51 protein-coding genes and 1 tRNA gene (2 of these 52 only partly in view) are annotated in these 57384 nt (G+C 66.7%); 28 read left to right on the forward strand and 24 right to left on the reverse strand.

Features of this window, described 5'->3' with window-relative positions; translation table 11 throughout:
* From EO081_RS07730 to EO081_RS07750, 5 genes are all read left to right on the forward strand, one after another.
* Window positions 1-15: the final stretch of a hypothetical protein gene (locus tag EO081_RS07730; protein WP_221214962.1), read on the forward strand. Its footprint begins 582 nt before the window's first position; 15 of the gene's 597 nt are visible here — the last part of the coding sequence; its start codon lies off the left edge, out of view; the stop codon is at window positions 13-15.
* Window positions 16-34: 19 nt separating this feature from the next.
* Window positions 35-376 carry a phage holin family protein gene (locus EO081_RS07735; RefSeq protein ID WP_129341265.1) on the forward strand — a complete coding sequence of 114 codons (342 nt, stop codon included), beginning with the start codon at window positions 35-37 and terminating at the stop codon, window positions 374-376.
* Window positions 373-726 (forward strand): DUF3618 domain-containing protein, encoded by a 354-nt coding sequence (locus tag EO081_RS07740; RefSeq protein WP_129341266.1) that lies wholly within the window; start codon window positions 373-375, stop codon window positions 724-726. The genes EO081_RS07735 and EO081_RS07740 overlap by 4 nt, the downstream gene beginning before the upstream one ends.
* A gap of 44 nt (window positions 727-770) precedes the next feature.
* Window positions 771-1226 carry a hypothetical protein gene (locus EO081_RS07745; protein WP_221214963.1) on the forward strand — a complete coding sequence of 152 codons (456 nt, stop codon included), beginning with the start codon at window positions 771-773 and terminating at the stop codon, window positions 1224-1226.
* A gap of 69 nt (window positions 1227-1295) precedes the next feature.
* Complete coding sequence (locus EO081_RS07750; protein ID WP_125961882.1) at window positions 1296-1511, forward strand: DUF4170 domain-containing protein; 216 nt, start codon at window positions 1296-1298, stop codon at window positions 1509-1511.
* 108 nt (window positions 1512-1619) lie between these two features.
* On the opposite strand, the gene EO081_RS07755 is transcribed toward EO081_RS07750, so the two are convergent.
* The 4 genes from EO081_RS07755 to EO081_RS07770 form a co-directional block, all read right to left on the reverse strand.
* Window positions 1620-3752, reverse strand: a complete 2133-nt coding sequence (locus EO081_RS07755) for a TonB-dependent receptor domain-containing protein (protein WP_129341267.1) — start codon at window positions 3750-3752, stop codon at window positions 1620-1622.
* 103 nt (window positions 3753-3855) lie between these two features.
* Window positions 3856-4863, reverse strand: coding sequence for a glycosyltransferase family 4 protein (locus tag EO081_RS07760; protein ID WP_129341268.1), 1008 nt, complete (start codon window positions 4861-4863; stop codon window positions 3856-3858).
* The gene (locus EO081_RS07765; protein WP_129341269.1) at window positions 4863-6464 is read right to left on the reverse strand and encodes an alpha-amylase family glycosyl hydrolase; all 1602 of its coding nucleotides are present in this window, start codon (window positions 6462-6464) and stop codon (window positions 4863-4865) included. The genes EO081_RS07760 and EO081_RS07765 overlap by 1 nt, the downstream gene beginning before the upstream one ends.
* A gap of 65 nt (window positions 6465-6529) precedes the next feature.
* Complete coding sequence (locus tag EO081_RS07770) at window positions 6530-6760, reverse strand: hypothetical protein (RefSeq protein WP_129341270.1); 231 nt, start codon at window positions 6758-6760, stop codon at window positions 6530-6532.
* Between the two features lie 162 nt (window positions 6761-6922).
* On the opposite strand from EO081_RS07770, the gene EO081_RS07775 reads away from it, so the two are divergent.
* The 8 genes from EO081_RS07775 to EO081_RS07810 all read left to right on the forward strand — a co-directional run bounded on the left by EO081_RS07775 (window position 6923) and on the right by EO081_RS07810 (window position 13117).
* A complete protein-coding gene (locus tag EO081_RS07775) occupies window positions 6923-7459 on the forward strand; it encodes a (2Fe-2S)-binding protein (RefSeq protein WP_129341271.1) in 537 nt (178 codons plus the stop codon).
* Between the two features lie 98 nt (window positions 7460-7557).
* On the forward strand, window positions 7558-8505 hold the full coding sequence (locus EO081_RS07780) for an RcnB family protein (protein ID WP_240697579.1): 948 nt from the start codon (window positions 7558-7560) through the stop codon (window positions 8503-8505).
* Between the two features lie 81 nt (window positions 8506-8586).
* Window positions 8587-9267 (forward strand): prolyl hydroxylase family protein, encoded by a 681-nt coding sequence (locus tag EO081_RS07785; protein WP_129341272.1) that lies wholly within the window; start codon window positions 8587-8589, stop codon window positions 9265-9267.
* A 50-nt stretch (window positions 9268-9317) separates the two neighbouring features.
* Entirely contained in the window at window positions 9318-11081 is a 1764-nt protein-coding gene (gene recJ / locus EO081_RS07790; protein WP_129341273.1) for a single-stranded-DNA-specific exonuclease RecJ, read from the forward strand.
* 75 nt (window positions 11082-11156) lie between these two features.
* Window positions 11157-11231 (forward strand) — tRNA-Glu (locus EO081_RS07795).
* Window positions 11232-11326: 95 nt separating this feature from the next.
* Window positions 11327-12358 carry a DUF6538 domain-containing protein gene (locus EO081_RS07800; protein WP_129341274.1) on the forward strand — a complete coding sequence of 344 codons (1032 nt, stop codon included), beginning with the start codon at window positions 11327-11329 and terminating at the stop codon, window positions 12356-12358.
* Window positions 12355-12813 carry a site-specific integrase gene (locus EO081_RS07805; RefSeq protein WP_129341275.1) on the forward strand — a complete coding sequence of 153 codons (459 nt, stop codon included), beginning with the start codon at window positions 12355-12357 and terminating at the stop codon, window positions 12811-12813. The genes EO081_RS07800 and EO081_RS07805 overlap by 4 nt, the downstream gene beginning before the upstream one ends.
* Window positions 12814-12886: 73 nt before the next feature.
* Window positions 12887-13117, forward strand: a complete 231-nt coding sequence (locus tag EO081_RS07810; protein ID WP_129341276.1) for a site-specific integrase — start codon at window positions 12887-12889, stop codon at window positions 13115-13117.
* 294 nt (window positions 13118-13411) lie between these two features.
* Here the strand turns inward: EO081_RS07810 and EO081_RS07815 are convergent, their stop codons facing one another.
* The 8 genes from EO081_RS07815 to EO081_RS07850 all read right to left on the reverse strand — a co-directional run bounded on the left by EO081_RS07815 (window position 13412) and on the right by EO081_RS07850 (window position 19152).
* Window positions 13412-13759, reverse strand: a complete 348-nt coding sequence (locus tag EO081_RS07815; protein ID WP_129341277.1) for a hypothetical protein — start codon at window positions 13757-13759, stop codon at window positions 13412-13414.
* A 37-nt stretch (window positions 13760-13796) separates the two neighbouring features.
* A complete protein-coding gene (locus EO081_RS07820) occupies window positions 13797-14654 on the reverse strand; it encodes an AbrB family transcriptional regulator (RefSeq protein ID WP_206364354.1) in 858 nt (285 codons plus the stop codon).
* Window positions 14597-14881, reverse strand: coding sequence for an AbrB family transcriptional regulator (locus tag EO081_RS17275; RefSeq protein ID WP_375781644.1), 285 nt, complete (start codon window positions 14879-14881; stop codon window positions 14597-14599). Before EO081_RS17275 ends, EO081_RS07820 begins: the two co-directional genes overlap by 58 nt.
* 297 nt (window positions 14882-15178) lie before the next feature.
* The gene (locus EO081_RS07830) at window positions 15179-15604 is read right to left on the reverse strand and encodes an organic hydroperoxide resistance protein (RefSeq protein WP_129341279.1); all 426 of its coding nucleotides are present in this window, start codon (window positions 15602-15604) and stop codon (window positions 15179-15181) included.
* A 57-nt stretch (window positions 15605-15661) separates the two neighbouring features.
* Window positions 15662-15874: a hypothetical protein gene (locus EO081_RS07835; protein ID WP_240697580.1), complete on the reverse strand. Its 213-nt coding sequence runs from the start codon at window positions 15872-15874 to the stop codon at window positions 15662-15664.
* 13 nt (window positions 15875-15887) lie between these two features.
* Window positions 15888-16892: an alpha/beta hydrolase gene (locus EO081_RS07840; RefSeq protein ID WP_129341280.1), complete on the reverse strand. Its 1005-nt coding sequence runs from the start codon at window positions 16890-16892 to the stop codon at window positions 15888-15890.
* Window positions 16893-16988: 96 nt separating this feature from the next.
* Window positions 16989-18197, reverse strand: coding sequence for a DUF418 domain-containing protein (locus EO081_RS07845; protein ID WP_165284548.1), 1209 nt, complete (start codon window positions 18195-18197; stop codon window positions 16989-16991).
* 106 nt (window positions 18198-18303) lie between these two features.
* Window positions 18304-19152 carry an oxidoreductase gene (locus tag EO081_RS07850; RefSeq protein ID WP_129341282.1) on the reverse strand — a complete coding sequence of 283 codons (849 nt, stop codon included), beginning with the start codon at window positions 19150-19152 and terminating at the stop codon, window positions 18304-18306.
* A gap of 49 nt (window positions 19153-19201) precedes the next feature.
* Between EO081_RS07850 and EO081_RS07855 the strand changes: the two genes are divergently transcribed.
* A complete protein-coding gene (locus EO081_RS07855) occupies window positions 19202-19807 on the forward strand; it encodes a TetR/AcrR family transcriptional regulator (protein ID WP_129341283.1) in 606 nt (201 codons plus the stop codon).
* A 344-nt stretch (window positions 19808-20151) separates the two neighbouring features.
* Here EO081_RS07855 and EO081_RS07860 read toward each other — a convergent pair whose 3' ends face one another.
* The gene (locus EO081_RS07860; protein ID WP_129341284.1) at window positions 20152-23022 is read right to left on the reverse strand and encodes a glycoside hydrolase family 31 protein; all 2871 of its coding nucleotides are present in this window, start codon (window positions 23020-23022) and stop codon (window positions 20152-20154) included.
* Between the two features lie 34 nt (window positions 23023-23056).
* A complete protein-coding gene (locus tag EO081_RS07865) occupies window positions 23057-24745 on the reverse strand; it encodes a DUF5597 domain-containing protein (protein WP_129341285.1) in 1689 nt (562 codons plus the stop codon).
* A 313-nt stretch (window positions 24746-25058) separates the two neighbouring features.
* On the opposite strand from EO081_RS07865, the gene EO081_RS07870 reads away from it, so the two are divergent.
* Entirely contained in the window at window positions 25059-26042 is a 984-nt protein-coding gene (locus EO081_RS07870) for an aldo/keto reductase (protein WP_129341286.1), read from the forward strand.
* A 38-nt stretch (window positions 26043-26080) separates the two neighbouring features.
* Here EO081_RS07870 and EO081_RS07875 read toward each other — a convergent pair whose 3' ends face one another.
* From EO081_RS07875 to EO081_RS07885, 3 genes are all read right to left on the reverse strand, one after another.
* Window positions 26081-26923 carry an MBL fold metallo-hydrolase gene (locus tag EO081_RS07875; RefSeq protein ID WP_129341287.1) on the reverse strand — a complete coding sequence of 281 codons (843 nt, stop codon included), beginning with the start codon at window positions 26921-26923 and terminating at the stop codon, window positions 26081-26083.
* A 4-nt stretch (window positions 26924-26927) separates the two neighbouring features.
* Window positions 26928-28211 (reverse strand): catalase family protein, encoded by a 1284-nt coding sequence (locus tag EO081_RS07880; RefSeq protein ID WP_183947851.1) that lies wholly within the window; start codon window positions 28209-28211, stop codon window positions 26928-26930.
* 245 nt (window positions 28212-28456) lie between these two features.
* Window positions 28457-29983 carry an MFS transporter gene (locus tag EO081_RS07885; RefSeq protein WP_129341288.1) on the reverse strand — a complete coding sequence of 509 codons (1527 nt, stop codon included), beginning with the start codon at window positions 29981-29983 and terminating at the stop codon, window positions 28457-28459.
* A 126-nt stretch (window positions 29984-30109) separates the two neighbouring features.
* On the opposite strand from EO081_RS07885, the gene EO081_RS07890 reads away from it, so the two are divergent.
* The 4 genes from EO081_RS07890 (at window position 30110) to EO081_RS07905 (ending at window position 33505) form a co-directional block, all read left to right on the forward strand.
* Window positions 30110-30526: a cupin domain-containing protein gene (locus EO081_RS07890; RefSeq protein ID WP_129341289.1), complete on the forward strand. Its 417-nt coding sequence runs from the start codon at window positions 30110-30112 to the stop codon at window positions 30524-30526.
* A complete protein-coding gene (locus EO081_RS07895; RefSeq protein WP_129341290.1) occupies window positions 30523-31491 on the forward strand; it encodes an SDR family oxidoreductase in 969 nt (322 codons plus the stop codon). Before EO081_RS07890 ends, EO081_RS07895 begins: the two co-directional genes overlap by 4 nt.
* Window positions 31492-31552: 61 nt before the next feature.
* On the forward strand, window positions 31553-32809 hold the full coding sequence (locus EO081_RS07900; protein WP_129341493.1) for a M24 family metallopeptidase: 1257 nt from the start codon (window positions 31553-31555) through the stop codon (window positions 32807-32809).
* 72 nt (window positions 32810-32881) lie between these two features.
* A complete protein-coding gene (locus tag EO081_RS07905; protein ID WP_129341291.1) occupies window positions 32882-33505 on the forward strand; it encodes a retropepsin-like aspartic protease family protein in 624 nt (207 codons plus the stop codon).
* 77 nt (window positions 33506-33582) lie between these two features.
* Here EO081_RS07905 and EO081_RS07910 read toward each other — a convergent pair whose 3' ends face one another.
* Together EO081_RS07910 and EO081_RS07915 are read right to left on the reverse strand one after the other, a co-directional pair.
* On the reverse strand, window positions 33583-35241 hold the full coding sequence (locus tag EO081_RS07910; RefSeq protein WP_129341292.1) for a glycoside hydrolase family 43 protein: 1659 nt from the start codon (window positions 35239-35241) through the stop codon (window positions 33583-33585).
* Window positions 35238-36479 (reverse strand): MFS transporter, encoded by a 1242-nt coding sequence (locus EO081_RS07915; RefSeq protein WP_240697581.1) that lies wholly within the window; start codon window positions 36477-36479, stop codon window positions 35238-35240. The genes EO081_RS07910 and EO081_RS07915 overlap by 4 nt, the downstream gene beginning before the upstream one ends.
* 254 nt (window positions 36480-36733) lie before the next feature.
* Here EO081_RS07915 and EO081_RS07920 point away from each other — a divergent pair, with 254 nt between their 5' ends.
* Entirely contained in the window at window positions 36734-37774 is a 1041-nt protein-coding gene (locus EO081_RS07920; protein ID WP_240697582.1) for a LacI family DNA-binding transcriptional regulator, read from the forward strand.
* 67 nt (window positions 37775-37841) lie between these two features.
* Here the strand turns inward: EO081_RS07920 and EO081_RS07925 are convergent, their stop codons facing one another.
* The 4 genes from EO081_RS07925 to EO081_RS07940 all read right to left on the reverse strand — a co-directional run bounded on the left by EO081_RS07925 (window position 37842) and on the right by EO081_RS07940 (window position 44189).
* A complete protein-coding gene (locus EO081_RS07925) occupies window positions 37842-38846 on the reverse strand; it encodes a glycoside hydrolase family 43 protein (RefSeq protein ID WP_240697583.1) in 1005 nt (334 codons plus the stop codon).
* Between the two features lie 74 nt (window positions 38847-38920).
* On the reverse strand, window positions 38921-41929 hold the full coding sequence (locus EO081_RS07930; RefSeq protein ID WP_129341296.1) for a TonB-dependent receptor plug domain-containing protein: 3009 nt from the start codon (window positions 41927-41929) through the stop codon (window positions 38921-38923).
* Between the two features lie 578 nt (window positions 41930-42507).
* The gene (locus tag EO081_RS07935; RefSeq protein WP_276319834.1) at window positions 42508-43506 is read right to left on the reverse strand and encodes a cupin-like domain-containing protein; all 999 of its coding nucleotides are present in this window, start codon (window positions 43504-43506) and stop codon (window positions 42508-42510) included.
* Window positions 43503-44189 carry a SapC family protein gene (locus EO081_RS07940; RefSeq protein WP_129341297.1) on the reverse strand — a complete coding sequence of 229 codons (687 nt, stop codon included), beginning with the start codon at window positions 44187-44189 and terminating at the stop codon, window positions 43503-43505. Before EO081_RS07940 ends, EO081_RS07935 begins: the two co-directional genes overlap by 4 nt.
* A 239-nt stretch (window positions 44190-44428) precedes the next feature.
* On the opposite strand from EO081_RS07940, the gene EO081_RS07945 reads away from it, so the two are divergent.
* From EO081_RS07945 to EO081_RS07970, 8 genes are all read left to right on the forward strand, one after another.
* A complete protein-coding gene (locus EO081_RS07945; protein ID WP_129341298.1) occupies window positions 44429-47461 on the forward strand; it encodes a TonB-dependent receptor in 3033 nt (1010 codons plus the stop codon).
* 66 nt (window positions 47462-47527) lie between these two features.
* Window positions 47528-49069 carry a tryptophan halogenase family protein gene (locus EO081_RS07950; RefSeq protein ID WP_129341299.1) on the forward strand — a complete coding sequence of 514 codons (1542 nt, stop codon included), beginning with the start codon at window positions 47528-47530 and terminating at the stop codon, window positions 49067-49069.
* A gap of 46 nt (window positions 49070-49115) precedes the next feature.
* Window positions 49116-51047 (forward strand): sialate O-acetylesterase, encoded by a 1932-nt coding sequence (locus EO081_RS07955; protein ID WP_375781645.1) that lies wholly within the window; start codon window positions 49116-49118, stop codon window positions 51045-51047.
* Window positions 51048-51093: 46 nt separating this feature from the next.
* Window positions 51094-52656, forward strand: coding sequence for a glycoside hydrolase family 3 protein (locus tag EO081_RS17020; RefSeq protein WP_240697585.1), 1563 nt, complete (start codon window positions 51094-51096; stop codon window positions 52654-52656).
* Window positions 52638-53012 carry a PA14 domain-containing protein gene (locus EO081_RS17025; RefSeq protein ID WP_240697586.1) on the forward strand — a complete coding sequence of 125 codons (375 nt, stop codon included), beginning with the start codon at window positions 52638-52640 and terminating at the stop codon, window positions 53010-53012. Before EO081_RS17020 ends, EO081_RS17025 begins: the two co-directional genes overlap by 19 nt.
* Window positions 52955-53767 carry a glycoside hydrolase family 3 C-terminal domain-containing protein gene (locus tag EO081_RS17030; RefSeq protein ID WP_240697587.1) on the forward strand — a complete coding sequence of 271 codons (813 nt, stop codon included), beginning with the start codon at window positions 52955-52957 and terminating at the stop codon, window positions 53765-53767. Before EO081_RS17025 ends, EO081_RS17030 begins: the two co-directional genes overlap by 58 nt.
* A 14-nt stretch (window positions 53768-53781) precedes the next feature.
* Window positions 53782-55695, forward strand: a complete 1914-nt coding sequence (locus tag EO081_RS07965) for an NPCBM/NEW2 domain-containing protein (protein WP_129341301.1) — start codon at window positions 53782-53784, stop codon at window positions 55693-55695.
* A gap of 68 nt (window positions 55696-55763) precedes the next feature.
* A complete protein-coding gene (locus EO081_RS07970) occupies window positions 55764-56537 on the forward strand; it encodes a FadR/GntR family transcriptional regulator (protein ID WP_129341302.1) in 774 nt (257 codons plus the stop codon).
* Here EO081_RS07970 and EO081_RS07975 read toward each other — a convergent pair.
* A protein-coding gene (locus tag EO081_RS07975) for a glycoside hydrolase family 43 protein (RefSeq protein ID WP_129341303.1) crosses the window boundary here: on the reverse strand, window positions 56534-57384 show its 3' portion. 721 nt of this gene lie beyond the right edge of the window; 851 of the gene's 1572 nt are visible here — the last part of the coding sequence; its start codon lies off the right edge, out of view; the stop codon is at window positions 56534-56536. The genes EO081_RS07970 and EO081_RS07975 overlap by 4 nt on opposite strands.

Genomic DNA, 57384 nt, shown 5'->3' on the forward strand with positions numbered 1-57384 from the left:
ACCCTGACGGCCTGACCGCGAGCGAGTGGACGCGATGCGCGATAGCAGGAGCGACGCCAGTATCGGCGAACTGATCCAGCGGCTCGTCTCGGATGGGCGGACCTGGATCCAGGCCGAGTTGTCCGTGTGGAAGGCGGTCGCCGCCTCCCGCAAGAACGACGCGATCCTGGGCGTCGCCCTCGGCGTTGGGGCGCTGGTGCTCACCTTTGCAGCGATCGGCGCCCTGCTCGTCGGGCTGATCCTGGTGCTTCGCGAACCCTTGGGCGACGGCGGCGCGACCGCCGTGGTCGTCCTCGTCGCGCTCGCGATCGCCGGCATCCTCGGCAAGATGGCGGCGACGCGGCTGGGCCGCGCCTTTTCGGGAGACGGGCTATGACCGAACCCCAGGGCGTTGCAGCGGCCCGTGCCAACGCGCAGCAGGCCAAGTCCAGGATGCTGGGCACCGTCGACGCGATCAAGGCCCGGCTGAACCCGGGATCCGTCGCGGAAGACATGGCGGGCCGGGTCAAGGAACGGGCATCGGCCGCGGTCGAGCAAGGCGTCGCCGTCGTCCAGCGCGAGCCCCGCGCCGTGGCGGCGGGTGCAGCCGGGCTGTTCGCCTTGTTCATCACGCCGAAGCTGATCCGCAGCCTTCGCCGGCGCTGCAAGCAGAAGCGGGCGCGCGCAAAGGTACCCGCCACCGTCGCCAGCCCGGAGCCGCCAGCACCGCCCCCCGCAGGATCCTGACACCATCACTGGGCCCTCACCGGCCCCTAGCAAGGACAAGTGGAATGACCACGAACGGCAACAACACCACGGCTTCGACCAACGCGTCGGCGGACACCCAGACCGACGCAGGCACCCTCGGCCACCTGCGCGAGAGCGCCAGCCACGCCTATGAGACCACGCGCGAGAGCGCCGCGACGGCGGCGGCGCGGGCGAGCGAAGGCATCGAGGCGAACCCGCTCGCCGTGCTCGCGGGCGGCGTCGCGCTCGGCGCCATCCTTGGTGCGCTGCTCCCGAAGTCGGAGAGCGAGCAGAAGGTGCTGGGCCCGCTGGGCAAGCGCCTGTCCGAGACGGCTGCCGCTGCCGCGACCGCCGCTCGCGACGCCGGGAAGGAACAGCTGACCAACGCGATCCCCGACAAGGATGCTGCCAAAGAGTCGCTGAAGAAGGCGTTCGGCAACGTCGTCGAAGCAGCGAAGGACGGCGGAAAAACGGCTGCCACCGGTAACACGAACGCCTGAACGCCCGTGCACCCTTGAGTGCGCGGCTCCAATCGCTATGCCGCAACGCAGCACATATCAGGAGCCGGCATGAGCAAGATGCACCTCGTTTTCGGTGGTCGCGTGAGCGACCCCCAAACCCTGGACTTCGTCGATCTGAAGGAAGTCGATCTGGTCGGATTGTTCCCCGACTATGAAAGCGCCGAGAAGGCGTGGCGCGCCGCTGCGCAGCGCACCGTCGACGACGCCGAGATGAAGTACGTGGTGGTCCCGCTGCACCGCCTGCTCGAACCCGAGCTGAAGTAACAGCAGCCGGCAGAGCCGAAATGAGACGCGGCCGCTTCCCGATCGGAAGCGGCCGCGTTTTTTTATTCGGGTCGGGCGGAGCCGAAGCGGGCGACCCGCTTCGGCCCCTTACAGGGCGAAGCGCGCGGTGACCCGCAAGTCCCGCCCGGCGAGCGGCGCATAGTCCTTCAGGTAGCTCGCGTGGCGGCGCGCGACCACGTCGAACAGGTTGTTCGCGGACAGGAGCAGGCTCGTCGGGTTGTTGCGTCCCCAGGGCTTCAGCGTCAGCGAGGCGTTCACAAGCGTGTAGGCGCCCGTCTCGGTCTCGTTGGCGGCGACCCGATCCTGCTTGGTGACATGCTCGACCTCCAGGCGACCCTGCGCGAGCGCGCCCTGTGCCTCAATGCCGCCAAGCAAGCGGAGCGGCGGGATGCGCGGCACCGGCCCACCGTTCTTGATCGTCGCGTGGGTATAGTCCGCGACGCCATCCACCACCACGGCGGTGCTGCCGATCTGCGCCAGCCGTGCCGATGCTTCCGCCTCGAGGCCGTAGAAGCGCGCATCGACCTGGTTGTACTGGTAGACCGGCAGGCCGTCCTCGAGCTCGCCTGTCGGCTGTTCGTAGATGAAGCCGTCATACCAGTTGTGATAGGCCGCAAGGCTGAAGTCGAAGCCGTCCCCGCCACCCTTCAGCGTCGCCTCGACGCCGTTGCTGCGCTCGACCCCGAGGTTCACGTCGCCGATCTCGAACGCCTGGGTGCCGGCATGTGGGCCGTTGGCGAAGAGTTCCTCCGCGGTCGGCGCCCGCTCGCTGTGCGACAGCGACACGCCGAACCGGATCCCGCTGCTGCCCAGCCCTATGCTCGCACCACCGGCGGCCGAGAAGGCATTGAAGCTGCGCTCCAGCCGGCCGTTGCCGAGGTCTGCGTCGGGCTGCGCCACCGCCTCGGTGCGCTCGTACCGGCCGGACAGTTCGCCCCGCACCGTGCCGAAATCCGCGCTTTGCAGGGTGAAGACACTGTATTGCTGCGTTTCGTTGCGCGGCAGGAATTTCTCCTCGCCGATGACGTTGAGCGTGCGGATCAGCATCTGCGCGCCGGTCGTCCCGCGCCAACCTCCGCGAACCGCCTGCTGTGCTTCCACGCGCGCTTCGAGCCCCTGGCTGTAGAAGGTCGTGCCGACCTCGCCCGTGTCCTCGAGTTCCTGGTGGCGATAGTCCGCGATCGCACCGCGGAAGCGCAGCCGGTCGATGAAGCCTCCGGTCTCCACCTCGCCGCGCATGTCGAGGCGCGTCTGACGCATGGCGATGCGGACCTCCTCCGCTTCCTCGCCGGGCTCGATCGCATAGCGCACGGGCACGCCATAGTTGGTGTCGTAGTGCGACACGGAAAAGCCGAGGTTGCCCCCGTCGGCGACCACGGCCGCACCGCCGGCGACCTGCCAGGTCTCGGCCGAGCTGTTGGGAAGCGTTCCGCTGAGGTTTGCCAGATCGGCGATGTCCGGATCGCTGCTTGCAGCCGCGGCCCGACGCTGCGGCCCGGCCAGGATGTGGCCCCCGGTCTCCAGGTCGTCGGACTTGGTGTAGCTGCCATCGGCATGGAGGACGACCTTGCCGCCGACCGGCACGTCGATGCTGCCCGAGGCGGTACGCTCGTCCGCGGCCGATCCATAGCCGACGATGCCGTCGAGATGGACCGGCTCCTCCGGAAGCGTGCGCGGGATGCGGCTGTCGATCACATTAACCACGCCGCCGATCGCCGACGGACCGAACAGCAGCGCCGCGGGACCGCGGAGCACCTCGATCCGGTCGGCGATCAGCGGGTTGATGGCGACCGCATGATCGACGCTGGTGGTCGACACGTCGAAGCTGCCGATCCCCTCGGTCAGCACCCGTGCGCGATCCCCCTGCAGGCCGCGAAGGATGGGCCGCGAGGCGCCGGGCCCGAAGCTGCTGGAGCTCACGCCGGGCTGCCGTGCCAGGGTGTCGCCCAGGGTGGGGCGCAACGAGCGGGTCAGCGCCTCCCCCGAAAGCACGGTGGTGCCGCCGAGCAGGTCCGCCTTCGGGCGGTCCAGCGACGCCGTGACGACGATGTTGGCGCCGATCTCCTGGTGGTTGGGGTCGGTGGTGGTGCCCTGCCCTGCCTGCGCGGCCGCGTCCGCCGGAACGCCGTCGGTCTCTGCCGGGGCAGCATCCGGGCGCGCATACGCCGGAAGTGCACAGGCGAGCGCAGCACTACCAAGAAGAAGACGAGCAAACGACATCAAGACCCTCCCACAAGCGGACGGCCTCCCCTAGCGGGCAATGATACAACGTCACAAGAGCAGATTTGCCTCTGTGACAAAGTTTTTCTGGAGGCGCGGCGGACTATCCGAGGATGCGGCGGTAGAGCGCCTCGTAGCGCTCGGCCATGCGCTCGACAGAAAAGTGCGCCGCCACTCTCGCGCGGCATGCGGCGCGATCGATCTCGTCGACCCGTGCCACGGCGTCGATCGCCCCATCCAGGTCGTCCACCAGGAAGCCGGTGACCCCGTCCTCGATTAGTTCCGGCATGGAGCCGCGCCGGTAGGCGATCACCGGCGTGCCGCAGGCCATCGCCTCCACCACCGAGAGGCCGAACGGCTCGTCGAAGCCGATCAGGTGGAGCAGCGCCCGTGCCTGTCCCAGCATTGCCGTCCGCTTCGCGCCGCCGACGGCACCGTGATGGAGGATGCGGACGCCGTCGACCCCCGGCTCGACCTCCTCGCGCCAATAGCGCTCGTCCTGGACGATCCCGGCCATGTGCAATCGCCGGCCGGTAGTCCGAGCGACGTCGATCGCCTCCCGCGGCCCCTTGTCGGAGTGCATGCGGCCGAAGAACAGCAGATCCTCGCTCCCCGCCGCATCGAAGGGAAAGTCGTCGATCGGAATGCCATGATGAATGGTGGCCGCGTAGCGCAGCGCAGGATGCCGATCCGCGTCGCTGATCGCCACGTACTGCACCCGATGCTGGTAGGGCGCGTACATGGGCAGGATCCGGTCGGAGGAGAAGCCGTGGATCGTGGTGACCATGGGCGTCGATACCAGGCCGGAGAAGGCATGTGCCGGAAAGTCCGCCTGGTTGTGGATCAGGTCGAACTCGCCCGCACGCTCGAACACATGGGCGAGATGGCGGAACTCCCACACCTTTGCATCGATCGCGGGATCTTCCGAATAGGGAGCAGGCACGACGCCCGCGAGAGTCGCGGACGTGATCGAGTCCAGGGTTGCGAACAGCGTCACGTCGATGCCGCGCGCGACCAGCGCCTCGGTGAGCAGGCTGGTGACCAGTTCCCAGGGACCATAGTGCCGTGGCGGCGTGCGCCATGCGATCGGCGCCAGCATCGCGATCCGCATCAAGCGGTAGTCCCCAGGATCATTCCTTCATTCCCCCTCAAGCGCAGCAATCCGTCGACCGGCCCCTTCGCATCGGCCAAGGTGGACAGCAACGGGCGATACCCTGCCGCCCACTGCGGCACGTGCATTTCCACCGGGATCGCGCCGAGGTTCAGCGCCACCAACAACCGCGTATCACCCTCGCGCCGCTCATAGGCGAGCACCGGTCCCTCGCCCCCCACGGAATGCCAGCTGCCCACCGACAATGCGGCGGTGTTCTTGCGCAGCATCAGGAGCGCGCGCGTCAGCGTCCACATCGAGGCCGGGTCGTCTCGCTGGGCCGCAACGTTGCGGGTCGAATAGTCCGGGTTGAGCGGCAGCCACGGGTCTCCGGTGGTGAACCCCGCTCCGGCACTGTCGTCCCAGGGCATGGGGGTGCGCACCGGATCGCGACCGCGGCCGGGCTCGCGCAGTTCCTGGGGGTCGACTGCCCGGCCCGGCGGGATCGTCACGTCCGCAAGCGCGAGTTCGTCGCCGTAATAGAGCGTGGGCGTACCCCGCAGGGTCAGCAGCAGCATGGCCGCAACACGTGCCTGCGCTTCCCCGACACGCGTCGCGATGCGGGCGCGATCATGATTGCCCAGCACCCAGTTCGGCCAGCCGCCGGGTGGGAGGGCGGCCTCATATTCCGCGATCCGCTGCGCCAGTTCGGCCGCGTCCCAGTGCGCTTCGATCAGTTGGAAGTTGAAAGGAAGGTGCACGCCCGGGCGGGCATCCCCGTAATAGGCCACCAGCCGTTCGACGGGCAGATAGATCTCGCCGATCAGCACGCGCTCCTGCCCGTTCGCGGCGAACCCGTCGGCGACGGCGCGCATGTCGGCGGCGATGTCGTGAACTTCCGGCTGGTCGGTCGAGTGAAGCTGCAGCACCCGGTTCTTCTCGCCCGAGCCGGGCAGATAGTCCGGGTTGACCGGATTGTCGGGGAAGTCGGCGTGCTTGATCATGTGCCAGAGCACGTCGATGCGGAAGCCGTCGACCCCGCGCGCGAACCAGAAGCGCAGGACGTCGAGCATCGCGGCACGCAGCTGCGGATTGCGCCAGTTGAGGTCCGGCTGCTCCTTCAGAAAGGCGTGAGAGTAATACTGCCCGGTCGCCGCGTCCCATTCCCAGGCGGGGCCGCCGAAATCGCTGATCCAGTTATTGGGCGGACCACCATCGGGCGCCGGATCGCGCCAGATGTACCAGTCCCGCTTCGACGAAGTCCGCGATTGGCGGCTCTCCACGAACCAGGGGTGCCGGTCCGAGCTATGGTTGGGCACGAAATCGAGCAGGACCCGCAGCCCGCGGGCGTGCGCGGCTGCAAGCAGCGCGTCGAAGTCCGCCAGCGTCCCGAACCGCGGGTCGATTTCGCAGTAATCGGCCACGTCATAGCCGAAATCCGCCATGGGCGACGGGAAGATCGGCGAAATCCAGACGGCGTCGACGCCGAGATCGACAAGATAGTCCAGCCGATCGGTTATCCCTCTGAGATCCCCGATCCCGTCGCCGTCACTGTCCTGAAAGGACCTGGGATAGATCTGGTAGATGGTGGCCGCTTCCCACCACGGCCGCGCTTCTGCCATGAGCACTCCCCTCCGATCGCCTGCACCCGAAATCGGTGGCGGGTCGATCCCCGCCACCAGTCACGTCACTCGCCCGAGGAGCGGGTGGCCGTGTGGCCGCCGAGGGCGCTGTCCTGCTCCCGGTCGGCAGTGCTGCCGGCGTCATCGGCCTCGCGCTGATCGCCCTCCCGAGGGCCCTCTGGACCGGTGCCGATCGCGTCGCCGGGAGCCACGGGATCTTCGTACCGCTCGTGCCCGCGCTTGGTGTCCATGCCGGGCGTGTTGTGGCCGTGCATGCGGATATCGTCCTTGGCCATGATCGCTCTCCTCCTGCGGAACCCGATCAACGGCCGGCACCCCGCGGAGTTGCAGCATTCGCCCTCCAGACGCGTCGGCTCAGCCGAAGCAGCAGGTGGAACCGCTCAGTGGCGCAAACGCGCCGTTTCGCGAACCCCGCCGCTCGGCTAGGCTGCAGGCTCATGACCCGCTTCACCGTGAACAACCAGCCCGTCGAATATCAACTGGATCCGCAGACGCCGCTCCTGTGGGCGCTGCGCGATGCGTCGAACCTCACCGGCACGAAATACGGATGCGGTGTGGGAGAGTGCGGCGCCTGCACCGTGGATGTCGACGGGGAGGCGGTGCGTTCCTGCCAGGTCGCGATCGGCGCCCTGGAAGGGACCTTCGTTACCACCATCGAGGGGCTGTCGCGCGATCGCAGCCACCCGGTGCAGGCCGCGTTCCTCGCCTCCAACCTGGGCCAGTGCGGCTATTGCATCCCCGGGCTGGTCATGGCGACAGCCGCGTTGCTGCGGACGAACCGCGATCCTTCGGATGCGGCAATCGCCGAGGCGCTGACGAACCTCTGCCGTTGTGGCATCCAGCCGCGCCTGACGGAGGCCGTCCGGCGGGCGGCGCGGCTTGCCCGGGGCGACGAGACACTGGAGCCGGCACCCAAGCCCGGCACCGACCATGACGAGGCAGCACGCGCGGTGCCGGCGCTCAGCCCGCGCTGATCCTTTCAGGCGGCTGTCACCCGAGTTCAGCCACGGCTCATCGCGCAAGGCTTATCTGCGGACCAACGTAACCGGCGGGTCCGGTTGGGAGAGCCGCAGTGACCAAGTTCTTGTTGATGGGGTTGATGGCAGCCACCGCGCTGGTGCCTGCGTCGGCATTGGCGCAGGATCGGGGCGATCGCCCCCGGCGCGAAGCGCGTGAGGCGGGCCGCCCTGCACCGCAGCGCATCCAGCGCGAGGCCCCGCGCGAGCGCCCGCAGCCCCAGCGCAACTTCCAGAACGAGCGGGCGCAACAGCCCCGCCCGCAGATGCCGCAGCGGGATTATCAGAACCAGCGCCCGCAGCAGGCGCGTCCGCAGATGCCGCAGCGCGACTTCCAGCGGGAGCGGCCGCAACGGCGCGAGGAGTGGACTCAGCGCCCGGAACGCCCGGGCGGTTTCGAGCGTCCCCGCGGTGATGGACAGCAGCGGTGGCAAGGTGGCGACCGGCGACCGGACGGCCGCCTCGATCGCCGCAACCCTCGCCCGGGCAACCGACCGGACGTCCGCGGCAACGATGGGCGCCCCGATCGTCCGGGGACCCAGCCCGGCCGCCCCGGCGGCAATTGGGAAGGCCGCGACCGACGCCCCGGCGACCGGTTCGATCGCAACGACCGGCGTCCCGTCCGCGGATATGACCGGAACGACGGGTGGCGCAATCAAGCCCGGGACCGGCAGGACTGGAACGATCGCCATGGGTGGAGCCGCGGCTGGCGCGACGACCGCCGGTACGACTGGGACCGGTATCGCCAGGCGAACCGCAACGTCTATCGCCTTCCGCGCTACTACCCGCCGTCCGGCTACCATTACGGCTATCGCCGCTTCTCGGTGGGGCTGACGCTCGGCTCGATGCTCTATGGGTCGAGCTATTGGATCAACGACCCGTTCTACTATCGCCTGCCGCCGGCGTACGGCCCCTACCGCTGGGTCCGCTACTATAACGACGCGCTGCTGGTGGATCTGGAGACCGGCGAAGTGGTCGACACCGTCTACGACCTGTTCTGGTAACGGGATCGATGCGAGCGGGTCCGGCAGGCGACTGCCGGGCCCTCTTGCGTTCGCCGGCACCTTGTTCGAAGGAACGGTGCCATGAAGGTGCAATCGACCCGTCCGCATGGCTCCCCGTCCCCGGTTCGGGCGGAGTTCGGGACCCGCGTCGCCGAGCGGCTGAAGGCCAGTCCGAACGTCCGCCCCGCCAAGACGGAGGCGGCCCAGATGTTCGTCCATCCGGATTTCCTGAGCCCGGACGAATGCGCGATGCTGATGCGCACCATCGACGCGGGCAGCCGCCGCTCGACGCTGCTCACCGAGTCGAACGACCCCAATTTCCGCACCAGCGACAGCTGCGACCTCGACCGCTGGTCACCGGAAATCCAGCCTCTGGACGAGCGGATCGCGGACCTGCTCGGCATCGAGCCGCCGTTCGGCGAGACGATGCAGGGGCAGCGCTATGCGCCCGGCCAGCAATTCCGCGCCCACCACGACTATTTCCACGAGGGGGAGCGCTACTGGGCGGACATGGAGCAGCAAGGCGGGCAGCGGACCTGGACGGCGATGGTGTTCCTCAACACCGTCGAGCAGGGTGGCGCGACCTGGTTCCCGCAGGCGGGCGTCCGCTTCAAGCCCAATGCCGGCCAACTGGTCGCCTGGAACAACATGAACCCGGACGGCAGCCCCAACAAGCTGACCCTGCACGAAGGCATGGCGGTGGTGCGCGGCACGAAATACATCATCACCAAGTGGTTTCGCGAGCGTCCCTGGGTCAAGTGATGGAAACGACAGCGATTTCCATCCTCCCCCGGTTGGCGTAAGCGCTGCCCATGCGTCCCGTACTGAACATCCATCGCTCGATCCTCGGGCAACCCTGGCGCTGGCGCGGCCTTGCCGCCGACCCGTGCGACGCGAGCTTCGCGCCCGACGACCTCGTTACTCAATTGCTGCTCGCCCGCGGCTGCGCGCGCGAGGCGCTGGAGGCACATCGCAGTCCCAGCATCCGCGGCTTCATGCCCGATCCCTCGATCTTCCGTGACATGGACAAGGCCGCCGACCGGCTCGCCGACGCCGTGCAGGCAGGCGAGCAGGTCGCGATCTTCGGGGACTATGACGTCGATGGTGCGACCTCGGCGGCGCTCCTGATCCTGCTGCTCCGCCAGCTCGGCATCGAGCCGCGTGCCTACATCCCCGATCGGATGACGGAGGGCTATGGCCCCTCGGCCCCCGCGCTGCTGCGGCTGAAGGAAGAAGGCGCGAGCCTCATCGTCACGGTCGACTGCGGCGCCCAGGCCTTCGAGGCGCTGGACGCAGCGCGCGCGGCCAACGTGGACGTGGTGGTCGTCGACCATCACAAGTGCGCAGCCGCCCTCCCCTATGCGCACGCTCTGGTGAACCCCAATCGCATGGACGAGCGCGAAGGTGCCGAGCACGGGCACCTGGCAGCCGTCGGCGTCGCCTTCCTGCTGGGTGCGGCGCTGTTGCGCACGCTCAGGACGCGGGGCTGGTTCGCCAGCCGTCCGGAGCCCAAGCTGATCGAGCTGCTGGACCTCGTCGCGCTGGGTACCGTTGCCGACGTCGCGCAGTTGCGCGGGCTGAACCGCGCCTTCGTCGCCCAGGGGCTCAAGGTGATGGCGCAGCGCCGCAATCTCGGGCTCGCCGCCTTGATCGAGGCGTCCAGGCTGACACGGGCGCCGACCTGCTCGGACCTGGGCTTCGCGCTAGGACCCCGGATCAATGCGGGCGGGCGCGTCGGGCGATCGGACCTGGGCGTCCGGCTGCTCACCACACGGGACCGTGACGAAGCCCGTGCCATCGCGGAGGAACTGGATCGGCTGAACGAGGAACGCCGGGCCATCGAGGCGGTGGTGCAGGCGGAGGCAGAAGAGCGCTGCATCCAGCAGCAGGACCGCGGCGTGGCCGTGGTTGCCGGGCGGGGGTGGCACGCCGGGGTGATCGGGATCGTCGCAGGGCGCCTGAAGGAGAAGCTCGGCCGCCCCGTCCTGGTGATCGCCGTGGACGAGAACGGGGTCGGCAAGGGCTCGGGCCGGTCGATCGCGGGCGTCGATCTGGGCGCGGCGATCCTCTCGGCGAAAGACAGCGGCCTCCTTCACGCGGGCGGCGGCCATGCCATGGCGGCGGGCGTCACCGTGTCCGAAGACACCATCCCCGCCCTTGCCGACTTCCTGCACGAGAACCTGGCCGAGGCCGTGGAACGCGCGCGCGGCGAACGCGCGCTGCTGTTCGACGCGGTGCTTGCCCCCGGCGGGGTGAACCCGATGCTGGTGGAGGCTCTGGAAGTGGGTGGCCCCTACGGCGTGGGCTGGCCCGCGCCGCGCGTGGCGGCGGGCCCCGTGCGCGTGATCCGCGCGGATACGGTCGGCAACGGCCATGTTCGCCTGACCGTCGCTGGAGACGACGGGCGCAGCCTGAAGGCGGTGGCGTTCCGCCAGGCGGATACGCCGCTCGGCATGGCGCTGCTCGGCGCCCCGCCCCACCGCCGGCTCTGGCTCGCCGGGCGTGCCAAGATCGACGACTGGGGCAGCCGCCCCGCCGCCGAACTCCACGTGGAGGACGCAGCCTGGGCCGATTGATGCACCCGAAACAAAAATCGCAAACACCCGCTTGACCGCCCGGCAGCATTTCCCTAGTTCGCCGCAACCGGCAACGGCCCCTTCGTCTAGTGGTTAGGACGCGGCCCTTTCACGGCTGAAACACGGGTTCGAGTCCCGTAGGGGTCACCAGCGGCTGCCAGAAATGGCAGGCCAGCGCGGTTTTTGTGGCGGTCACGGACGCTTTGCCATCCTTGTGTACAAAGGATGCGTACAAAGTGATCCGAATGGCCTCTCCCTTCAAAGATCCTCGCACGGGCATTTTTTACTTTCGACGGGTGATCCCCGTCGCGCTCCGGCCGCTCTTCGATGGCGTGTCGAGCGGGTATAAGCGGACACTCGACACCCGCGATCCCGACGAAGCGCGCCAACGCAATCACCCGCACGCGGTGATCTTCGAACAGAAGCTAGCCGCCGCACGACGTGCTCTGACCACCAAGCAGCTCCACTCAGCACGAGCGATGCTTGAGGCTTATCTCGTGGACACGAGCGAGCAGCAGCTACAAGGTATCGCCCAGAAGCTTGCCTTGCTCGAACTTGGAGCGTTCACGTACGCGCATGGCTTAACGGACCATGATCCGGGCGGGCGTTACGACTTCGGCACTCCTTCCACGCCCGACGATCTCCGTGATCACGGCGACCGCAAGGCGATGCTGGAGGCCATTCCCGACTTCAGGCCCCTGCCATGGCTGGAGACGCTGCAGCGTGTTGCCGCGCTGCCCAGTCTTGATCCCATCGACTGGGCCATTGTCATGATCGCGTTCGACAACGGTATTGTTCAGCCGATCGAGCCAACTCTTTACGAGGCGATTGGGCGAGCCTTTCTGGACAGACTCTGCGCAGCCTGTGCACTGAAGATCGATCCGGCACGAACCCGAATCCTGCCATCACCGATCTTGATCCCCGGGATCGAGATCTCGGCGACGACGCCGCCGCCCGAAATCTCGAACGAGAGAGCCCCGACCATCACGCAAGTCTTCGAGGACGGGGCTGTTTTCCAGCCCCGGGAACCCAAGGTGGTCGACGAGTGGCGCACGGCTATCGGGCGGTTCGCTCGTTTGCACGATGATCCACCTGTGGACACCATCACGGCATCAATGGTCCGCGCCTACCGGCGCACCTGCGCTGGGCTGCCGGCCCGCGCAGGCAAGGAGATCACCGCCCTGCCGCTCCTCGATCAGGTCGAACTCGCCAAGGCGCGACGCCTAACGACGCTGTCACCCGCGACGGTCAACAAAGCACTGTCCGCGGTCGCGTGACGCTCGAGCATGCCGTCGAGGAACTTCACGTCATCAGCGGCAATGTCGCAAAGACGGTCACGTCGCTGCCCAAGAGCGAAATCGAAGATTCGCGCCTCCCGTTTGAACCACAAAATCTGGTCAAGATCTTCAGCGCCCCTCTACCGAGGAAAGGCGGGGTATCGTCGAGTACGCTTTACTGGACCTTGCTTCTTGCCCCCTTCACGGGGTGCAGACTTGACGACCTGGGCAAGTTGCGCCCGGGAAACATCAAAACCTATGACAGCATTCCCTACATCGCCATAGAACCTGACCGCATTCGCCTCCGTGAGGAACAGGAAGGCCCTGCCAAACGGGTGAAGACTGCAAGCGGCAGGCGCGACATCCCGCTGCACTCGATCCTTATAGAAGCTGGCTTCCTCGACATGGTCGCTAAGCGACGTGACGAAGGAGCAGAATGGCTTTTCCGGAACTAGATACAAACAAATATGGCAGTCGGACGCAGCGCCTTTCCCGCGTAATGAATGATTTTCTCGACCAGATTGGCTTATGGATCCGGAACTTGTCTTCTATTCGTTTCGGCACGCCGGGAAAGGGGCGATTCGCGGCAAGGCCAACAAGGAAATCGTCGATCTCCTGTTCGGCCACGCAGATGGATCAGTCAGCACGCAATACGGACGAGGTGCCGACATGGTGGTCCTTCGTGACGCCAACGAGAAGATCGGCTATCCAGACGTCGAATGGGCTCGGGTGATTGAGAACGCCAAAAGTACGACTTGAAGTTGGCCGCTTGCGGACTGGCAACTTACCGGCGCTCGAGTCGGCATAGCTGGCGTTCCCCGCCGATCGCACCGTATGGCAGGTTACGACCCAAAATGCGTCGTTCGCCGATCGGGCTTTGACCGGCAGGTTCCGCCAGAACAGGCCATTCACGGAGTGCGAAGCCGTCTGGCAGCAGTGCGCCCGATTTGTTGCCGTTCGAACTGGCTCTCTCGGCGCCCGAAAGCCGCCGTTTCATATTTGCTCCTCTATCCCGCCGCCTCAGGTTCGATGCGAGAATTGCAATCCTGCAATCTAGACGGCGGCTTCCGAGGGCGCGGACTTGGCTGGGCCGGCATTCCACGTTCCGGCAGCGCGAGCTTTGCCAAAGTGGATCGCGAGATACGCGCCGATTGTGAGCGCTCCGACTGCGATCGTGGCGAGATCCGCGTTGGGACTGACCTGAACCGGGTGGCTCGCAAGCAGAAACAGGCCTCCAGCGAGATTAACTGCACCCCACAGGAAGTTCACTAAGGGCGAGGACGGGCCCTTTCCGCGCGGCTTCGCAAAGGGTGTCGGAAAGATTTCACCGCGCAGGCCTGCCGCCAGATGCGGTATCGAATTGCAGAGTAGAGCGCCGGAAAAGAACAGAGTAATGTGCATGCAACACCTTCGGGTCTGAGTCTGGAAATGGATGACTTCATTTGTCAGGGTCAATTCGGCTGGAAATAGAACGCGCCATTGCCGGGCCGAGGATGAGAACAACCACGAACCGCGCCATCTGCATGGTCATAACAAATGATATGTCTACCTGGGTTGAGGCGGCAATGATCGCAACCGAATCCGCACCGCCAGGACTGGTGGCGAGATAGGCGGTGAGTGGATCGATCCCCGCAATCAGCACCAATCCCGCTGCAAGGCCCCCGCATACGGCGACCAGAAGCAAGGTGCTGCCGATGATCGCCGGCATTTTCCGAACTGCGTGCGAGAGTAACGGGCGGTTGAACCGGAGACCGATGCGCCACCCGATGAAGGCGTAGGCGATAGCCAGAAGCCAGCGCGGCAGGTCGATCGTCAGCAGACCTTGATGTTGGAGAAGGATGCCGAGGGTGAGCGGAATCAGAAACGCTCCAGAGCGAAAACCGAGGCGGCGAGCAAGCAGTGGGGCCATGATGGCAAGCACGAGCGTTTCGGCGAAGTACAGCCAGTCGTTCGGCAGCAGCGAAGGCGGAGCAGGCATCGCATGAGCTGCAGAGCCCCCGACAAGCTTCGTGATTACCGAAGCGATAGCCGCCACGACGATGACGCGTGTGTATTGCATGAAGGCAACGAGTTGCGCGTCCGCGCCGGCATTTTCAGCCATCAACGTCATGGCCGTCGCGGCACCTGGGCTCAGGCCCCAGATGATGGTTGTGCCGGGAAGCACACGGTGGCGAGCAAGCAGCCAGCCGAGACCTGCGCTTGCGGCAACGACCGCCAGGACGCCCGCCGAGAACAGGGCTAGTTGACCAAGGCTCCGCCAACCACAGCGTGCGGGATTGTCTTGGCGATCATGCAACCTAGAACGCCCTGAGCGATGCCGAAGCCCAGCCATGGGACTTCCAGCTTTGCTCCTTGGAAGGCGACTACAATTCCAGCGATCAGCGGGCCGAGTAGGAGCGCCGCGGGGATGTCGATCAAGTTCAGCACATATGCAAAGATCACCGACAGGACGATCAGTACGCCCCAGTAGATTGAAGGACTTGCAGCTCGGCAACGAGCATAGGGGGGTGGCGCATCCGTCATGATGCCGAAACGATCGGATAATCCCCGCCGCGTTGTGCGGCATGGTCAGCGTGGGCGCTCGCCCGGAGCGCCTTCGACGGCCTGCAGCCTATGTTGACGCACGCAACACCCATCAGGCTTCGATGGACGATGGCCGCCGATTGGCGAACGTCGTGCAGTCGGCCGAGCGCTGGGCTCGTGTGGCCGGCACCGATGTTCGCGTCGAAGCTGTGCATGGAAGGCTACCTTGATCTTCTGCCAGCGGCGTGAGGCTAGGCCTGAAAGGTGCCGGGCCTGCACGCGGCAGACCCGGTCCGGTCAGACGACGCTGAGGCGCACGTCGATGTTGCCGTGGGTCGCGTTCGAGTAGGGGCAGGTCTGGTGCGCCGCCTGGACCAGCCGCTGCGCATCTTCGCGGTCCAACCCGGGGAGCGTCACCGCGAGCTCCACCTCGAGGCCGAAGCCACCTTCGGACCGCATGCCAATCCCTACCGTCGCCACAGCCGTTGCATCCGCGGGCACCTGAAGCTTGAGCAGGTGAGCGGCGAACTTCAGCGCACCGAGGAAGCACGCCGAATATCCCGATGCGAACAACTGCTCGGGGTTGGTTCCCTCACCGCCGGCTCCACCGAGTTCCTTTGGCGTGGACAATTGCAGGTCGAGCTTGCCATCCTCGGTACGGGCGCGGCCGTCACGGCCTCCGGTGGCGGCAGCAGTGGTGCGATATTTGACATCAACGGACATGTTCATTTCCTTTCTTGTGGCGTCGCACCTCCTGCGGCGGGTGGGTGGAGGACTTGCTCAGGCTGCAACCGCCCTCGGACGGCGCCGTGCATTGCTGATCGTCAGCGAGACCGCCGAGATGAGGAAGTAGAAGGCGCCGAACGCCGCGTAGGGCGCGATGTCGGCGATGCTGACGGGCGCGGCGCCGGCCGCCTTGTTGAGCATGTGCGCGCCAGCGAGGCCGGACTGAGCGCCGCTGAGGATCATCGCCCACTGGCGATCAAGCGACATCACACGGTCTCCTTCAGTTGACGGGGCTCGGTGCTCCCCAGTGCCTGCGAACAAAACGAGCGACTTCGTTGGAGAGATCTCGATCTTCCGCGGTATGACCGGTGAAGCCCCCGTGCGGCATGGCTTCGAAGACGTGAAGCTCGGCCTGCACGCCAGCTCGCCGCAATGCGCGGTGCATGCGTACTGTGTTCGACAAGAAGAGGTCCCGGGTGCCTGTGTGAAGGAATGTGGGAGGAAAACCACTAAGCTCCCCAAACAGCGGTGAGAGATGCGGGTCTGTCAGGTCGCTGCCGTTTGCGTAGAGTAGATTGCTAGACCTGAGCGAGCCGGGCAGCACCACGTCCACGAGCTGGTTCACTTCAAAGCTGTCGCCGCTCTCGGTGAGGTCCACTTGCGGCGAAAGAAGGACCAGCGCCGCCGGCATCGGCAGACTTTCTTCCCTCGCTCTCAGGAGCATTGCCGCCGCGAGGTTACCCCCCGCCGACCGACCGCCGATGATGATATTTGAGGGCGCATGAGTCTTGAGGACGTGACGGTACCCAGTCACGCAATCGTCAAGGGCGGCGGGGTATGGATGCTCTGGAGGCGTTCGGTAATCAACGGCATAGCACCGTACCTGGTGCAGATCGGCCTGCATCTGTGCCCCGGCGGAGCAGGCCGCTCCGCCGCCCATGACAAGGGCACCCCCATGAAGGTCGATATAGGCGGCTTCAGCGGGAGCCCGGTTATCCGGCTCCGCCACATGGATCACTGCGCCCTTAACGTCGATCGTCTCCACGGTCGAGAGTGGGCGGCCTGCTCTTTCCGCAAGGCTTGCGGCATAGCGCGCGTCCGCTGTGGCCTTGAGGTTCATCCAGGCATCGACGTCGTCATGCGAGGGCATCACATATGATGCGTTGACGGGCATTCGGTCCGGGCCGACGAGGCGCTCAAGCGCAGCCCGCGCCTCTTCGCTGATCGACGTGGGGAATGGGACAATCCGGTCCGGCACTGCTACGCCGCATTTCTTGTCGGTCATTTGCTATGAACCTCTTTCGGTCGGAAGGTTCGCCGGCCCGTCTAATGTACCATGCGGGGTTTAGGTTCGGGAGACGACAGCTGACCCTGCCTGACGCTAGGCGGGCTTTCGCAGGGGGATCAATCGACCCAAGGTCAAGCAGCGCCATACCCACTCCAATGGGCCCATTTCAAAGCGCGCGAGCCACCATGGGGACCAGAACAATTGCAAGATCCAGATTGCGAGGGTGATCGCCCACAGTCCTGGTCGATCGACTTCGCCCATCAGCGCTCCCCGACCACCATAGAAGATCGAGGTCATCAGCAGCGACTGCGTGATGTAGTTTGTAAAGGCCATCCGCCCGGTCGCGGCCATTGGTGTCAGCAGCTTGCCTGCGCCGGCTCTGAGAAGGAGGACCAAGCTGGCGACATAGGCCAGCGAAATCAGCGGCGAAAGAAGAAGGTTGACCCCCTCCTCACCCAGTACAAGACGCTCCCGAACATCGACCTTCCACGCAAGCCAGGCGGCGAGAAGGAGAGCTGTGTATCCGATTGCGATCACCGTGACATAGCGTCGGTTGCTGGACTCGCCAGCCAGGAAACCGCTTTTGAACAGGGACAGTCCAATCATCATCAGGGCGAGAGTTTGAGGAATAAGCGACGGGTATCCGGAGAGCACGTTCAGATATTCTCTGGTGTTTAGTCGATAAGCTCCGGCCCACGAGCCTTTCGCTTCGACTAGCCGCTCCCGTGTCATTGCCTTGCGCTCCATCACGGCCACCGGATCAGGAATTCGCGCCGCTTCGGCTGCCGTCCGCACGGATGGCGAGGCGTTCGGATACGCTGCCGTCGGAATGGCCGAAAGCGCCATCGCCGCATATAGGGCGGCGCCAACGCCCATCAGGACCTTCGGCTGCCAACCGCGGCAGAAGAACATCAGGAAGCCGGTGACGGCGTATAGCGAAAGGATGTCGCCCCACCAGATCCCGAAGCCATGGAGCATCCCGAAAAGGAAGAGAATACCCAGCCGCCGTGCGAGCAACCTGCCCTTGCGTTGGTCCGTCCCGTCGCCGCCCACGAGGAACAGGGACACGCCAAACAACATCGAGAAGATGATCAGGAACTTTTCGTGGAATAATGTGTCCATGATCCAGTACGAAACGGCGGTCCATCCTTCGTTCGGATAAAGCCACATCGTAGGCCTGAGGGAAGCCGACTGGGGAGCGGCAAAGCCATCAGCGTTGACCGCCAGAATGCCCAGAATGGCCAACCCTCGAATAACATCGAGAGCCTGGATGCGAATCTTGCCTAGGACAGGAGCGGCCATAATAATTTCCACTTGGTGTGGCATCGAGCGCGCGCGTTCGACCGCGCCACCAAGCTGGTGCCAGGCGCAACGCGGACGGGCTCACAGCATGTTGGTGGCGGGGCGCTTATGCGGAGGCGAAGTCGGTCGAGCGAGAGAGCCTGTCCCACTCGGCCATCTCGGCGCTCAGCGCGGCGAGCTTCTGTTCCACAAGGCTCAGCGCATCAGTGCCGAGGAATAGGCGCATCGGCGGGGACGGTGCATCAATCAGGGTGAGCAGCGCCTGCGCCGCCCTAGCTGGATCGCCGGGCTGATTTCCACTCTTGGCGTGTCGTGCGGCGCGGATTGGATCCATTACCGCGTCATAGTCCGCGATGCTGCGGGGCGTGCGCTGCATCGACCGTCCTGCCCAGTCGGTGCGGAACTGGCCGGGGGCGAGCGCAGTGACGCGTATCCCGAACTGCGCGACTTCCTTGCCGAGCGCTTCGGAGATGCCTTCGAGCGCGAATTTGCTGCCGCAGTAAAAGCTGATCCCCGGCATGGTAATGAATCCGCCCATCGACGTAACGTTGACGATGTGGCCGCGACGTCGCGCACGCATGCCGGGAAGCACCGCCTTGATCATCGCAACGGGGCCGAACACATTTGCGGCGAACTGGCGCTGAAGATCGTCCATCGACGACTCCTCGAGCGCGCCTTCGTGCCCATAGCCGGCATTGTTCACGAGCACGTCGATCGCACCAACCCGCTGTTCGGCGGAGGCGACTGTCGAGGGGACGGCCTCGTAGTCGGTAACATCGAGCACAAGCGGGTGTGCCCTCCCCGGTGCGAGTGCGGCGAACTGGTCGGCGTCTTGGACGCGCCGCACGGTGCCGATGACCTGATGCCCAGCGCTGAGCGCCGCGTAGGCGAAGGCCCGCCCAAGGCCGGAGCTGACGCCAGAAATCAGGAAAATCCTGGGAAAGCCTGGCACCATGGTCTAACTCCAACGAGAGTGTGAACTATATCATGATATAGATGGTGCGATGGTCGAGAGCAAGGGGCGGAGTGTGCCCGCGGCGAACAGGGGCGAAGCGGTGCGGCAGCGCGTGATCGACGCCGCCGAACGGCTCCTGCGCCACGGCAAGGCGGAGTACTCGATGCGCGACTTGGCGGCGGAAGCCGGTGTCAGCTTTGCCACGCCATTCAACCAGTTCGGAAGCAAGGCAGCGATCATGCACGCACTGGCCGAGCGGCGCATCGGCATGATGACGGATCGCTATGTGAAGCAGCCTCCATTGCCGAACGCGGCCGAGCGGGTGCTGCTCGCGGTTTCCATTGCCGCCGCCGGAATGCTGGAGGAGCCGGTCGTCAATCGGGCGGTGATGGGGTGGATCGGGACGGCGGGACCGGTGCCGGGGAGGGCTTTAACGCTGTCGGCCTCGTTGTGGCGGCTCGCTCTTGGCGATGGCAATGGTCTCGACGAGGTACGTCGGAAGGAAGCGTTGGCCATCTTACCGCGGCAGCTCGCGTTCGGCTTTCGCGGGGTGCTGTCCTTTTGGACCGCGGGAGAGCTGGCGAACGATGAACTTGCTAGCAGCGCGGAACGGGTCGCTACAACACTCTTGCTTGGGTTTTCCAAACCAGGCTGATCTCATCGGGCGCCTGAACGGTTCCGCCTGAGGGTTCGCGGCCACTAAGGAGGAAAAGCTGCATCCTGCGATGGACGGCCATTCAGGACTGAATGGTTCGGCACCTTGCGACCAGCGGCAGTGGCTCTCGGCTCTTCCTGGCGGCAGCTTTCCGCTTTCGGCCAACGCAGACCAGACGGTCTCCTGCCGGCCCAAGCTCAGCCATCTGCACCGCTGGTCCCGACCAATCTCGACCCTTATCGAGCCCGTATAAACAAGCGACCCGGAGCCCCCCTGCCCGCTCCTCGCGATGGCCGCAAGGAAGCGGGCTTGGTCGCGATCGGGAGGGCGGATCCTGGGCGGCCTTACTTGCGCACGATCGTCAGGGCGCCGCCGTCGTAGGTCGCCTCCGCATCATAGCCGTTGGCGTCCGTCACCGGCTTGCCCTCGCGGACCCAGCGCACGCGGATGGCGCGGCGGGTCGGCATGCCGTTCCAGCCCTTGCCCTCGCGCGCGCCCAGCGTCACGGCGCCGGTACGATCGTCGTAGCGGATCGGGATGCGGCTGAACGCACCCTGCTTGTACGCGGTGCTGGCGCCGTCGTCCTCATAGAGGGAGAACTGCCCGTCGGCACCGGTGTAGACCGCAAGGGTCAGCGGAGCGCCGCGATCTTGGTCGGTGTATTGCATCACCGGCCCCATCGGCACGATCGCGCCCGCGCGGACGAACAGCGGCATGCGCTCGGCCGGCGCTGCGACCGTGGCGGTCTGGCCGCCGGGATAGGTCCGGCCGTTCGAGAAGTCGTACCAGGTGCCGGTTCCGGGGAAATACACCTGCCGGCTGCGCGCCTTGTACTCGACCACCGGCGCGACCAGGAACGCGTCGCCGAACAGGTATTCATCGGTCAGCTCCCGCGCCGTCTTGTCCTGCGGGAAATCGGCGGCGAGCGCGCGCATGATGCTGCCGTCCTTCATGTAGGTGTCGGCACCGATCGTGTAGATGTACGGCATCAGGCGGTAGCGCAGCTCGTCGTACCACACCATTGACTGGCGCATGGGTGATCCTTCGGGGCTGATCTCGTAGACCTCGCGGTACGGGAACTCGCCGTGGCTGCGGAACAGCGGGCTGAACGCGCCGAACTGGAACCAGCGCAGGTTGAGCTCGCGCCACTCGTCCAGGTCCGCCGCCTTGGGCGTCTTGGTCGAGTAGCGGTCCTCCAGCGCGAAGCCGCCGATGTCGTGCGTCCAGTTCGGGATGCCCGACATGGACGCGTTCACGCCGGCCGAGATCTGCGCCTTGAGGTCGAACCAGCGGCTGGCGATATCGCCCGACCAGATCGCCGAGCTGTAGCGCTGCAAACCGCCGAAACCCGAACGGGTGAGCAGGAATGGGCGAACGTCGGGCTTGAACGAGGTCCAGCCGTCGTAGAACGCCTTTGCGTTCATGAGCGGGAAGCTGTTGAAATACTGCTCGGCCGGCCCGATCGCGGTCGGCCCCATCGTCCTGATGCGTTCCTCGATCGAGAGGTTGGAGTGCATGTCGGGCTCGCTGGCATCCGCCCACCAGGCGTCGGTGCCGAGCTTCGCCAGCCGTTCCTCGACCTGCTTCCAGAAGATGCGGCGACCCTGCGGCGAATAGGGATCGTAGAAGGTGCTGGCGTAGCCCGGGCCGACCCAGTCCTTGTTCCCCATCTCCAGGTTGCCCTTGTACACCGCGCCGGCGGCCTCGAGCTCCTTGTACGTATCGGTGGTCGGATAGAATTTCGGCCAGACCGAGATCATGAAGCGCGCGTTTGCCGCGTGCACCGTCTCGATCATCTTCTTGGGATCCCGGAAGCGCGTCGCATCGAAGCGGTGGCTGCCCCAATCGTCGTCGCGCCAATAGCGCCAGTCGAGCACGATGGTATCGAGCGGGATCTTGAGCTCGCGATACTTCGCGACGACGCCAGTCACCTCGTCCTGCGTGTCGTAGCGCTGGCGGGATTGCCAGAAGCCGTACGCCCATTTGGGCATCATCTCGGACTTGCCGGTCAGCTGGCGATACCCGGCGATCGCGCCGTCGATGCTGCCGCCGGGGACAAACCAATAGTTCTTGGCCTGACCCACTTCGCTGGTGAACCAGATCGAATTGCGGTCCTCGGCCGGAAGCGGATCGCTGTGCAGCAGCGCCATGTAGCCGGCGTTCGGCTCCCATTCGATGCGGACGTTGGCGGCCCTGCCGGCGGTCATCGGAACGTCGAAGTTGGCGTACCAGGGGCTCCAGTTCTGCCGCCAGCGGTTCAGCACTTCCTTGCCGTCGACAAAGACCTTGAAATAGCTCGATCCATAGAGCTGGAAGCGATGCACGCCGGTGCTGGTCGGCATCACGTCGCCGGTCCAGATGACCGTCTGCTTCTGCACCGCATTGCCGGCGGTGTTCTGGCCGCCGGTCGCCGCCTCCGTCCTGGCCTTGGCCGCCTCCGGCCAGTTCGCCTGATCCTTGATGTACTGGTAGTTGATCGACGCTTCCTGGCGGGTGACCACCGGCTTGCCATCCAGGAAATACTCGGCCTTCCAACCAGGCTTACCGCCGGAGGTGACCTTCAGTTCCTCGCCCACCAGCTTGTAGGGCTTGGGATTGCCGAAGCGGGTGATCGAGTTGTTGTCCCACAAGAGGCCGTAGCCCCTGGTGGAAACCAGGAACGGCACGCCGATGTCCATGTTGTGCTGGGCGAGTTCGACGTCCTCGCCCAGATTGTCCATGGTCGCATTCTGATGCTGGCCGAGCCCGTAGACAGCCTCGTCGGTGCCGCGGTTGAACTGCTGCGAGACGGTGACGAACGGCCTGCCGTCGATGGTGACGCGGGCGAAGGTGGTGGCGCCCGCCTCGTTCAACAGCAGCTTGCCGGCCGCGTCGAGGAAGCGGATCTCGCCGCTCGCCAGGGCAATCTGTGCCGTCGACTTCGCGGCCGCAAGGGTGACGTAGCCGCCCTGCTCCTCGATGGTAAACTTGCCCGGCGCGGGCGGGTCGGGCGCCATCAGGCTGGGGGCGAGCCGACCGCTTGCCATGTCGCGCGGCACGGCAACGACGTGGATGATCCCGTCGCCATGCACCGTCACCTCGACGCGGGAGGAGGGCCCCGACGCAGGCGTCACCGCAACCCCGCCGGCGATCTTCTGGAACGTGCCACTCTGCGCCAGCGCAGGAGATGCAATCGCGCTTCCGACGAGAAGCGCCGAGACGAAAACCCTGTGCATGATCATACCCCCGTGCATCCCCTCCAGCTGCGCGTCAGCGCGCGCGGCCCGTCGTGATCCTCAACACCTGTGGCCGATCGATCAGGTTGATCCCGTAATCGGTCTGGTCGCCGTTCCACACCCGCTTCATCACCCATTTGCCGTCGGAGAACGTGCCCTCCTCGATGCGCAGGATCATGGCGCCCGGTGTCTCCGGCTCGAAACGGACGCGAACATGATCGCCTACGAGCAGGAATTCGTTCTCGAACATGTGCGCGACGGCGAGCCCACCGATCGGCTGCGACGCCCATGGTGGAGGCTCGGCCTTCAGCCAAGTCCAGTCCTTGGTGCCGAATTGCCATTCGCCCCAGGTGCCGGTGATCTTCCAGCCGCCCAATACGGTGGAGACGGCGGCGCCGTCGTCGGGCTTGGCCGCGCCCCAGGTCGAACGGGAGGCGGCGATCCGGGCCCAGTCGCGCAGGATCGAAGCGACCGCCTTGTACGGCAAGGCGAAGGCGTCGAGTGTATCCCTGTCGAGCCGGTCGGAGCCGAGCGGGTAGTTGAAGTATCCGGTGTCGTCCATGCCGAACGGCGCGAAGCCGATCCCGCCGCGGCCGATGGTCGGGTAGAAGAAGCGCGCGAATTCCCTGCCGTTGCCGATCTCCGGCACCATCAGCGGATTGTCGGGGCGCGCATATTTGTCGAGATACTGGACAACGTTCTCGCTCTTGCGATCGTAGATGTCGGGCGCCTGGAAATCGATCGCTGGAGCGGCCGTCTTCCAGATGTCGAGCACGTCCTGCTGCGGCCCGCCGCTGGCCACGCCCTCCGGATCAGGGACGTTCGACGGGCCGGCGAGCGCGGCGTTCACGTACATGGGCAGCGGCTTCACCTTCTTGCCGGCAACCGCCATCGCGTTGACGTAGGAGGCGACATACCAGGTGTTGAAGGCGCGATCGGCCTGGGCGCCGAACGCCTGCGCCCAGGTCCCGGACTTGCCCAGCTTGCGGGCGAGCGGCTGCGGGATCGCTTCCGCAAACAGGCGGTTACCGGTGGCGCTGAAGTCGCGCGGATTGCGGTAGCTGCCCGTCTCGTTCTGTGGCTGCACCAGGATCACGGTGTTCTGGGGGTCGTGATCCCGCAGATATTCCATGACCTTCACGAAGGCACGGGTGTCGGCGGCGAGCGTCTGTTCGCCGTGGGCGCTGAGCACATCATGATCCTTGCCGTCGCGCGTCTTCATGCGCGGAAAGCGGCCGGGGTTCAGCTTCACCCAATCGGGCGTGTAGGCGTAGCTCGTGTTCTTCCACGTGCCAAACCACAACAGGATCACGCGCTTGTCATGCGCGCGCGCCTGATCGAGCAGCACCTGGAGGAACGAGAAGTCGAACTTGCCCTCGGTGGGCTCGACCTGTTGCCAGGCGATCGGCATCTCGAGCGTGTTGGCATGGATGCGGTCGAGCGTAGGCCAGACCTGATCGAGCATCGCGGGGTAGTTGCTCGAATTATTCGCCTGCGCGGCGAGCATCAGATAGGGCGCGCCATCGACGATGAAGGCGTGGCGACCGTTGCGCGTCTCCAGCCGCGGCAGTTCGGTGGCGGGGCCGGTTTGCGCGGCTGCGGTGATGGCCGTGGTGGTGGCGGTGGCGAGCGCGATCAGCGCCGTGCCCAGTTTGAAAGCGTTCACTCCCCTCCCCCCTCTTGCGGATCGCCGTACACGATCCCCGCCGATCCGTCGCCACATGGACGCGGGCGGATTTTCGCGGGTCGCCGCTGACAGGCGCAGGCCGCACTATGCGCATCATCTTCGATCCGCCGCCAGCCCGCTCCGGCGTCAGGCGAGCGAAACACCCCCTTGTCTCGCCAACCTCGCCGCTGGGGTAGAGCCCCGGCAACCAAGCGCCCGCCGCCGCCGTGGGGCCGGACAGGGCAGCCGGATGGGGCGCGCTACCGCTGACGTTCGCGCGCCCTGATCGAGGCGATTGCGCGTATTCACGGGAACGCCTCGCCGCCCGTGGCGCTTTGATGGAACCACCTTCAGCTTTCCGAGGATCTGCATGCCCCATTTCGCTCCCCCCGGCCCGCTCGGCTTCGGCGGCGCGCCGCTCGGCAACATGTTCGACGTCGTGGACGAGGCGACAGCCGAGGCGGCACTGATGGCCGCCTGGGATAGCGGTGTCCGCTATTTCGACACGGCGCCCCATTACGGCAGCGGACTTTCCGAGCACCGGTTCGGCGCGGTCCTTCGCCGCTACCCGCGCGAGCAGTTCGTGCTTTCGACCAAGGTGGGGCGGCGGCTGCGTCCAGACGCAAGCCGCCCCGAGAACCCGCCGTTCAAGGACGGCCTGCCGTTCCGGGTCGAACTCGACTATTCCTATGATGGGGTCATGCGATCGATCGAGGACAGCTACCAGCGGCTGGGCCTCGCACAGATCGACATCGCCTTCGTGCACGACCTCGCTGCCGACCACTTGGGAGATGCGTGGGAGGAGCAGTTCGAGATCGCCCGCACGGGCGCGTTCCGGGCGCTCGATGAACTGCGCGATCAACGCGTGATCAAGGGCTGGGGCCTGGGGGTGAACCGTACCGAACCGTGCGTGCGCACCATCGAGCAGGCCGATCCCGACGTGTTCCTGCTCGCCGGCCGCTACAGCCTGCTCAACCAGCCGGCGCTCGATCGACTCTTTCCGCTCTGCGCCGAACGCGGCGTGCATGTGGTGGTGGGCGGCCCCTACAACAGCGGCCTGCTCGCCGGCGGGCGGAACTTCGAATATCAGGAAGCACCGGCCGACATGATCGCGAAGCGGGATCGGATCGCCGCCATCTGCGAACGGCACGGTGCCGACATCCGCTCCGCCGCGCTGCAGTTCTGCGCCGCGCATCCGGTCGTCGCCGCGATCATTCCAGGAGCCAAGCGGCCGGACAAGGTGCGCGAGAATGCGCGGCTGATGGCCGCGACCGTGCCCGCGGCGGTCTGGGAGGCGTTGCGAGAGGAAGCGCTGATCCCCACCGATGCTCCGGTGCCGGCTGCGACCAGCTAAGCGGGTCGCGGCGCCCCGCCTGGGGCGCCGCGGTCCGGCTATTGCTGCCCGGACGCGAGCAGTTCGAACTCGACGGGGTCGTGGGCGCAGAAGATGCGGACCTCGTCCCCGTGATCCAGGGACAGGCGGCGCAGGCGCTGCTGGTTGTGAAGGCGCGCGGCGCGATCTACCTCCATCATCCGCTGGTAGCCGCGCAGTGCCGGCGTGCAGGAATAGCGCTCCGACCCGATCTCGCCCCGGTAGAAATAGGCGTCGGCCGCGTGGAGCAGCCAGCGGCCGCCGTCCTCGCGGATCGCCACCCCGGTGTGCCCCCAAGTGTGGCCGGCGAGCGGCACGAGCAGGATCTCCGGCGGCAGACCCTGGAGATCCCGCACGGCATCGAAGCCGAACCAGCGCTCGCCGCCGCCTAGCGGATAGAGGCGCCAGTCCTGCATTTCGTCCCATTGCTGCGGACGATAGCGGCGGGTACCCACAAAGGCGCCCCCTGCCCGCTCATCCGCGACCTCCTTCTCGCGCGCCGTCACATGGACGGCAGCGTTGGGGAAGTCCTCGAGCCCGCCGGCATGATCGAAGTCGAGGTGGGTGACGATGATGTGACGGACGTCGGCGGGATCGAACCCCAGCCGGCGCACCTGGGCCAAGGCCGTCTCCTCGCGACGCAGCTGGATGTTGTTGAGCGTCAGGAAGAACGGCGACAGGCGCCGCAGCGGATGCGCGACGTCTCGTGTCCCGAAGCCGGTGTCGACGAGGACCAGACCCGAGTCCGTCTCGATTAGCAGGCAGTGGCAGACGAGATGGCCGAAAGGGCTGTCGCTCTTGCCGTCGAAGAGCCGCCCTCCGACTGGGCAGCAGGTACCGCAATTGAGGTGATGGATGCGCATGGGTTCAGTTCACCTCGGTTGGAGTGCGTAGACGTTCGGCGGTCCGCTCGCGAAGCGCTGCCTCATCCTTGCGGCTGCGGAACCAGACAGCCCCGACCAGCGCTGCCAGCGCGCCAACCACGAGGACCCCGGAGGATGCGGGAACCGGTGAGCCCTTGCGGGCCGAAGACGCGAGCGCAGCGGCGCTCGGGATTTCCTGGGGCATGGCCATCAGATCTTTGGGCTCCTCTAGTGGACAGCCGTTGGTGGCGCGGCGCCGGTTGCCGAGTACTTCATAGGCACCCAGCCGCGCGCGCATGATGCTGCCGAGCGGCCGATGCGCGGCCAGGCTGTGGGACGGACAAAACAGCAGTTGCTCGTCGACAAAGGCGCGTCGCACCGCGTTCCAGGCGGGCTGCGGCGGCAGCACGAGACGGGCGACCGAACGATAGGGGCTTTCCTCCTGCGGCCAGTCGACGCTGGCGTCCTCCACCGGCATCCGCTCCAGATCGGTGCACAGCTGCACGCGGACGTCGAACTCTGCCGCATGTTCGGTGAACCAGACCACCATCGCCGTCCGAAGCGCGTCGGGATCGTGGAAGTCGATGCCCTTTGCCCGCACGGCCGCAAGCGTTTCGCTGTCGGGGAAGAAGCCTAGCTTGGCGACATGGTCGCCGTACCGCAGAGCGCATTGGCTGAAATAGGCTTCGGCGAGCGGGTGCAGCCGCGGATGGCCGTAAAAGTCGAGGTTTGCGCTGTTGAGCCCGACCGCATTCAGCGCGCGGTTCGTGACGCGGGCTGCAGTGGACACGGCGGCCTTGACCGCCTGCGGCAACGCAGTCGCGGTCTCGGTGGCGCTGATGGCGGCGAGAAAGGCGCGGGCGCTGGGCGCGTTGAAGACGGTGCCGGTGTCGAGCACGAAATCCTGCGTGTCGGCATCATGTCCGGCCAGCTTCTCGCCCTCCACCCCCAGGACCTTGATCGCCAAGCCCCGTGGTGTGGAGACGCGACGATCGTCCAGAAGTTCGCCGGGCACCTGCGCCATGCGTACCACCACGGAATAGCGCCCCGGCTTCGCGAACAGACCCTGCGCGAGCTCCGGGGGCAGATCGTCCCGGACATGCAGCTCGCCGCGCAACAGCGCATGCGATTTCGCGTGGGAGACACGGACGTAGCGGCCGTAGCGGCGGCAGGTCACCTCCCCGCCCTTCCCCATCGCCGCGATGATCGCGTCGATCGTCTCTCCCTCGTCTGGCGGGATCGCTTCGACTTCGGGCGCGTAGCGGACATAGGCCATGGTGCTCAGCACCCGGGCGCAGCAAGGGGGAAGCGATTGGCGAGGGGTTCGCGCGGAGGTTGCCGGACGTCCTGCATGCTTGCCATTCTCTTCCCTCTTCCTTGAGGTCGAGGCGGCACCCTTGCCGGCGCTCGGTTCAGCCTCTCAAGCCCCGAAGGCAAGGCGCTGTTCCCGCCGCGCGCCAAAAAACCGATTCGACGACGGTCGGGAGTAACGTGGATCAGTCCGCCGGCTCGGATGCGGGCCGAACGGTGCCTTCAATGCCGCCCCTCTTTGTCTCGCGCCTCGTCGCGCCGGGCGCGGGCGCGGCGGAGCCGCCGTCGCAATCGCGCGTCGCGCAGCAGCGACGCGGGCAGGTCGGTTGCTGCCCGCAACCCGGCGACGCTGGAGATGTTGCGGATGCCGCGCCGGGTCTCCGACAGCAGTTGGTTCACCATCTCGCGCCGTTCGATCTCGCCATGTTCCGCCACCAGCGAGAGCCGATGGATGGCGTAGAGGCCCAGCAGACCCGCGATCAGGAAGTAAAAGTCCCAATTGGTGAGGACGAGCGGCAGGCTGAGCGTCCCGCTGGGGCCGCTCCAGCGGAGCAGCAGTTCGAGTTCCCGCCGCGCGAAGAAGTCCGCGAGAAGACCGCCGAGGATGGGCGCGAGGCCGGCCGCGACTGCGGTCACCATCGCATTTGCTGCGACATAGGCGGTGGCGCTCCCCTTGGGCGACAGCTTGAGGGCGATGTTGGTCGAGGTGAGCGTCACGCCGGCGATGGCGGCGCCCATCAGCATGTGCAGCGCCAACAGCCACGCGGCGACCAGCGTGCGGTTCTCGAACTGCGACGCGCCGATCATGGCGACGATGGCGAAGATATAGGCGGGGGCGCACACCGCCATCACCGACTTGTTGGCAAAGCGATCGCTGAGCACGCCCCAGGATCGCAGCGCCAGCAGGTTCGCTACCTGGCTCACCACGCTCAGCACCATGACGAAGCTGACTTCGAAGCGGAGCTGGCGAACGATGAAGACGGTGAAGAAGGGCGTGGCGAGGTTGATCGCGAACTGCCAGCTGGCGACGAAGCCCAGCAGCCGGGCGAAGTTGCGGTCGCGGAAGGGCTGCGTGAGCAGGCGCTTGAGTTGGACCGGTCCGTCGGTGGCGGGCATCTCAGGCTCCGGCATGGCCGCGACCACGCGTGCGCTGATCAGCCCGGTCACGCACCCGATCGCGAACATCCCGGCGAACACCAGGTCGCGCGACAGCGATCCGGCGGGCGTGAGATGCAGCGCGAGCGCCGCAGCGAGGCCGAGAACCAGGCTGATCGCCGTAAGCCAGGCCGTGCGCTTCGCGAACACCCGCCCGAGCCGGTCCTCCGGCGCGAGGTCGCGGAGCCAGGCGTTCCAGGCGCAGGTCCCGATCGCACCCAGCCCGCATACGACCAGTTGCGCCGCGAGGAACAACAGCAGCGGCACCGTTCCGCTGAAGAAGGCGGTGACCGCCATCACCGCCAGCATCGCGCGGCCGACCAGGCTCGTGACGACCGCGATCCGCTTGCGCGTGCGCAGGCGCTCCACCAGCAGGATGGCGGGAAGCTGCAGGAGTTGCGCGAGGAAGGGCGCACTCGCGAGCACGCCCACCATCGTGTTGGAAGCACCCAGGTGCAGCGCGAAGGCGGTGAGGATGACCCCGGTGGTAAGCGCGGCGGTACCGCCGGACAAGGCCGCTTCGCGCACCAGCAGGCGGAGGCCGTGCTCGCGCTCGGCGTCGCTGACGTGCGCTTGGGGGAAAAGCGTTACCATCTGGTCTCCCGGACATTCCTGCGCCGCCCGAACGCCTGATCCCGCCGGCCGATCCCCTTGCCCACGGAACGCTCCGGGGCCTTCGTTCGTCCCCTTCCCCGAACGGAAATCAACAGGAGCAGGCGAATGGCGATCTTCAACAAGGACATGGTGGATCTCGCGACCAAGAACAGCTTCTGGCAGAAGGAGGTCTATCGGGACCGCAAGGTGCAGATCGTGCTGATGAGCATTCCCGCCGGGGAGGAGATCGGAACCGAGACCCATCCCGCCGACCAGACGACCTTCATCGTCTCCGGCGAGGCGCAGGTCGTTGTCGACGGCCATTCGACCAAGGCGGGCAAGAACCACATGGTGGTGGTGCCCAAGGGATCGGAGCACAACATCATCAACAAGGGGTCCGGCGACCTGAAGCTCTTCTCGGTCTATGCGCCGCCGGCCGAGCCCGAAGGTGCCGCCTTCAAGACCAAGGAAGAGGCCGAAGAGGCCGAGAAGGGGCTGCTCGCGAAGGCGGCCGAGAAGGTCAAGGAGGCGGTCGGCCGATGAGCCGCGCGCCCCTTCGCGTCGTCATCACCGGTGCGTCGAGCGGCATCGGCGCTGCGACCGCGGTCGCCTTCGCCCGTCAGGGCGCTCGACTGGTGCTCGGCGCGCGGGGCACGGCCGGGCTGGACGACATCGCCTTGCGCTGCCGCGGTGCAGGTGGGACGGCCGATGCCGTTCCCGTAGACGTGACCGATCCGCGCGCAGTCGCGGACTTCGCGGCGGACGCGCGGGCGCGGCTGGGCGGCATCGACCTATGGTTCAGTTGCGTGGGCGTGGGCGTGCTCGGCAAATACCAGGACGTCCCGCTCGCCGACCATCAACGCGTGATCGAGGCGAACCTGCTCAGCCACATGAACGAGGCGCATGCGGTCCTTCCGATCTTCCTGGCGCAGGATCGGGGCACCTGGGTCAACATGATCTCGATCGGCGGCTTCTTCGCGACGTCGTTCGCCGCCGCTTATTCCGCGAGCAAGTTCGGGCTGCGCGGCTTCAGCCAGGCGCTTCGCGGCGAGCTTTCGAAGAACCCGCGCATCCACATCTGCGACGTGTATCCGACCTTCGTCGACACGCCCGCAATCGGTCACGCGGGGAACTATACGGGCGCGCGGCTCTCGATGCCGCCCGGATCGCTGGCGCCGGAGACCGTCGCGAAGGCCGTTGTGCGGCTCGCGCGGCATCCCCGCAACACGACGGTGCTCGGCGCGCCCGCACTTGCCCTGAAGCTCGGACAGTTCGCGGTGCCGAACCTGAGCGCGGCGATGATGAACGGCTTCATGGAGCGCTGGTCGCGCGAGGCCGAGCGGGGCGAGGACGGCAGCGGCACGCTCTTCGATCCGCCCAGCGAGCCCAGCGGGATCGAGGGCGGTCAGCGTCGCCCCGAGCAGCGCCGTGCCGCAGCGGCCGCGGCCGGAGCGACGGCACTCGGCGCGGCAGCCCTCGGTGCATGGCTCTGGCGGCGACGGCGGTAAATCGACGCCGGCTTACGCGGGTGCATTGCAGCGTCCCTGCAATGCACCCTATCCAGCCGTGATGCATTCACTCCTCTCCCGCCGCAGCTTCGTCGGCTCAGCCCTCACCGTTCCGGCCCTGGCCTCAAGCGCGCTCCTGCGCGCCGCGGAGCCGGATCTGTCGGAACTCCGTGACCTCACCACGGGCGCAAAGCCGATCGATGCGGCCGAACGGCTGGCACGGATCGGGCGCGCCCAGGCACTGATGCGCCGCCACGACATCGCCGCGGTGGTCATCGAACCGGGAGCGTCGCTCACCTACTTCACCGGGGTCCAGTGGGGCCGGAGCGAGCGCGTCACCGCCGCCGTCCTTCCGCGCGAAGGCGAGGCGCTGGTGGTCACGCCCTTCTTCGAGGAGCCCTCCGTCCGCGAGACCCTCGACGTCGCGGCGGAGGTGCGCGTGTGGCAGGAGGATGAAAGTCCACTGGCACTGATCGCTGGCTGGCTGAAGGAGCGCGGCCTGGCCAAGGGGCGGCTGGGGATCGAGGAGACCGCCCGCTTCTTCGTGGCAGACGGGCTCGGTTCGCGGTTGCCGGGCATGCGGCCGGTATCGGCCGACCCGGTCGTCCGCGGCCTCCGCATGATCAAGTCGCCAGCCGAAATCGCACTGATGCAGCTGGCGACCGACGTCACCCTTGCCGCCTATCGCTGGACGTGGGCGCGGGTCGAAGCGGGCATGACCGGCCGTGACGTATCCGCGCTGATGAGCGCCGCAACCCGCAAGCTCGGCGGCGAGCCGGAGTTCTCGATGGCGCTTGTGGGCGAGGCCTCCGCCTATCCGCACGGCAGCCGACAGGTGCACCGGATCGCGCCGGGCGAAGTGCTGCTGATGGACTGCGGCTGCGCGGTGCATGGCTATGAGTCCGACGTGTCGCGTACCTTTTCCTACCGGAGCGTGCGCCCGGAAGTTCGCCGGGTATGGGAGACCGTCGCCAAAGGGCAGCAGGTGGCGCTGGAAGCAGCCCGCATCGGCGTCGCTGCGGGCACCATCGACGACGCGGTGCGCGCCTTCTACGAGGCGCAGGGCTATGGCCCGCGCTACCGCCTGCCGGGCCTCTCCCACCGCACCGGCCACGGCATCGGCATGGATGGACACGAACCGGTCAACCTTGTGCACGGAGAAACCACGCCGCTGGCCTCCGGCATGTGCTTCTCCAACGAGCCGGGCCTCTACCTGCCAGGCAAGTTCGGCGTCCGGCTGGAGGATTGCTTCTACATGACTCCGACGGGGCCGCGCTGGTTCAGCAAGCCACCCGCATCCATCGACAGCCCGCTCTGATCGTTCCGGAAAGACGCTGCGGATCGAAAACCGGGGCTTCGGGTTCGTGATCGGGAGGAAGGGCTACAGCGTATGACCATCAGCACCGAATGGCAGCAGATCGCGATCTATGCGGTGCTTGCCGCACTGGCGCTTGCGCTTGTCCAGCGCATTCCGTTCATCGGGCCGATCGTGCGCTTCGCTTTCTCGATCGGGTTGCTCGCGCTGTGCCTGTTCATCCTGTTCCAGCAAGCTCCCTACGAACCTTCGCTCGCGCGCATCGCCGAGCGCCTCGGCGTCAACAGCCAGGAAGTGTCGGGCGGAGAGGTTCGCATCCGGATGTCGCCGGACGGGCATTTCTGGGCACGCGCGACCATCAACGGGGTGGAGCGCCGCATGCTGGTCGACAGCGGTGCGACGATCACGGCGATCTCCGAGGACACGGCACGGGCGGCCTCCGTGGGTTCCGGGACCAGCCTGGTTCCGGTGGTGCTTCAGACGGCGAACGGCCTGGCCCAGGCGCGTACCGGATCGGTGAAGCGGCTCGAGCTGGGATCGATCACGGCGCGCGATCTCAAGGTCGCGATCTCGCCGGCGCTCGGCGACATGAACGTGCTGGGGATGAACTTCCTCTCCGACCTGGCGTCGTGGCGGGTGGAGGGACGAACGCTGATCCTGGTCCCGAAAGCCAGGGCAGAGCCCGCGCGCCGACGCTGAGCCGGGAGCCACGACGGCGAGGGGTGGCACCGCGCGGCATGGTTCGGGCCCGCGCATCCCCTGCCCCGGGAGCGCGCCTAGCCCAAAACCTCCGCCCGTTCCGATGCCGCTTCCCGCAGCGCGTCCGCAGCTGGTTGCTCGACATAGTGGAAATAGCGGAAGTCGGCCGGAAGGCCGGTGCCGGCCATGTCCTGGCACGCCATGCCGACGAAGGTGCCAGTGAAGTTCGGCAGGCCCGGCAGCGTCGCCTCATCCGACAACAGGCTCGCGTCGAACCGTTCCGGGAGCCAGCACCACTCCAGGGCGCCTGCAAGACGATAGCCGAAGCGAAGCGCCTCATGGTCCACCTCCACACGCAGCTCGACGGCGCCCGCGCCGATCGGGACCGGCGGCGTGAGGAGACTGCTCCCCTCCCCCTGGGGCGTGACGGCGAGGACCTGGATCTGACGCTCGCCGCAATCGTCGGCGGTCAGGTGGAGGAAGTAGAACTTGGTGCTGTTGTAATAGCAGATCAGGCCGGCCGCCTGCTGGAAATGCCGGGGCTCGAACTCGACGCAGGTCTGCGCATGGTAGCGGAACGCCTGTTGCCGCCGCGCGACCAGCGACTGGGTGAAGTGGCTGCCGATCGTTTCGCGCCCGTAGAGGCGCAGGTAGCCAGGACGAGCATCGAGGCTGAACAACTGCTCCGGATAGGGCGTGCGAAGCCACTGGAACGGCTCCGGCAGGGTTGAGCCGGTGAACTCGGTCTCCTCCTGCACCGGGGCGACGTCGGCCTGCACCTCCACCGGTACTTCCGCCATCGGCGCGCCGGTGGAGTCGAGCGTGCGGAGCCATCCGTCGGCACCCCAGCGCATCGGCTGGATCGCGCTTTCGCGCCCCAGCACGCATCGGTCGCTTGCCGGCAGGGGACGGCCGCAGAGATAGGTCATCCACGTTTCGCCCAGAGGGGTCTCGACGAGGTCGCCGTGACCGGCGCGCTGCAGGGGAGCCTCGGGCCGGCCGCGAGCCGTAAGCACGGGGCCGTCGGGATGCACCTCATAGGGACCGAACAGCGAACGCGAGCGGGCCATGACGACGGCATGGTTCCGCTCGGTCCCACCTTCCGCGACAAGGAGATGATACCAACCCTCCCGCTTGTAGAGGTGCGGCCCCTCGGTGAAGCCGAGCGACGTTCCCTCGAAGATCACGCGGCGCTCTCCGAGCAGGCGGCCGCTGCGGAGATCCATCTCCTGCGCGACGATGCCGGCGAAGCGGCGCGGACCCGGACGGTGATCCCACAGCATGTTGAGGAGCCAGCTGCGCCCGTCGTCGTCGTGGAACAGCGCCGGATCGAAGCCGCTGCTGTTGAGGTGGACGGGATCGGACCAGTCGCCATCGACCCGATCGCACCAGACCCAATAATTGTGGAAGTCGCGCAGCGACGCCCCCCGGGCGCCGTCCACGGTCGTGCGGCCGTAGCGCTTCACGTCGGTGAAGATCAGGTGGAACCGCCCGTCGGCATAGCTCAGGTCGGGCGCCCAGACGCCGCAGGAGTCGGGGTTGCCGCGCATATCGAGCTGGCTGGGGCGGCGGAGCGGCCGTGCGACGAGGCGCCAGTTCGCGAGGTCGCGCGAGTGATGGATCTGAACGCCGGGAAACCATTCAAAGGTGGACGTGGCGACGTAGTAATCGTCGCCCACGCGCACGATCGACGGATCGGGGTTGAAGCCCCTGAGGATGGGATTGCGGATGGTCATGCGGTTTTTCGAACCAGGGTCCAGAGCAGCGCCGCGCCGACGAGGTCGAGCAAGCCGAGAAGAATGAAGAAGGGTTGATAGCCGACTTGGTCGACCATTGAACCCAGCACCAGCGTGAAGATCAGCACGCCAAGGTTTGCAGCCGTGCCCGACACGCCGGTGGCGGTCGCCACCTGATCCTGCGGAAACAGGTCCGACGACATGGTGATCACCGTCACCGACAGCGTCTGGTGCGCGAAGCCACCGAGGCAGAGGAGCGCGACCGCCGCGATCGGGCTGGTCACCGTGCCCACGAACATCATGCCCGTCATCAGCACCGCACCCACCGTGAAGGCGCCGCGACGCGCATCCACCAGCGAAATGCCGCGCCGCTGGAGCCAAGCCACCACCGCAGGACCGAACAGGCAGCCGAGGTCCGCCGCAAGAAAGGGCAGCCAGGCGAACATCGCGATCTGGGTGAGATCGAAGTGGCGCGCCTGGACGAGGTACAGCGGCATCCACAGCGACAGCATGCCCCAGACCGGATCGGCCAAAAAGCGCGCGCCGGCGATGGCCCAGAGGTTCCGCTGGCCAAGCAGCTCCCGAAGCGGTGGCCGACGCCGCCGCTTCGCAAGCGCTGCCTCCTGGCCTTCGACGATAAGCGTCCGCTCCCTCTCCGACAGGGCGCGATGTCGCCCGGGCGGCGCGTACCAGAGCAGCCAGGCGATCACCCACAGGAGGCCGAGCCCGCCAGCGACGAAGAACGCCGCACGCCAGCTGTGATTGAGCACCGCCCAGGCGACCAGCGGCGGCGCGAACACCGCGCCGAAGGACGCCCCGATCTGGTAGATGCCTCCGGCGACGCCGCGCTCCCGCGCCGGAAACCACTCGGCGACCAGCTTCATCCCAGCCGGCTGGGCAGAGCCCTCGACCAGTCCCAGTGCGCCGCGCAGGCCCGCGAAGCCCATCCACCCGGTCGCCAAGCCGTGCCCCATGGTGATCAACGACCACACGGCGACGAACAAGGTGAAGCCGACCTTCAGGCCGATCAGGTCGAGCAGATAGCCTGCGACCGGCTGGAACATGATGCCGAGCTGGAACGCGCCCGTGATCCAAGAATATTGCGCGGACGAGATGTGCTGCTCGGCCATGATCGCCGGTGCAGCGACCCCAAGAATGCTGCGGGTGAGATAGTTGATGACCATGGCGCCCACGAACAGGCCGATGATGGTCCAACGAATGTACGGAAATCGCCTCAACCGCCCGCCCCTAGCCGGTAACGTTACCATGCGGGTGGTACGCGCCCGAAGCGATCGAATGCAAGCCGCTGGAGGGCAGAATCGGCGTCTTCACGTGATATCCTTCCAGCATCCGGCAGTCCGCGGCCTCCGGCGATTTCTCGACCCGCGACCTAAGTCGTACCACATCGGCATTGACGAAGTCGCTTGTTGGGATGCACGTCGGCAGCCGACGGTCGCAGGCGAATTCCGCCAGCGGGAACGCAGAGAAGAGCTTGGCCCAAACCGCCCGACGGACGCGCGGCGTCACCATCATCGATGTTGCCAAGCACGCGGGCGTGTCGCCGATGACCGTTTCCCGCGTCATCAACGCGGATGCCGGCGTCCGGGACCAGACCCGGGAGCGCGTGAACGAGGCTATCCGCGAGCTCAACTACAAGCCCAATATGATGGCGCGCAGCCTGGTGACGTCCCGGGAAATCCGGATTGGCGTCATCTACTCCAATCCGAGCGCCGCGTTCATGAGCGATTTTCTGGGCGGCGTGTTCGAGGAGGCTTCCGACCGGGCGGCACAGCTGATCCTTTTGAAGGGCAAGGACGGCAAGCCGCCGACGCGCGACGCCATCGAGGGGCTGATCGCCTCCGGCGTCGGCGGCGTCGTCCTGGCACCGCCGCTGGGCGAGGTGCCGCTCATCCGGCAGCTGCTTCGGGAGGCGAACCTGCCGGTTGCCGTGGTGGGCGGTGCGGCGCGGGATGCGATTTCGGTCCGCATCGACAACCGCCGGGCCTCCTACGACATGACCCGCCACCTGATCGACCTCGGGCACCGGCGCCTGGGCTTCATCATCGGCAATCCGGACCAGTCCGCGAGCGCGGAGCGGTTGAGCGGGTTCCACGCCGCGGTGCGGGAGGCCGGCACGGTCGAGACACAGGTCGTCCAAGGCGACTTCAGCTATGCGTCGGGGCTGGTCGCGGGCGAGCAGCTGCTGGATGCGCGCACCCCGCCCACCGCAATTTTCGCCAGCAACGACGACATGGCAGCAGCCGTCGTCTCCGTCGCGCACCGCCGGCACCTCGACGTCCCTGCCGATCTTACCGTCGCCGGCTTCGACGACACCACGGCGGCAGTGACGCTCTGGCCGCCGCTCACGACCATCCGGCAACCGGTGCTGGAGCTCGCGGCAGAAGCCCTGCAGCTCCTGATACGGGAGATGCGAGCGGGTCCCGCCCCGGCAAAGGGCGCGCGACGCTCCCGCGTGCTGAAGCACGTCCTCGTCGAGCGGGAGTCGACGGCCCCGCCCGCAGAATCCGGCTAAGCAGAAAGAACCCGGTCTGGAGACGCAGGCCGATGACGGGCTCTCGCCATGGGCCCGTCGCGGAGCGTCACTTCGCCGGGGGTGGTGCCGTCACTCCGGCGTCCGTCTGGATCACGGGGACCATCGTCCCGTCCGGATTGTACCGCAGGTGTTCGACGGTCACGGCGCGGCGGCCGATCGCACCGTTCAAGTCGCCGATCTCCAGCGCGGCGTTGTGCAGGAACAGGTATGACCTGCCCTTGAACTCCGCAATGCCGGGATGGATCGTGAAGCTGTACTTGCCCGATCCGGTGAGTTCCCCGCGATAGGTCCAAGGGCCCGTGATCGCAGGCGCCGTCGAATAGGAAACGCGCTCGTCGCGATGGGTGCTGCGGTCCAGCGACGCGTAGGTGAGATAATACATGCCGCCGCGCTTGTGCAGCCACGGTCCTTCCTCGAAATGGGGCGGCGTGATCTCGGTGATCTCGCCGTCGATCTCGATCATGTTCGGCTTGAGCTTGGCGATATAAGCCTGCCGATTGCCCCACGCGATCCAGGTCGAGCCGTCGTCGTCGGTGAAGACGGTGGGGTCGATGTCCTCCCAGCTGTGCGTGCCCTTGGGCGTCATCTGGTTGGTGACGAGCGCCGACCCCTTGGCATCGACGAACGGGCCGGTCGGGCTGTTGGACACCGCGACCGCGATCGCCTTGCCGGGGTGGGTATTGTCGTGCTCGACCGCGGCATAGAACCAGTATTTGCCGTTCTTCTTGATGGTCTGCGAAGCCCAGGCGTCCTTCTTCGCCCACTTGAAGTCGCTGACCTTCATGATCGGACCATGGTCCTGCCAGTGCTTCATGTCGGTCGTGGAATAGACGAGCCATTCCTTCATGTTGAACATCTCGTCCCGCTGCGCCTCGTCGTGCCCGACGTACAGGTACAGCCGGTCGCCATCGACCATCGGCGCAGGGTCGGCGGTGAACTTGTCGCGGATGATCGGGTTTGCGCCGACCGGCCGCTCGGGTCCTGCCGCAACTGCTGCGCCCATCGAAGTTGTCGTCAGCAACAAGGCGATAGCCAGTTGGGAAAGCCTCACGTCAAATCTCCTCGGTCGCACCGACATCCGCCGGCGGCACAAGGTCCGGGGGCCTGCACCCCCGGACCGATGCGTCAGAACTGGAAGCGTACGCCCGCCCGGAACGTACGGCCAAGCACATCGTACAGGGCCGGGTTCACGAAGTACGGCGAGGGCTCCGGGTCCTTGTTGAACAGGTTGTCGACCTTGAAATAGGCCGTCACCGCATCCGTCACGTTATAGGTACCACCCACGTCCATGTAGAAGGAACCGGGTACGAAGTTCTTGTCGATCGTCGGCCGGTTGTTGGTCGACGTCGGGCAGCTGCCGGGCGTGCAGGCGATATACTGGTTGCCGAGCACGCCGTCGCTGAACCAACGCTCCTGAAGCAGGATCGAGAAGCGGTCGGTTTCATAGGTCTGCTGCGCCAGCCACTTCCAGTCCGGGGTGCTGCCGATGTTCACGCCCGCGCTGTCGTTCGGGATCGTATTGGGCAGCCCGGTGTCCGTCACGAACTTGCGGATGTTGGTCGCCAGCACGCGCGCGGTGAAGCTGCCCGGCAGACCGAGCGGCTGCTGCCAGCGGTAGCTCGCCTCGATGTCGACGCCTTCGGTCACGATCGAGGCGAGGTTGAACGCCTGCACGTTGACATAATTCGGCCCGTTGGGGTTGTTCAGGTCGAACACGCCGCAGGTTTCCGGACGAACCCCAAGGAAGCACAGGTTGACGATGTCCTGCGCGCCCAGGCTCGAGATCACGTCGGTGATCTTGATGTGGTAGTAATCGACCGAGACGCTCAGCCCCGGCAGCCACGACGAGTTCGCAAAGGCGATGCCCGCCGTCGTGTTGCGCGCGATTTCCGGCGTCAGGTTGGTGTTGCCGATGGTGTTCTGGATGACCAGCACGTTCTGGTTGTTGAACGGATCGAAGAAGTTCGGCAGCGTCGTCGTGACGGGGGCTGCGAACAGCTCCGACAGGTTCGGTGCGCGCACGTCGCGCGACGTCACGCCGCGCAGGCGGAAGCCGTCGACCGGCAGATCCCACGTGCCGCCGAGCTTCCACGCCCAGACTGTGCCCGAGGTGCTATAGTCGGTGACGCGGCCGGCGCCGTTGATGTTGGCGCGGCCAAGCGTTTCCGAATCGAGGATCGGCACGTCGACTTCGACGAATGCTTCCTTGACGCTATAGGCGCCTTTGCCGTTCTTGTAGTTGCCGGCATACCAGTTGTTGCCACCCGGCAGTAGCACGGGGTCGACCGGATAGGCAGCATCGTTCGGCGTGTTCTCGATGCCCGCACCATAGGCGTCCGCGCGCACCTTGTAGAACTCGTGGCGATATTCGCCGCCGAACGCGAACGACACTGGCCCCGCCCACAGGCTGAACGGCGAGCCCGAGAAGTTGAGGCTGACGACATCCTGAGTCTGGCGCGTACGCTGGAACGGGCCGTTTTCGGGCAGCACATAGTCCAGCGCCGCCTGCGACGGATTGCCGCCGAAGACATTGAACGGCTGGCAGCCGTTCGCGCGTGCGATCGGATCGGCGCAGACGATCGCCCCGTTCAGGGTCGTTGCGTTGATCGCCTGGTTGAAACGGCGCGACAGCAGCACATTGCTGACGTCGATGTCGGTGTAGTTGCGGCCGTGCTCGTAGTAGGCGTCATAGCTCCAATCCGAGCCGAGCACCGACTGGCGTCCCTTTGCACCCACGACGAAGCGATACTGGCGGCGATCGGTATGCACCTTTGCGTCGCCGACCGCTGCGTTGCTGGTGCCGAACTGAAAGTTGGTGATCCCTGCCGCAGCGCATGCCGAGCGGATCGACACGGGCACGAACGGATTGGCGCATTCGATCGTCAGGTTCGGGCGGTTTGCACCGGCGACCGGCACGTTGTTCGTCTTGACCTGCGCAATGTTGGCGGAAACGTAAATCTCGTTGTTGGGCGAGAAGTCGAAACCGACGCGTCCATAGCCGCCCAAGCGCTGGATGCCCGACTGGAGCGAGCGGCCGGCATCGACGTTCCCCGAAAGGTCCCCGCCGATGCAGAAGCCGGGATAGCAGCCGGCGACGGTGCCGGCCGCGTCGCGCCCGGGCACGCCGTTGGAGCCGTATTGGAACTCGAACGGGCTGCCGGACTGGTCGAAGGCGATGCCCTGAAGCGGGCCGGCAGTGATCAGGCCGTACTTGGTGTAGTTATAGGGCTGGGCGTAATCGAGGTAGACATATTGCGGTGAGCCGTCGTTGAAGACGTTGCGGTTGATGAGCGTCGATTGGCGGAACCAGTCACGCCCGCCGGCAAGATCGGTACCGAAGCCGTCGCCGCTGACGCCCGCTTCCTTTGCGAATTCGCCGCTGGCGACGACATGCAGGCGGTCGCCCAGGAAGCTCTTGCCCGCGGCGAGCTGGATCAGCCCCTGCTCGTTGTCGCCATAGGTGGTGATGCCGCCCTGGACGTTGCCCTTGAAGCCTTCGAAGCGAGTGTCAGTGATGAAGTTGACGACACCGCCGACCGCGTCCGAGCCGTAGGAGGCGGAGGCACCGCCGTTGACCACGTCGACGCGCTTGATCAGCAGCTGCGGAAAAAGGCTGATGTCCGGAACGCCGGTAACGTTCGCACCGACGACGCGCTGGCCGTCGAGCAGGGTCAGGGTGCGGATCGCGCCGACGCCGCGCAGCGAGAAGGAGCTGAGCCCCTGCTGTCCGCTCGAGGTGCTAAACGTGCCGGTGCTGGTGCCGGTCGAGCCCTGGAGCGACGGCAGCTGCGCGATGGTGGTGAAGACGTTGGGCTGCGCATTGGCGGCGATCGCGCCCGCGTCGATCATCGTGGTCGGGGTCGGCGCGTTGAAGCCGCTCGTGGTGATGCGCGATCCGGTGACGACGATGTCCTGCGCCGCGCCGCTCTCTGCTTCACCGGCGGCGGGTGTGGAGGTGAGTGCCGCTTGTGCATCGTCCTGTTCGGCGGCCTGCGGCTGGGATACCTCCGGTTGGGCGGAGCCCGTATCCTGCGCCCAAGCCGGCGCGGCCGCCATGCACGCGATCGCTATCGCCATGCCGGCGACCCCGTGCCGGATGTACGCGTCGCTCCCTGCCGATCCCTTTTTCCGCATCCCTGCTCTCCCTTTTGCCTTCACCGTTCGGTCCAGCACGGGCGCGTGCCCCCAGCGGCCGCTCCACCCGGAGTGAACCCAAGTTCTTCAGTTCGGAGGATTGTTGGCCAGGAACGCCGGGTGAGCGTCATGCGCAGCCGCAGATCAGGCGGCCTTTCAACAGCATGGCGATGTCTCAGACGTGCCTGTACGCCGTAACGATCATCCTCTCCTCGTTCACGCATCCGCTGGGTCGTCGGTCACACTTCGACAGGAGTCGGCGCGAACCGTTCGCCCGCAGCCCCGAAGGCCATCTACGGTAACGTTACCATTCACAGTTCAACTGTTGCGCGTGCGTTGTCAATACTCGGACAACGAAGTTTGATGCGCTCGATCCTGCGTTCAGATCATGGCCGGGTGCAGCGCCGCCGTTTGGAAACCCCGCACCGCGCACGACTTTTCTTCTGGCGTTTCAGAACGTTGGACGCCCGGCTTGAAGAGACCGATCGGCGTGGAAGCGCTCCTCGGCGGAACTTCAGGGATGACCGACCCACGATCCTCGCGCGACAAACACCCTCGCTGGCGCGCCCGGCCGCAAATCAACCACCCCGCAGCATGCGCATCACCAGCGCGCGAATCCGCCCCTGGTTCTCCTTTTCCGCTCCAAGCACGCCGTGGTGCTCCGGGGGCAAAAAACCGAGCGGGTGCCCTTCTGGTCGGAAGACATAGTGATCGAACCACGCGCGCCACCCCGCCCGCTCGGCAGCCGGACGCTCTGCGATGGCGACGAGGGCCAGCATCATCGCGGTATACGGCTGGTCCGGCCCCGTGGCGAAACCGTCCCACCAGAAATTGACGAGGACATTCACCTCGCCCGTCGCCTCGACCTGGTGCCACCAGAGCTTGGGAAGGTAGAGCGCGTCCCCTGGATCCAGGTCTACGATCAGCGCACGCTCCCTCGCGCGCTCGAACCGCGGGAACCGGGGGTCACCGGGCGGACTTCCGGCCGCAAGGCTGACCGGCTGGCCGGCAAGCGTGTGGTCGATCGGCCCGACGTAGAGGTCCCCGATGGCGTCGGGCGGGAACAGCGTGAAACGACGGCGGCCCGCCGCCACGCAGGCAACGTTGTCCATTGTGTCATAGTGGCAGGCGACGGTCGAAGGATGCCCGATCCAGAAGCGCGGCCGCACGGCGGTGGGAACGAACGGCAGCCGCACCGTCTGCTCGATCCCGGGGAAATAGGTCTCGGCGGTAAGGGACCCCATGTACCTGGTCGGCTTGTCCCGCGCTCCAGCGGTCGCAAGGATTTGGGCAAGGCCGTCGCGGAACAACATGGTCTCGCGCGTGAAATTGAAGCCCGTCAGCGCCTCGTCATAATGATAGCGTGCGCCGATCTCCGGTGCGCCGACGAACACCTCGGCCGCCCGCCCGGCCTCGAAGCGAAGGAGGTGATCGACGACGCCTTGCAGGTCACCTCCGGCCAGCATCGGCCAGTGCCGGGCCGCGCCGCGGAGCACGACAGGCACGCATCGCTCCATCACCAGCGTCCGGAAACGCTCCGGATCCTCCAGCGCCCCCTCGGCCGGCTTCTCGATCACGCGCCTGCCTCCGCAAGCCTGCTGTTGCGGATCCTCGCAAGCGTTCGGAGATGGCGTACCGAACCCGCCTGCGCATAGGCGAGCTGCAGGTCCCCGTTCCGGAACAATTCGAGCGCCGCAGCATCCGGCAGCGCGTGCAGCGCGTCCAGGCTCACCGTGTAGAGCCCCTCGAGGCGCAAAGGCTTGCCATCGTCGAAGTTGAGGGTGACGTCGATCGGCTCCAGCAACCGGTGCGCCAGGAAGCGCTGGATCACCGCGTCCGTAGCCGGGATGCCCGCCTGGAGCCGCTGAAGCGCATGCTGAACCCGCTTGAGCGCCACACTGGGAGTGCCGTCGCTCTCGAACAGCGCCTGGCCCCCGGTTTGCGCAAAGGCGGGATGCTCCCGATCCACGACGATGCCGTCGTCCCCGACGAAGAACCCCTGACGCTCGAGGTCCGCCGGACGATAGTCGGGCAACAGCCCGTCCGTCGTCAGCAGATTCCGCCCAGGCTCCACGCCCATCACCACCCCGGCGTAGAACGCTCCGGTTTCGGGATGCTTGGTGAACAGGATCGGATAATAGGGCGCGGCTTGCAGAAACTCGTCCGCCACGATCTGCGCAAAGTGGCGCGTCGAGTCGCCTGCTCGCGTGACCCGCAGGTCTGCGTGCCGCGATTGGTCCAACAATTCCCAGATAGGCATCCGGCCTCCCACATCATGTTTTGTTCTTTGCCTAAGATCGCACGGGAAGTTCTCAGCGCAAAGCCAAGGCGACTTAACTCCGAGCAGACTTGCAATAGCAAGGAACGTGCGTATTGTGAGCGCTAACGCTTCCTGACGACCATGGGTGCCTGTCACCCTGATTCGGCCGCCGGCAGGCTGTTGTGGCGCACTCCCCGCACAAGAAGGGGCGGCGCTGCGTTGAAAGAGGGGATGTTGAAATGGACTCCGATACCCGCCCGACTCGCGCGCGTTCTCGTCGTGCCCGCCTGCTCGCCTGCGCAACCAGTGCTGCGGCACTGAGCTGGGGGCTCCCCGCCGCCGCTCAGGATCAGGGCAGCCTGCAGAACAGCACCACGACAACTCCATCTGCGCCGCAGCCGGCTGTTCCAGCTACCGCTAACACGACCTCCGCACAGCAGGCGGGCCAGCCCCAGGACACCGCTACCGATCCAGCGACCACGCAGGGCAATTCGGTCGATGGCGGGGAAATCGTCGTCACCGGTCTGCGCGGTTCGCTCCAGCGCAACCTCGACATCAAGCGCACGTCTTCGGGCGTGGTCGACGTCATCTCTGCCGAGGACATCGGCAAGTTCCCGGACTCGAACGTCGCGGCCTCGCTGCAGCGCCTGCCGGGCGTGTCGATCCAGCGCTCGGGCTCGCGCGGCGAACCTACCGGCATCACCGTTCGCGGCTTCGGCGGCGACTTCAACACGACGTTGTACGACGGGCGGCGCATCTCGACCGCAACCGGCGGACGCCAGATCGACTTCAGCACGGTGGGCGTCGACTTCATCGGCCAGCTTGCCGTGCTCAAGACGCCGGACGTCTCCCTCACCTCCAGTTCGATCGGCGCCACGGTGAACATCCAGTTCCCGAACGCCTTCGACCATCCAGGCTTCCGCCTCGCCGCCTCTGCATCGGGCTCGCTCCAGGACCGTGCGGACAAGGTGACGCCCACTGCCGGCTTGCTGCTGAGCAACACCTTTGCCGACGACACCATCGGCGTGCTGGCGGACGTGATCTACACGAAGCGGAATACCGACACCAACCGCGTCTATGTGTCGGGTTGGCCGGGCGGACTCTACGCGCCGTGCCAGCTGGCCGGGGGACCGACGACCTGCGCGCCGACCAGCAACCCGGAAGCGCCTGCGTACGCCACCCCTTCGAACCGCCAGAACCTGCCGGGCTGGTTCCCGCAGCAGTACGGCGCCGAGCAGCAGCGCGTCGAGGACGAGCGCGTCGATGCGCGCATCTCGCTCCAGTACCACCCGACCGACGACCTGATGGTGACGCTGGACAACAACTTCTCGCGCCAGGAGATCACCCAGAACAACTATGCGTTCGGCGTCTGGTTCAACCAGGGCGACCTGCGCAACGTCACGCTGGATGAAAACGGCACGGCGGTCGACTTCACCCAGGCGGGTACGCCGACCGACTTCACCGCCGCCCTCAACACGCAGATCCTGCGCACCAACCAGACCGGCCTCAACGTCAAGTACGACGCGACCGAGAACCTGACGCTGGAGGGCGATGTCGCCTATGCCAAGAGCTGGCTGAACCCGGGCGACGTGATCGGCAGCCAGAACGGCAACATCGGCTATGGCGGCGATCTGTCCAACACGCTGCGCTTCACCATCGACGGCGACAGCAAGGACTCCTTCCCGTCGATCAGCAACTTCGGCCCCCGCGGCAATGCGGCCGGCTGGGCGGACCAGTCGCTGATCGGCTCGCACGTCACCGTCAACCAGACGCAGAAGAACACGGACGAACTGCTGCAATTCCGCGGGAATGCGACCTGGAAGCAGGACGACCTGACGATCAAGGCCGGCGGCCAATATTACGAAGATACGTTCAAATTCCGCAACCAGAGCACGTTCACCAACAACTTCTGGCAGGCCTATGCCGGCTACGGTGCGCCTTCGGGACGCGCCACGGGTATCGCACCCTTGCCCGCCGACCTCTACCAGGGCTCGATCAGCCTCAACAAGTTCATCCCGGGCTTCAACGGATCGCTGCCGCCATCGGTGTTCATGTTCGATCCGGTCGCGTACCAGAACTTCCTGACCGGCCTTGGCAATCCGCAGGCCCAGAACATCCCCGGCTTCAACTACGACGGCGTGTCGGGGTTCACCGGCACGTTCGACGAGGCGGTCGATCCCGGCAGCGTCCTGCGGGTGAAGGAGAAGACCTGGTCGCTGTACCTGAGCGCGAGCTTCCAGACGGAAGTGGGCGGCCTGCCCTTCTCGTTCACGGCAGGCGTCCGCAACGAGCATACCAACCTCAAGGCGACGGGCCAGGGTCGTCTGCCCACGTCCATCGTGCGCAGCGAGGCAGACCCGACGCTGCTCAGCATCCCGACCTATACCGACATCCAGCCGGCCACGAGCAACAGCTCCTATTCCTATCTGCTGCCGAGCATCGACGCGAAGCTGGAGCTGACCGACAACCTGGTGCTGCGCTTCGACGCGTCGCGAACGCTTACCCGGCCCGGTCTGAACCTGCTCAACCCGGTTCTGAACGTCGGCAACGGCCAGCGCGTCGGCGCCCTGTCGGCAAGCGGCGGCAATCCCAATCTGCGGCCGTACCTGGCGGACAACTTCGACTTCGCAGCCGAATGGTACTACCGCCGCAACTCCTACCTGGCGGTCGACTTCTTCATCAAGAACGTCAGCAACTTCATCGTTGGCGGCGTCACCCGTCAGGCCATCAACGGCCTGATCGACCCGACGACCGGCGCGCTTGCGAGCTTCGCGGTGACCCAGCAGGTCAACGGGCCCGACGCGACCGTCCGCGGTGTCGAGCTCGCGTGGCAGCAGGTGTTCGGCGACAGCGGGTTCGGCTTCCAGGCGAACGCCACCTTCGTCGATACCAATCGACCCTATGACGAGACGGACATCTCGCAGACCGGCTTTGCCGTCACCGGCCTTGCCAATTCGGCAAACTTCGTCGGCTTCTACGACAAGAACGGCGCACAGTTCCGCGCCGCCTTCAATTGGCGCGACAAGTATCTCCTGCAGTTCGGGCAGAACCAGAACACCGGTTCGTTCGGCGCAGAGCCGACCTTCGTCAACGAGAGCTTCCAGATCGATCTGACGGCGAGCTACGACATCAACCGCAACTTCAGCGTCTTTGCTGAGGCGCTGAACGTCAACAACAACCAGCAAAGCACGCATGGTCGCTACAGCAACCAGCTGCTCGACGTGTTCGATTACGGCCGGCGCTACACTTTGGGTGCTCGCTACCGCTTCTGATGTTTCTCCCCACTCGGCGGAGCGCAACCCGGTTGTGCTCCGCCGATTTTTCGAACACGCAGTGCTATGCAGCAGATACAGAACATCGTGGTCGTCGGCGGGGGCACCGCAGGATGGCTGACTGCGGGGGTGATCGCAGCGAAGCACCAGGGGCAGCGGCCCCATGGCTTCACCGTGACGCTGGTGGAGTCACCGAACGTGCCCACGATCGGTGTCGGGGAAGGCACCTGGCCGACGCTTCGCACGACGCTGCGTCGCATGGGCATCTCGGAATCCGAGTTCTTCCGGCAGTGCGATGCCGCCTTCAAGCAGGGCGCGCGGTTCAATCGCTGGACCACCGGCGCTGCGGACGACGGTTATTACCATCCGCTGATGCTTCCCCAGCAGTTCGGCAAGGTGAATCTCGCGCCGCACTGGCTGGCGGAGGGTGGCGACGAGAGCTTCTGCGACACGGTCACGCCGCAAGGTCGGCTCTGCGACGAAGGGCTCGGCCCGAAGACCATCGCCACGCCTGAATATGAGGCGCTCGCGAATTACGCCTACCATCTCGACGCCGGCAAATTCGCCCAGTTTCTCCAGCGGCATTGCTGCAATGTGCTTGGGGTGCGTCACGTCCTTGCGGACGTGACGGAGGTCAAGCTGGCGGAGACGGGGGACATCCGGTCGCTCGACACCGCGCAGGGGCAGACGATCGCCGGCGACCTGTTCATCGACTGCACCGGCTTTGCCGCGCTGTTGATCGGGAAGGCGCTGGGCGTGCCGTTCCGCAGTTGCAGCGATACGCTGTTCTGCGACACCGCGCTTGCGGTGCAGGTTCCCTACGACCGGCCGGACCAGCCGATCGCGACCCACACGATCTCGACGGCCCAGTCGGCCGGATGGATCTGGGACATCGGCCTGCCGACCCGCCGGGGCGTGGGCCATGTGTTCTCGAGCAGCCATGTCAGCGCCGATGCGGCGGAGCAGGAACTGCGCGCCTACCTGGGACCAGCGGGGCACGACCTTCCGATCCGCCAGATCTCCATCCGCTCGGGGCATCGCGAGCAGTTCTGGGTGCGCAACTGCGTCGCCGTGGGTCTGGCCGCGGGCTTCCTGGAGCCGCTGGAGGCATCGGCCATCGTGCTGATCGAGCTCTCGGCCAAGATGATCGCCGAGCAGTTGCCTGCCTGCCGCGAAGTCATGGACGTGGTGGCCCGGCGGTTCAACGAGACGACGACCTACCGCTGGGGCCGGATCATCGACTTCCTGAAGCTCCACTATTCGCTGACCCAGCGGACCGACACGGAGTTCTGGCGCGACAATCTGCGGCCGGAGACGATCCCCGATCGCCTGCAAGGGCTGATGGAGCTCTGGCGATACCAGTCGCCCTGGATGCACGACGAGTTTGACCGGGCGGAGGAGGTCTTCCCGTCCGCGAGCTACCAATATGTCCTGTATGGCATGGGGGCGCGAACCGCCGTTCTCCCCGGCACGATCGATGAGGATGTGGAGTTCGCCCGACGCGCCCGACGTGAGAACCAGATCCAGACCCAGCGCCTGGTGAGCAGTCTGCCTGCGCATCGGGACCTCATCGACCGAATAGTGCGGCACGGCCTCCAGCCGATCTGAGCCGAACAGGGAGCACCAGCCAATGCGGACCATCTCAGCGCGCCTGATGTTAGGCGCTCTTCTTGCGACCACGGCGTACGCCCCTGCGATGGCCGCTCCCCGACTGGACGGGGTATTGAGTGATCATGCCGTGCTCCAGCGCGGGCAGCCGATCGTCCTGGCCGGCGAAGCGGCTCCCGCGGAAACCGTGATGGTGACGCTTGCCGGACGTTCGGCGACCGTGAAGGCCGATCGCGCGGGCCGTTTCGAAGTGCGGTTGCCCGCGCTGCCCGCCGGTGGCCCCTATGATCTGACGATCGCCGCCGCCAGCGGCGCGGCCGTGGTGCGCGACATCTTGGTCGGCGACGTGTTCCTCTGTTCCGGCCAGAGCAACATGGAACTGGCGGTCCGGGACGCGCAGGACCTGATCCCGGACGCGCATGCGCCCGCAGACGAGCAACTCCGGCTGCTCACCATTGCCAAGGTGTCGGCCGCGGCGCCCCTCGCCCGGTTTGCCGAGCAGCCTCGCTGGGAAGTGGCGAGCCCGGACAGTGCCCCCTCCTTCTCCGCCGCCTGCTTCTACATGGCACAGGCGCTGCGGCGCACCGCGGGCGTGCCGATCGGCGCCATTCATTCCAGCTGGGGCGGATCGCGGATCAGCGCCTGGATGAGCGATGCCGCGCTGCGACGTGCTGGAGGAGCCGAACAGGCAGACCTCCTCGCCCTCTATGCGCGGGACCCGGCCGCCGCCAATCGGCGCGCGTCGTCGATCTGGGAGGACTGGTGGCGCACCGGCTCCGGCGACCGCTTGGGCCAGGAGCCGTGGCAGCCGGACGCGCAACTCGCCTGGCAGCCGGTGCCGGCGATGACGAACTTCGAGACCTGGGGGGTGCCCGAACTCGCCAACTACAACGGCATGCTGTGGTACCAGCGTGAAATCGAGATCACGGCAGAACAGGCCCGCGGCCCCGCCACGCTGGTGCTTGGGGCGGTGGACGACGCGGACCGCACCTGGGTCAATGGCAAAGGCGTCGGCGGGAGCAGCCTGGCCGGGCAGTCGCGCGTCTATGCGCTTCCGGAGGGAACGCTGAAGCCCGGTCGCAACGTCATCACCGTGAACGACGACGACGTCTACGCCAATGGCGGCATGACCGGCCCTGCCGAGGCCATGCGGCTGAGCTTCGCCGACGGCACCAGCATGCCGCTTGGCACCGGCTGGCGCTACGCGGTCGCGAAGCGGCTGGCGGGCGCGGCCCCGCGCGTGCCCTGGGACGACATCAACGGCGCCGGGACCTTGTTCAACGCGATGATCGCGCCGCTCGGGACCACCCGGCTGGCCGGCATTGCGTGGTACCAGGGGGAGTCGGATACCGGCATCCCCGGGTACGAGCAGCGGCTCACGGCGCTTATCGCCGACTGGCGCCAGCGCTTCGGCACCCCGGAGACCGCGTTCGGCATTGTCCAGCTCTCCTCCTACGGCGCGCCGAGCTTCGCGCCTTCCGAAAGCGGCTGGGGCTATCTGCGCGACGCCCAACGTCGCGTCGCTGCCGCTGATCCCCATGCTGGCCTGGCAGTCACCCTCGACATCGGGGACGCGCTCGACATCCATCCGGGCGAGAAGCACGAGGTTGGCCAGCGACTGGCCCGCGTGATGCGGGCGGCGTTGTACGGAGAGCCGGTTGCGCCGGCCGGCCCCGCCATTGCCGACGCGCGCCGCGCGCCCGATGGAAGCATCATCTTGCGCTTCCAGGGGGTCACGGTCGCGCTGCACGCCCGCGGATCGAACCAGGCGATCGGCTTCGAGCTGTGCGATGCGGCACCCGGCACCTGCCGTTACGCATCCGGAACGGTGGCGCGCAGCGAAGTCACGCTTCCGAGCGACGGGCGACCGGTCACCCGCATCCGCTACGCCTGGACGGAGGCGCCCGCGACCAACCTCGTCGACGAGGCGCCACTGCCCGTCGGCACGTTTGAGGTGCCGGTTTCCAGCGAGCAATAACAACCGCGCGACTGCCGAGGCGCATCGCGAAACAGGGGGATCCGACATGGGGTTGCAGATCAAGCTGGCGGCGCTCGCGACCGTGGGCCTCGCCATCGCGCTGACGCCGGCGCTCGCGCGGAAGCCCGAGCCGGCTGAACCGCGGCAACAGGCGGACGCAGACCAGGCAACACGCCTGGCAGGGCAACTGGTTGCCCGCATGACACTGGAAGAGAAGCTTCCGCAGCTTCTGAACGTCGCACCCGCCATCCCGCGACTGGGCATTCCCGCCTACAACTGGTGGACGGAGTCGCTGCACGGCGCCCTCGGCCCGCTTTCCCAGACGAACTTCCCGGAGCCGATCGGGCTTGCCGCGACATTCGACGCGCCGCTGGTCCAGGACGTCGCCGGCGCGATCAGCACCGAAGTACGCGCACTGCACACCCTGGGCCGGGAGACCGGTCGCAACGGGCGCATGGGCACGGGGCTCGACACCTGGTCGCCCAACATCAACATCTTCCGCGATCCGCGCTGGGGCCGCGGCCAGGAAACCTATGGCGAGGATCCGTTCCTCGCCGCCGGCATGGGCGTCGCCTTCGTGCGCGGCATGCAGGGACCCAATCCCGATCGCCCCTTTGTCATCGCCACTCCCAAGCACTTCGCCGTGCACAGCGGTCCGGAAGGTACCCGCCACGAGGCCAATGTCTTCGTGTCGGCGCATGACCTGGAGGACACCTACCTCCCCGCCTTCCGCGCCGCGATCGTCGAGGGACGCGCAGGATCGGTGATGTGCGCGTACAACCGCATCGACGGGCAGCCCGCCTGCGCCAGCGACCTGCTGCTGAAGGAGCATCTGCGCGGCGCATGGCGGTTCAGCGGCTATGTCGTGTCGGATTGCGACGCGGTGAAGGACATCGCCGACCACCACAAATACGCACCCGACAGCGCGGCGGCGGTTGCCGCGGCGATGCGCGCCGGGGTGGACAGCGAGTGCAACAACTCGACCATCAACGACACCGCCGGCCTGGAGAATCGCTACCGGGAGGCGTTGCAGCGCAACCTCATCACCGAGGCGGATGTCGACCGCAGCCTGATCCGCCTCTTTGCCGCGCGCTATCGCACCGGCGACCTGCCGGGCCTGGCGGGCGCGCCGAGCCGAATCCCGACCAGTGCCGTGGGCGCGCCGGAGCATCGTCGCCTGGCACTGGCGTCGGCCGAACGCTCGATGGTGCTCCTGAAGAACGACGGCATCCTTCCGCTGCGCGCCGGCGCGAAGGTGGCCGTGATCGGCCCGCTGGGGGACGCGACCCGCGTGTTGCGCGGCAATTATTCCGCCACCCTGTCGGGGCCTCCGATCTCAGTCGTCGACGGCCTGCGCTCGACGCTCGGCGCCGGCCAGGTGACGCTGGTCCCGTTCGGGGAATCGATGACGGACGGCGACCGGGTTCCCACCTCCGCCCTGCAGACGCCGGACGGCAAGCCGGGCGTGCTGGCGCGGTACTATAATCCGGCCTCACCGGTTCCCGCGAAGTTCGCGCCGGGCACCCGCGAGAAGGTGCTGGCGACGGTCAAATACAGTCGGAACCGGTCGTCACCCGCATCGAGCCGGACGTGGGCGACCGCAATCTAGAGCTTGCCAAAGTCGCCGACGTGCATCGGACCGTGTGGACGGGCTTCCTCGTCCCGCCCGAAACCGGCACCTATCGCGTCGGCCTCGCCGGGACGGGCGCCACGCTCGAACTCGACGGCACCCGGATTTCCGACCGGCGCAAGGCGCGTTGGAACGACCTGCCCGGGATGACGACGCTCAAGCTCATCGGCGGCAAGCGCTATCCCTTCCGCATCGAGGGCAAGGGCGTCGACCTCGTCTGGAAACGGGTGTCGGAAGCCCCGGCGGCCGAACTCAAGCGCGCCGCGGCCGCGCCGACGTGCTGGTCGCCGTGGTCGGCCTCACCTCGGACCTGGAGGCGGAGGAGACCGGCGTGACGGTCCCCGGCTTCTCAGGCGGCGACAAGACCACGCTCGACCTTCCCGCCGATCAGCTCGCCATGCTCGATCAGGCGCGCGCGACCGGCAAGCCGATCGTCCTCGTCGCGATGAACGGCAGCCCGATCAACCTCGCCTGGGCGAAGGAGAACACCGGCGCCATTCTGGAGGCATGGTACCCCGGCGAAGTCGGCGGCCTTGCCGCGGCGAACATCCTAACCGGCCGCACCAACCCGTCGGGCCGCCTGCCGCTCACCTTCTATCGCAGCGTCGCGGACCTGCCGCCGTTCGGCGACTATGCGATGGAGGGGCGCACCTATCGCTACTTCACGGGAACCCCGGTCTATCCATTCGGCCACGGCCTCAGCTACACGCGCTTCGGCTATGGCCCGCTGACGGTCGCACCGACGCGCGGCGGTGCCGAGAACGGGCTGCGTGTGACGACCCGGATCACCAACACCGGCGATCGTCCCGGCGAGGAAGTGGCCCAGCTCTACCTCAACTTCCCCGGCCGCCCGGGCGCCCCGCGGGTCGCCCTGCGCGGGTTCCAGCGCGTGGCCCTGCGCCCGGGCGAGAGCCGCAGCGTCACCTTCGACCTGTCGCCGCGCGACCTCAGCTCGGTCGCGGTCGACGGCACCCGCTCGGTGGCGCCGGGCAGCTATCGCGTGACCGTCGGCGGGGGCCAGCCGGGAACCGGCGCGCCGGGCCAGACCGCGACCTTCACCGCGCGCCAGTCGCCGGTGCTTCCGAAATAATGAAAGGACACAAGATGGTTCGGCCGGCACATATCCGCCGCCTGGCGCTGCCGGGCGCCGCCCTGCTCGCGCTCGGCGGAACCGCCGCTGCGGCAGACCCGCTCGCCCCCACCGGACGCTGGAGTGCCAACACCGACGGGCACGCGCCCGTGCCTCCGATGGGCTGGAACTCGTGGAACGCGTTCAACAGCGACGTGGACGAGGAGAAGGTGCTCGCCTCCGCCCAGGCGCTTCTCGACACCAAGCTGGCGACGCTCGGCTACCGCTACGTCAACATCGACGACGGCTGGTGGCTGAAGCGCCGCCAGCCCGACGGGCGGCTGATGATCCGCACCAGCCACTTCCCCTCGGCGGCGACCGGCAAGGACCCCAGCTTCCGGCCGCTCACTGACAAGCTCCACGCCATGGGGCTGAAGGCCGGCATCTACTCCGACATCGGCCGCAACAGCTGCGGGCAGATCTACACGCCCGATTTCAAGAACCAGCCAGAGGGCAGCGTCGCCGAGCGCGAGGTCGGCCTCTACGGCCATGTCGACCAGGACATCCGCCTGTTCTTCGCCGAATGGGGATTCGACTTCATCAAGGTCGACGCATGCGGCATTCGCGGCTTGCCGGCCGATGCGCCGCGCGTCCGCTCCGGCCTCTACCGCGCGTTGACGCCGCTGGTCGACATGCAGTCGCTCGGCGGGTCCGACGTGGCCGCCGTCCGCCGCCTGTACGAACAGGTGGGCACCGCCATCCGCACCCATGCGGGCGATCGCCCCTATGTCTATTCGCTGTGCCTGTGGGGCGCGGGCGACGTGCGCGCCTGGGGCAAGGACGTCGGTAATTCCTCGCGGACCAGCGACGACATCCAGCCGGTGTGGGCGCGGATGCTCACCAACCTCGACACGGTGACCCACCGCGCGCTCTATGCCCATCCGGGATCATGGAACGACCCCGACATGCTCTTCGTCGGCACCGGCGACTTCGACACGTCGCATCTGGTGGAAGCGCGCTCGCATTTTGCACTGTGGGCGATGCTCAACGCGCCGCTGATCATCGGCTACGACCTGCGCAAGCTGACGCCGGAACTGCTCTCGATCTTCGGCAATGCGGACATCGTCGCGCTCAACCAGGACCCGGCCGGCAACCAGGCGGTGCTCGCCTACGACTCCGACGAGGTCCAGATCTTCGTCAAGACGCTGGCCGACGGCAGCAAGGGAGTCGCCGTGTTCAACCGCACCGCGCAGCCGGCAAAGGCGATCCTCACGGCCGACCAGTTGAAGATGGTGGGCACCGCAGATGTCCGCCTGCGCGACCTCTGGAGCAAGCAGGAGCAGCGCTTCCGAGGCGAGTTGCCGTTGCAGCTTGGTGCTCACCAGACGCTGGTTTTTCGAGCGACTGGCACCCGGCGGTTGCCGAACGGCCTATACCTTTCTGAGCAGACGGGCCGAGTGAACCCGGCAGCGGACGGCGTGCCGATGCCCGAGCCCGATCCGACCATCCACCACTCCATCACTCCGTGGACGAACACGCGTGGGCCGGGGGAGCATCCGCAATATGGCGGATGGGGTGGCGCGGAGGCCGATCGCGCGCCCTTCGCCAAACTGCTGCGCGTGGCAGGCACGCCCTTCGACACCGGCTTGGGAGTGCTCGCGAACTCCCGCCTGGAGGTACGCAATCAAGGCTTCTCGCGGTTCACAGCGAAGGTCGGCGTGAACGACTCCGGCTCCCGACAGGCGGGAAAGATCGTCTTCGAGTTGTGGGCCGACGGTCGTCTCCTCGCCAAATCCAAACCAATGGCCTTCGGGGAACCCGCCGCCCCCTTGGAGGCCCAGGTCTCGCGTGCCACTATCCTGGAACTGGTGGCGCGGGGGGATGCTGCATCGTCTGGAACGTCGGCCGTGCAACCGGCCGTCTGGGCCGACGCGGCGCTCCTGCGATGAACAACGACGGGGACAGGATGGAACATACGTCGACACTTCCCGACGGCTGGGACTTGCCCAAGAGGGACATGTCCGAGGGCGAAGAGCCCGCAGCGCCGCAGCAACAATCCACCCGGCGGCCTGGACGCCGCCTTCGAGGCGCGGTCGCGCACAAGCTCGGCATCGCCATTCTTTCCGGAGAATATAAGCCCGGCGACATCCTGACGGGTGAAATCGCCGCTGCCGAGGCGCTCGACGTCTCCCGCGGCGCCTATCGCGAGGCCGTCCAGGTCCTGACCGCAAAGGGTTTGGTGGAAAGCCGCGCCAAGACCGGCACGCAGGTCCTCCCGCGCGAGCGCTGGAACCTGCTGGATCCCGACGTGCTCGCCTGGGCGTTCACCGGCGAGCCCGACGCTCGGCTGGTCCGCAGCCTTTTCGAAATGCGGCTGGTGATCGAGCCTGCCGCAGCGGGGTTTGCAGCGGAGCGACGCACCCGCGCCGACCTCAAGCGGATGGGCGACGCGCTCAAGGGAATGCGTCGCCACTCGCTGGCGACGCCGATCGGGGTCGCGGCCGATCGCGACTTCCACGACGCGCTGCTGCACGCGACCGCGAACGATGCGATGATCGTGCTCGGCTCCTCGATCGGCGCTGCAGTCGCCTGGACCACCCAGTTCAAGCAGCGTACCCGCGCGCTGATCCGCGACCCCATTCCCGATCACGCCCGGGTCTACGATGCGATCGTGGCAAAGGATGTCGCCGGCGCCAGCGCCGCGATGCGGCTGCTGGTCGAACTGGCGCTGACCGACACCCGCATCGCCATGCCGCCCCGCCCGGGCGACGAGCGGCCCGATCTGGTCTAGCGGATCGCCTGCGGCCTTGCCGGGGGGAGCGGCGAAAGGGTGAAGCGGTCCACGTCCACCCAGCCGTTGCTCGTCCCGGTGCCGTAGCAGAAGATCGCGAACTGCGGCCCCTGGAAGGTGCCGGTGCGCCAGGCGAAGGCGAGCGGGAAGTCCCCGCCGAGGTCGGTCCAGCGCCGCCCGTCGAGGCTGTAGGCGAGCCGCCCGAGATCGCTGGTGAAGTCGAGGTCGGTGCGCAGCCACAGCGCTCCGGCACGCGGGAGCGTGGCAGTGGCGCGAGTCTGGGTGCGCGGGCCCTCCACCGTGTCCTCGGTCACTTCCATCTCGAGGGCGGCCCTGCCGTCCGCTCCGCGCGTTGCCGTCAGATTGGCACTGAACTGGCCCAGCGTGCCGAAACCGCAGCGGTTCCCCGTGGCGAGCGCGCGGATGTCGAGCTTGATCTCTGCGCGGCTGGCAGGCCCCTGCCCCTTTTGCGTGAGCGTGTTCCGAGCCGACCAGAAGCGGTCCGCAAGGGTGGGCCGGAGCCGCAGCCAACCCGGGCGCTCGGTCAGCGACCAGCGCGCGGGATCGGGATTGTGGTTCCACTGCCATTGCAGCCCCAGCCGGGCCTGGGAAAAGTCGTCGGAAGTGGCCGGCTCGGCAAACGGGTAGCCGGGGATCGGCTTCTTCGCGCGAAAGGGTACGCGGCCTGGCGCCTCTGGCGTCCCCCAGACGGGCCAGTCGTCCTGCCAGAAGACGGGGCTGAAGTTGGTCATGCGTCCGACGGCGCCGCTATCCTCCATCACGAAGCCGAACCAGCGGCCGTCCGGCAGATCGACAAGCGCCCCCTGGTGCCCGCCCGTCCGGTCGT

It is taken from the genome of Sphingomonas desiccabilis (assembly GCF_004135605.1).
GTDB classification, from domain to species: domain Bacteria; phylum Pseudomonadota; class Alphaproteobacteria; order Sphingomonadales; family Sphingomonadaceae; genus Sphingomonas; species Sphingomonas desiccabilis.

What these genes read in the sequence shown, in the direction of transcription:
- EO081_RS07835 (WP_240697580.1), bottom strand. Translation starts at nt 15,874, where the DNA reads ATGTCGCTTGATCGCCAGTGGGCGATGATCCTCAGCGGCGCTCAGTCC.
- EO081_RS07800 (WP_129341274.1), top strand. Translation starts at nt 11,327, where the DNA reads ATGGCCTCTCCCTTCAAAGATCCTCGCACGGGCATTTTTTACTTTCGA.
- EO081_RS07910 (WP_129341292.1), bottom strand. Translation starts at nt 35,241, where the DNA reads ATGACCATCCGCAATCCCATCCTCAGGGGCTTCAACCCCGATCCGTCG.
- EO081_RS07890 (WP_129341289.1), top strand. Translation starts at nt 30,110, where the DNA reads ATGGCGATCTTCAACAAGGACATGGTGGATCTCGCGACCAAGAACAGC.
- EO081_RS07895 (WP_129341290.1), top strand. Translation starts at nt 30,523, where the DNA reads ATGAGCCGCGCGCCCCTTCGCGTCGTCATCACCGGTGCGTCGAGCGGC.
- EO081_RS07970 (WP_129341302.1), top strand. Translation starts at nt 55,764, where the DNA reads ATGTCCGAGGGCGAAGAGCCCGCAGCGCCGCAGCAACAATCCACCCGG.
- EO081_RS07875 (WP_129341287.1), bottom strand. Translation starts at nt 26,923, where the DNA reads ATGCGCATCCATCACCTCAATTGCGGTACCTGCTGCCCAGTCGGAGGG.
- EO081_RS07850 (WP_129341282.1), bottom strand. Translation starts at nt 19,152, where the DNA reads ATGGTGCCAGGCTTTCCCAGGATTTTCCTGATTTCTGGCGTCAGCTCC.
- EO081_RS07930 (WP_129341296.1), bottom strand. Translation starts at nt 41,929, where the DNA reads ATGCGGAAAAAGGGATCGGCAGGGAGCGACGCGTACATCCGGCACGGG.
- EO081_RS07775 (WP_129341271.1), top strand. Translation starts at nt 6,923, where the DNA reads ATGACCCGCTTCACCGTGAACAACCAGCCCGTCGAATATCAACTGGAT.
- EO081_RS07735 (WP_129341265.1), top strand. Translation starts at nt 35, where the DNA reads ATGCGCGATAGCAGGAGCGACGCCAGTATCGGCGAACTGATCCAGCGG.
- EO081_RS07760 (WP_129341268.1), bottom strand. Translation starts at nt 4,863, where the DNA reads ATGCGGATCGCGATGCTGGCGCCGATCGCATGGCGCACGCCGCCACGG.
- EO081_RS07785 (WP_129341272.1), top strand. Translation starts at nt 8,587, where the DNA reads ATGAAGGTGCAATCGACCCGTCCGCATGGCTCCCCGTCCCCGGTTCGG.
- EO081_RS17275 (WP_375781644.1), bottom strand. Translation starts at nt 14,881, where the DNA reads ATGACGGATGCGCCACCCCCCTATGCTCGTTGCCGAGCTGCAAGTCCT.
- EO081_RS07810 (WP_129341276.1), top strand. Translation starts at nt 12,887, where the DNA reads ATGGATCCGGAACTTGTCTTCTATTCGTTTCGGCACGCCGGGAAAGGG.
- recJ (WP_129341273.1), top strand. Translation starts at nt 9,318, where the DNA reads ATGCGTCCCGTACTGAACATCCATCGCTCGATCCTCGGGCAACCCTGG.
- EO081_RS07765 (WP_129341269.1), bottom strand. Translation starts at nt 6,464, where the DNA reads ATGGCAGAAGCGCGGCCGTGGTGGGAAGCGGCCACCATCTACCAGATC.
- EO081_RS07860 (WP_129341284.1), bottom strand. Translation starts at nt 23,022, where the DNA reads ATGCACAGGGTTTTCGTCTCGGCGCTTCTCGTCGGAAGCGCGATTGCA.
- EO081_RS07870 (WP_129341286.1), top strand. Translation starts at nt 25,059, where the DNA reads ATGCCCCATTTCGCTCCCCCCGGCCCGCTCGGCTTCGGCGGCGCGCCG.
- EO081_RS07770 (WP_129341270.1), bottom strand. Translation starts at nt 6,760, where the DNA reads ATGGCCAAGGACGATATCCGCATGCACGGCCACAACACGCCCGGCATG.
- EO081_RS07950 (WP_129341299.1), top strand. Translation starts at nt 47,528, where the DNA reads ATGCAGCAGATACAGAACATCGTGGTCGTCGGCGGGGGCACCGCAGGA.
- EO081_RS07945 (WP_129341298.1), top strand. Translation starts at nt 44,429, where the DNA reads ATGGACTCCGATACCCGCCCGACTCGCGCGCGTTCTCGTCGTGCCCGC.
- EO081_RS07845 (WP_165284548.1), bottom strand. Translation starts at nt 18,197, where the DNA reads ATGGCCGCTCCTGTCCTAGGCAAGATTCGCATCCAGGCTCTCGATGTT.
- EO081_RS07940 (WP_129341297.1), bottom strand. Translation starts at nt 44,189, where the DNA reads ATGCCTATCTGGGAATTGTTGGACCAATCGCGGCACGCAGACCTGCGG.
- EO081_RS07750 (WP_125961882.1), top strand. Translation starts at nt 1,296, where the DNA reads ATGAGCAAGATGCACCTCGTTTTCGGTGGTCGCGTGAGCGACCCCCAA.
- EO081_RS07965 (WP_129341301.1), top strand. Translation starts at nt 53,782, where the DNA reads ATGGTTCGGCCGGCACATATCCGCCGCCTGGCGCTGCCGGGCGCCGCC.
- EO081_RS07865 (WP_129341285.1), bottom strand. Translation starts at nt 24,745, where the DNA reads ATGTGGCGACGGATCGGCGGGGATCGTGTACGGCGATCCGCAAGAGGG.
- EO081_RS07855 (WP_129341283.1), top strand. Translation starts at nt 19,202, where the DNA reads ATGGTCGAGAGCAAGGGGCGGAGTGTGCCCGCGGCGAACAGGGGCGAA.
- EO081_RS07815 (WP_129341277.1), bottom strand. Translation starts at nt 13,759, where the DNA reads ATGCACATTACTCTGTTCTTTTCCGGCGCTCTACTCTGCAATTCGATA.
- EO081_RS07755 (WP_129341267.1), bottom strand. Translation starts at nt 3,752, where the DNA reads ATGTCGTTTGCTCGTCTTCTTCTTGGTAGTGCTGCGCTCGCCTGTGCA.
- EO081_RS17020 (WP_240697585.1), top strand. Translation starts at nt 51,094, where the DNA reads ATGGGGTTGCAGATCAAGCTGGCGGCGCTCGCGACCGTGGGCCTCGCC.
- EO081_RS07840 (WP_129341280.1), bottom strand. Translation starts at nt 16,892, where the DNA reads ATGACCGACAAGAAATGCGGCGTAGCAGTGCCGGACCGGATTGTCCCA.
- EO081_RS07745 (WP_221214963.1), top strand. Translation starts at nt 771, where the DNA reads ATGACCACGAACGGCAACAACACCACGGCTTCGACCAACGCGTCGGCG.
- EO081_RS07885 (WP_129341288.1), bottom strand. Translation starts at nt 29,983, where the DNA reads ATGGTAACGCTTTTCCCCCAAGCGCACGTCAGCGACGCCGAGCGCGAG.
- EO081_RS07830 (WP_129341279.1), bottom strand. Translation starts at nt 15,604, where the DNA reads ATGTCCGTTGATGTCAAATATCGCACCACTGCTGCCGCCACCGGAGGC.
- EO081_RS07740 (WP_129341266.1), top strand. Translation starts at nt 373, where the DNA reads ATGACCGAACCCCAGGGCGTTGCAGCGGCCCGTGCCAACGCGCAGCAG.
- EO081_RS07900 (WP_129341493.1), top strand. Translation starts at nt 31,553, where the DNA reads ATGCATTCACTCCTCTCCCGCCGCAGCTTCGTCGGCTCAGCCCTCACC.
- EO081_RS07955 (WP_375781645.1), top strand. Translation starts at nt 49,116, where the DNA reads ATGTTAGGCGCTCTTCTTGCGACCACGGCGTACGCCCCTGCGATGGCC.
- EO081_RS07905 (WP_129341291.1), top strand. Translation starts at nt 32,882, where the DNA reads ATGACCATCAGCACCGAATGGCAGCAGATCGCGATCTATGCGGTGCTT.